The sequence below is a fragment of the Pseudoalteromonas neustonica genome (genome assembly GCF_001653135.1).
Taxonomy (GTDB): Bacteria; Pseudomonadota; Gammaproteobacteria; order Enterobacterales; family Alteromonadaceae; genus Pseudoalteromonas; species Pseudoalteromonas neustonica.
Map to the genome: position 1 here is coordinate 57,672 of NZ_BDDS01000001.1, position 57,671 is coordinate 115,342.

The following is a 57,671-nucleotide window of genomic DNA, read 5'->3' on the forward strand; positions in this document are numbered from 1 at the left end:
CGCTAATCTTGATGATGTTGAAGGTATTGCGAAGCTAATACAACACTGGGCTACCGTAGGTGAAAATTTACCACGTGCTAAAAGCGATATGGTGCATTCTATTAATGAATTTGCTGTGACACAAGTGAACGGGAAAGTTGCAGGCTGTGCGTCATTGTATATTTATGATACCGGCCTTGCTGAAATACGCTCCTTGGGTATTGACCCTGATACAGGCGTAACTGGACAAGGGCGGCAGCTGGTGGAGCATTTACTAACTAAAGCCAAAAAGTTGGCGCTTAATCGTATTATCGTTTTGACGCGAGTCCCTGATTTTTTTGAAAAACAAGGCTTCACATTCTGTACTAAAGACAGCTTACCAGAGAAGGTAATGAAAGATTGTGAACTGTGTTTACGTAAAGATAATTGCGATGAAGTCGCAATGGAATTTATTTTGAAGCTAAGTAATAGTGCGGAGATCCCGTGTAAAAACGTGGCTTAAAATCCCTGGATATAAAAGACGTACGGTTATCCCTGTGCGTTTTTTTATATTTGACACAAACTGGTATGACCTCACCACTGAGTTTTCAAGCTGCAAACCGGCTATTTAAATTTACTAGATCAAAAAAGATCAATTTTATAAAAAGTTGGATCGTAAATTGCTATTAGGTACATGAGATGAATAAAAATTGATTCATCTTTACAAAAACGCCAAAAATTTAACAGAGCGTTATCAACAGCGACTTAAAACTGCTTAGGTCACTATTAACATTAAATGAAAGGAATAGTCTCATGCAAGTTACAGGTAATAGCCAATTACAAATGCAAGCATACAGCTCTATGCAACAATCAAAGCCCGCTTTAGAACAAAGCGCTAGCAATAAAACCCTACAATCTGATACAGTGTCTATATCTAATGAAGCCTTATTAGCGGCAGGTGGTGAAGCTGAGATTCAGCGTGGTGGTGGTGGTATTACTATTGAACCGGACCGCCGTCGACCTTCATAACCGATAGCTAAGGTTTAGCAAAAACGAGATGGTGTATGTATTTTGATTTAACGTCTTTAGGGATCCACTTTGATACTATTATCATTTGGGGATTATTAATGGCATGCTTGTATAATTTATTTTTAAAGTTTGCTGTTGAAGACCGAAGTAGTTCGCCTCTCGTTGTTTCTTTATTAATGTTATCTTCATATGGACTGAGTTATGAGATAGTTGATTTAAATGCAGGGACATCCATATATTCAATTTGGGCCTATTACGATATTGCAACAATATTAATAGTATTAGCATCACATAAACTCTTAAAGTTACGATTTTCCGCTTCCTTATATTACATAGTTGTAGGACTTACTCTTAATACATTGTTGTATTTAATTTTGCATGTAGATATTGTTGTTTACGGGCGTACTGAATATTGGTGGTTTTGGAGCTTCTTTTCAGTAGGAATTAATACTGTTGATTTCTTTATGGTTGTCACACTTATCTTCGGAAAAGATTGGTTACATATTGGAAAGCTTTTTACAAAAAAAAATAATAAAAAACAAATTAATAGCCTAAAAAATTGTTAACGTAACTAATTAAAAAATTGTGGCGTTATTTCAAGAACCTTTTAATTTATATCTATCCTCATTAATCGTATGGGGCTTTCTGATGGCTTTTCTGTACAATCTCGTACAGAAATCAGCCTCACCAGGAAGTGACAGTACAGCAATGTGGGTTGCGTTTACTATTTTCTTATCCTATTTAGTCGGCGATCCATTACTACACCAAAGCATTGGCTATGATATTTTAAACTCCACCACTATTTATGCTATATGGGCAGCTTACGATGTTGTAACGCTACTATTTATTGCCTTTATTTCTGCAAAAAAAACAGTCGAAAACCTACCAGCTAAAATTTACATCATTATTGGTTTTAGCGTTAATATTTTTCTTTTTCTCGGTATGTATGTTGATCTACAGTATGGTAAATATATTGGAGCATGGTGGTTTTGGCACATCTATAGTATTGGAGTTAACTTATCCGACATCATGATGATTATTGCTCTTGTGCTGAATAAGGACTTTCTTGGTTTTGCTAAGTGTTATAAATGGATTTTAAAGAACAAAACACTCTCCCAATCGCGCTGCATTTAATAGCCCATGGCTATGTTGCCACAAGCTCATCATTATTTACTTTTTAAAAATAAACTGCTGAGCTTCCTTGGCCCAAAGATGGCTGCGGAAACTCATTATTGTTCAAAGGCTGTTTTAGCCATGTAGCTTATCTTGTAATGCCTTGACTACTAAAGGACTTACAAACTCGCTTACATCTCCTTTGTGACGCGCTACTTCTTTAACTAAGGTTGAAGAGATAAATGAATTTTTCTCAGCGGGTGTGAGAAATACACTTTCTAAATCGGGGTTTAATCGCCTATTCATATTGGCGAGCTGAAACTCATAATCAAAATCAGACACCGCCCGAATCCCTCGGATCAATACATTGGCATTATGATCACGGGCAAGATCAGCAAGTAATCCTGAGAAACCAATCACGCTTACATTATCAATATGAGTTAATAAACTATTTGCTAGGGCTACCCGCTCATCTAAGCTAAAACATGGTTTTTTACTGGGGTTATGAGCAATGGCAACAATGACAGTATCAAACATCTTAGCTGCCCGTTGAATTAAATCTGTGTGCCCATTCGTTAATGGATCAAAGGTTCCTGGGTAAATTGCAGTGACTTTCATAAGTATCGGCTTAATGTTATGTTTGCGGCTATATTAACAGCGTTTGTAATCCAAATCAGCCTTTCCAATTGAGGGATAAGTGACACGTATGTAAATTAGTTTATTTCAATATGACGTAAACAATACGAATTATGGGTTAGAAATTTTCATGATGGTATTTAATTGTTTATTTATTGTTTATACTGCGCGGCTAATTATATTTGAGTAAACTTTGAGCATTTGCTTTAAAAACAACCTAGAGTAGCAGGATATGAGTACCAAGGATAAAATAATTCAGACTAGCATTAAGCTATTTAATGAGCACGGGGAACGTGCGATTACTACCAACCATATCTCTTCTCACATGGGGATAAGCCCTGGGAACCTTTATTATCACTTTAAGAATAAAGAGGACATTATTCGTCATATTTTTTCACTTTACAGTGAGCATTTACATACCCAGTTTCTTCCTATAGTCAAAGGCGATGAAGCACTTTCGCATTTGTCTGGCTATTTGGATGCATTATTTGAATTGATGTGGCGTTTTCATTTTTTCTATGACAATTTAGGGGATATTTTATCTCGAGATGAAGTGTTGAAAAAAGATTACATTGATTTTCAAGCCGCTTTGCTTGGTCAAGTTAGAGAAATTATAATAGGCCTGCGTGAAGGCGGGGTTATTACAATTGATGACGAAGATGCGGTTGAGCTTGCTCATATGTTGAAGATTACGGTGAGCTTTTGGACGCCCTACATCAAAGCTCGTCGTTTAAGTGGTGAGCTTATGCAGCAAGATATTTATAATGGAATTTTAAAAATATTATTGCTCGTTAAAGCATATGGGACTGAGCAAAGTATCCCAAAAATTAACTTGTTACGTGAAAAGTATAGTGAATTAGCGCAAGAGGCCGAACCTGCCTGATGGGGATTTGAGGTTTGTTTATTTCCTAGACGTTATATTTTTTGCTATAATCGCGCGCCCAACACGTGGGTGCGTGAATTCTTAAAATTGTCTAACGAGTGAACTATGCTTAAATTTATCGTCAAACTCCATCCTGAAATAGCCATTAAAAGCCGCTCCGTGCGTAAACGTTTTACAAAGTTGTTAGAGAACAACATTAAAATTGTATTACGTAAGCTTGACGAAAAAGTACAAGTTCAGAACAACTGGGACAATATATCAGTTGTCACTAAGTCTGATGACGCACAAATGCGCATTGATTTTATTGATGGTCTGCAGCGCATCCCTGGTATTGTGCAATTTATTGAAGTAACTGAGACAAACTACGAAAACCTTCACGACATTTATGAGAAAGCACTCGATCTGATTGGCCACACTGTTGTTAATAAAGCATTCTGCGTACGCTGTAAGCGTCAGGGCAAGCATGACTTTACATCAACAGATGTTGAACGTTATGTTGGTGGTGGCTTAAATCAGCATGTTGAAGGGGCGAGTGTAAGGCTTAAAAATCCAGAAGTAACAATACGCCTAGAAATAAAAGATGATAAAGCATATATAGTAACGCAAACTCATTATGGTATGTCAGGTTTCCCACTACCAACTCAGGAAGATGTATTGTCACTTATGTCAGGTGGTTTTGACTCAGGTGTTGCAAGTTATCAAATGATCCGTAAGGGGGCTCGTACTCACTTTTTGTTCTTTAATCTAGGCGGCGCAGCACACGAAATTGGTGTTAAGCAAGCAAGCTATTATATCTGGAAGCAGTTTAGCTCAACGCATAAAGTTAAATTTATTAGTGTCGATTTTGAGCCAGTTGTCGCTGAAATATTAGAAAATGTTGAAAACAGTCAAATGGGCGTAATCCTCAAACGTATGATGATGCGTGCGGGTAGCCAAATTGCTGAAAAACTAGGTATACAAGCACTTGTTACTGGTGAAAGTTTAGGTCAGGTTTCAAGCCAAACACTGGCAAACCTCAGTGTCATTGATCGTGTTACAGAAACACTTATTTTACGCCCGTTAATTCAGCATGATAAACAAGAGATTATCGATATTGCCCGTAAAATTGGTACTGCCGAGATGGCAGAGACCATGCCTGAATATTGTGGGGTTATCTCTAAAAAACCAACAGTTAAAGCAAAAATTGAGGTTGTAAAAGCAGAAGAGCAAAAGTTTGACTTTGATGTACTTAATACTGTTATTGAAAATGCACGTGTTATGGATGTGCGTGATATTGACCTTGAAGCCAAGCAAGAGCTTAAAGAGGCTGAGTCAGTTTCTGACTTACCTAGCGATGCAGTGGTTGTTGATATTCGTTCTCCGGAAGAAGAAGACGCTAAACCACTTGAAATTGATGGGATTGAAGTAGTGCATTTACCCTTCTTTCGCTTAGCAACAAAGTTTGGCGATTTACCGCAAGATAAAGACTATTACTTATATTGTGCGAAGGGCGTAATGAGCCAACTACAGGCACTTATTTTACATGATAATGGTTTTGCCAATGTAAAAGTATATCGCCCTTAAGTAAGGCCTATCTGATTGAAAAGGCGTGATTTAAATCGCGCTTTTTTTATGCCTGATGGCATCAAGAAGAGATTGATTATGTGGGGTGTTTATATCGAGTATTTTAGCCTGCTGGCAAATATAGCCACACATAGCATCGATTTCTGTTACTCGACTATGGGCAACATCCTGCTGCATTGATGAAAAGTTATTTTGTGTATCACTCATCACTTGATAAGCCGTTGCAAGCACGTCAGCAAGAGTTACATTAACGCCCATTTTTTTGGCAACGTGACATGCTTCATTTACTGTATTTAAGATTTTACGGCTAAATATGGGGGCTCTAAGGGCACCATTTTTTACGTTATAAAGTGCGGAAAGCGGATTGATGGCAATATTTATTAATAACTTTTGCCAACGAAGTTGGTTGATATGCTCACTAAAACGAATATTAGGTAAATTATTTAATTGTGATAATACCGCTTTATAGCGTGTTACTGCAATTGCATTACAGCTGCCTAAAATACTCTCCCCGTAACCCGTGTGCGCAACCTTTATTGGCGTTACTTTAAAGCCCGCCAAACGCGTGGTTAAAAAGTATAAGCCTTGTTGGCTTTGTAATTGGCACAATAAAGGGTCTAAATCACTGAGCCCATTATGTGATAACACAATATTGCAGTTATCGCTTAAGTAGGGTTTTACAAGTGAGAAAGCGTCATTTACTTGGTATGCTTTTACTGCAAATATAACCGTGTCGAGCGCCTTGGTTTTTAATCGATTTAACTGTGTTGTATTTAATACCGTTGCCGAAATTACCTGTTGCTGCTCATTATATTGGTAGTAGTAATTGCTTTTGCAATCCCCACTTCTCGTTATTAATGTGATCTGATTATTTGCACTTAAAAAGTGGCTATATAACAGCCCTATAGCGCCATCACCGATAATTACGATATTAGCCATGGTTGGGTTTTTTACCAATGTGAAATATCAATTTAATCGTAAAATAACTTGCTGCGCCTGCAAAGTCGGCAATAAAGTCGGCAACTGAAGCTTGGCGATAAGGTAGCATTCCTTGCATAACTTCAATAGCTGCGCCATACCCAGCAAGTAAAAATATTTGTAAGAGCAAAGGAATTTTAAAAGCTTTATCCATGACAACTGCGAGTATGAAAAAAATGCCAAAATGAGCCACTTTATCAACATGTGGAAATAGATTAGCAGCACCTTTAACTTCTTTAGCAAATAAAAATGTAAAGGCCACTATACTGATTAAAAATAGGGCTTGGTATACACGCCGAGTCACAGTTAATCCTAAAATAGCTTAAAAATAGAGCCGCAGTATATCAAACATATTTAGTATCGCACCTGAACAAAGCGCAGAAAAATGTAAAGATTTATGAAATAGACGGTATAATTGTCGTCAAATCCAAATTTAAATTAAAAACATTTTGTTAGGAGAGACACATGCCTTCATTTGATATCGTTTCTGAAGTAGAAATGAACGAAGCAAAAAACGCCGTTGATAACGCTAACCGCGAATTAGAAACACGCTTTGACTTTAGAGGCGTAGATGCGTCTATTGAGCTTAATGATAAAACAATCAAACTAAAAGCTGAAGCCGACTCACAAGTAATGCAGTTGTTTGATATTTTAGCTAATAAAATTTCAAAGCGTGGCATGGACGTTTCAAGCCTAGAGCTACAAGATATTAGCCGTGCGGGTAAAAATGTATTTCGTAATGTTGCGCTTAAGCAAGGCATTGAAAAAGATATGGCTAAAAAAGTAGTCAAAGCGATTAAAGACTCAAAAGTAAAAGTACAAGCTGCTATTCAAGGTGAAGAAGTACGCGTTACGGGTAAAAAGCGTGATGACCTACAAGAAGCAATGCAAGTAGTTCGTGCTGCCGATCTTGGTCAACCGTTCCAGTTTAAAAACTTTCGCGATTAAAAGCTAGTGAGATGCTAGGGCGTATTTAAAAAGCCAAATAACATTGATGTTGTTTGGCTTTTAGTTTGGCTTACGGTTTAGCTATATCTTTGTTAAACCATAGCGCTTTATTTTTTCAATTAACTCTCTGTGCGGGATAAGCTGTTGCTGACAGTAATTAGCGGCTTGCGCTATTTGCTCCATGGTGAATGCCGCCTGTTGGTGCGCTTCAAAACGTGTGGCTATGGGTTGTAAGTTGGTGGGAAACTCCATACCGTACAACACATACAAGTAATTTTCTAAGTTAAAGCCTTCTAATGCGCTGGTGAAGTTATATTTGTTTGGCACAGTGTCACGCCATAAGGCTAAATTACTTTGCAGCGAATCGCTAATTGAGCTTGATGCTCGGTTATCTAGCCAAAACTGGCTGTCGTCACGACGTGAAATACAATAATGCAGCTTAATAAAATCAATTACTTTTTGCCAAAGCCCAGTAATATTGTCATTAAAGCGCTCGCTTATCGCGGGAATTGCTTTTCGCGTTGCTGGGAAATTCTGCGCCAGCATCCGCGCCGTAATATCAAACACTAATAACCCTGTTGCTTCTAATGGCTCAACAAAACCTTGTGATAAACCAATGGCGATACAATTATTTTTCCATGGAGTTTTACGATAGCCTACTTGCATGGCAATTTTACGGGCGGTTAAATCATCTGCCTGTGGGCCGATATAGTCACGTAATGTTTGCTCTGCTTGGTCATCACTGGTGTGATTGCTTGAATAAACATGGCCAATACCGCGGCGGCTAGATAAGCCAATATCCCAAATCCATCCAGCCTCTTTTGCCGTGGCGTTAGTGTAGGGGTTAATAGGATCATCTGGATTTTGATAAGGTACTTGAATTGCAAGGGCTGTATCGGCAAATAAAATATGGCTCTGGTCAATAAAAGGGACTTTAAGTTTATCGCCAAGCAATTTAGCGGCAAAGCCTGTGCAATCAATAAAAATATCGCCAGAGACCGTGCCAGCACACTTTGTTTGTAAACTTTCAATATCACCTGCAACATTGAGTTTTGCATCTAATACATCGGTTAGAATATGTTTAACGCCTAGCTTGTTGACAGCGTTGTCAGTGAGTAGCGCTGAAAACTTAGCCGCATCAAGGTGATACGCATAACTTGCCATCCCTTCAAATTCACGATGAGTCATATTTTTAGGACCAAGCCCTTGATCACACATATAGCCTTGAGTTGATACGCTATTGGCATAGCTGGTGTTATTTTTATTAAGCAGCCAATACGGAGTCAGATCGAGCTCTTCAATATTTGGGTAGTTGAATAAATGGTGAAAGTAATTTTCTTTTTTGTTATCGGTAGGGTTATCTAGCCAATCAATAAACTTAATGCTGTGTTTGAAGGTCGCATCACATTGACGGATAAAATCTGTTTCGCTGATGCCAAAATGCGCTAATGTTTGGCACATAACAGGCACTGTTCCTTCACCTACACCAATGGTTGGAATATTTTTTGACTCAATAAGTGTAATTTGTACGCTTAATGGGTTGGTGCAGTTAAGCGTTTTAGCGAGGTGATTAGCAGTTAGCCAACCTGCAGTGCCGCCGCCAACAATGATAACTTGTTTAATTTGTTCCACTTTTATTTACTCCAACTTTAATTACTCAACTTAAACAATGGCTTAGTTATTTTTGGATATGTACTATCACAACGATAAATAAAATTATCAGCTTTGAATGAGGTTACTTGATTAATTTACCTTTTTTAATACCCAATAGGTAGGATGAAATTTTTCAGGCTTTCTCAGTCTTTGGCTGTAAGTTGTACATGTAGACCTTGATAAAGCCAGTTTAGCTATATAGACGTCCATTGACTTTCATCTCTAAAATAATCACAATAGCGGCCTATTTTCAAGGTGCTTGCTTACCCTCTCAGTAGATATTTCAAAGAATTGAAACTAACAGCAAGATAATCGGGAAGTTGGTGCGTGTTCATGATGATCACAACCCCAACACTGCCCCCGCAACGGTAATGTGCACAGCACAGAGTCCGGAGACCGGCCTTGAAGTAAACTTAAAATAACTTGTGCGGCGGGCGCAGGTCAGGGGATGTCATGTTAATCAAATCTACTTTAGGTGTAGCAATTGCTGCTGCATTATCTTTTTCTGCCTCAGCAGAACAATCAATCGAACGCATTACCGTTACAGCGAATAAATTTGAGCAATCAATCACTGATGTACTAGCCAGTGTAACTGTTATCGAACGAAGTGATATAGAGCAAGCTAATGTACGTGATCTACCAAGCCTACTTAAAACGAAAGCTGGCTTTCAAATCAACTCAAATGGCGGCTTTGGGCAAAACTCAGGTGTATCACTGCGTGGTTCAAGTTCTCGCCATACGCTAATTTTAGTTGATGGTATTCGCAGTGGCTCTGCCACCTTAGGGTATAAATCGATTAGTAATATCCCTCTTAATTCAATAGAGCGCATTGAAATAGTCAAAGGCTCGCGTGCTGCTGTATATGGTTCGGATGCGTTGGCTGGTGTTATTAATATTATTACGCGTAAAGCACAATTAGTTACCCTTGATGCTACATTTGGCTCAGATGCTTATCAAAATTATCAAGTTGCAGGTACTACCGTTATTGACGCTTTGACTGCATCTTTTAATGCTGGCTTTGAGAAAACGGATGGTTTTGATGTTTTGCAGGGAGTTGCACTTGATGAAGATGGCTATGAAAATAAAAATATTGGTTTTAACGTTAATTATACTAATGAGCAGCTAGGTCGGCTTAAAGCTCGTGGTCAGTATAGTGAAGGTTATGCGCAGTATGACAGTGCTTTTTCACCTGCGGACAGTACAGTAGAGAATAATGATTTTGAAAACTATCAGATTGGTTTAGGTTGGGATAAGGCGTTTGAGAATCAAACCCACTCAATTGATATTGCTTTTTCAAACGATGGATCAGATAACTCTCGAATTGATCATACCAATACAACGGTAGTGGATATATTTGAAACACAGCGTAAACAAGTCGATTATAATGGTTTGTATTCAGTTAATAGTGAATTTAATATTAGCGGTGGCTTAAATTGGTATAAAGATGATATCTCAGGTACTACTGGCGAATATAGTAAGAAGAACCGTGAAGTATTTGCTGGCTTTATTGGCGGTTATTACGATGCTGAAAAATTACTTGCAAATTTAGCTATTCGTTACGATAACGACCAATACTTTGGTGATGAAACAACTTATACAGCTGCTGTTGGTTATCGTTTTCACAAAAATGCAACGTTTAGAGTTAGCCAAAGTACGGGCTTTAAAGCGCCAACATTTAACGATTTATACTATCCATTCTCGGGTAATCCAAATTTGGTACCTGAGACATCAGTTAATCAGGAGCTTGGGTTAACTATTGATTTTACTCAAGCCGCTGTAGACATTTCTATTTTTAGAAATGATATTGAAAATTTGATTGCTTGGGCGCCAAATGCGGACGGAAAATGGCAACCAGCAAATATAAATGAAGCTCGCCATGAAGGTGTAGAGTTCAGTTTTAAGAATCAGGTTTTTGGTTTCGATAATCAATTTAATTTCACTTATTTAAATGCTGAAAATACCGCAACAGGTGTGGCACAAACATATGTGTCACCACGAACTATTAATTGGTCTGTTGCTAAGCAGTGGGGCGATTTTGATGCTGGTTTTAACATGCAATATCGCAGCGAGCGTGAGGGTAAAGTGACTATGCTAAGTTCTTATACTCTTTGGGATTTAACTGCAAATTATCAGTTAAACGAATCACTGTCTTTTTCTTTGCGTGTTGAAAATATATTTGATAGAGAATATGACGCTGTTGATTCAAGCAAAAATTACACAACTGGCGAGGTATTTTACTATAACACTGCAGATCGTCGGTTTTTTATTGGTGCAAGTTACCAGTTTTAATCAAGTTTGAAGCATAAATATACAAGCCCGATACGTTACTGTGTCGGGCTTTTTTTTGTGTATAAAAATGCGGTTAACTAACTAGGTATTTTTTATAGTCTTGCTCAAACTTTTTCAGTTTAGGTGCAATAAGCAAGCTGCAATAGCGTTGCTCTGGATTTTCGCTGTAGTAATCTTGGTGATACTGCTCTGCGGGATAATAAGTAACAGCAGGGCTTACTTCTGTCACTATGTCCTCACGTATTTGGCTTTGCAATTTTGCAATGTATGCATTTGTCTGCGCTTGCTGCTCATTATCATGATAATACACAACACTGCGGTACTGCGTGCCTATATCGTTACCTTGGCGGTTTAGTTGAGTTGCATCATGTAACGTAAAAAACATTGCTAATAAGGTTTCAAAGCTTACTACAGTGCTATCAAATTCAATCTGTACGACTTCAGCATGACCGCTCAATCCCGTGCATATTTGTTTGTAGCTAGGATCCGTCGTATCGCCCCCCGTGTAGCCTGAGCTTACATTTAAAACGCCTTGAACTCGTCTAAATGCAGCATCGATACACCAAAAACAGCCACCACCAAATGTTGCGGTTTGATTTGTTGTACTCATTATTTGCTCCTCAAAATTATTAACTGACGCAGGTTATCTAGCGTATCAGAAGAACGAGTAAGCTGGGCTTTTATTTCATCGAATCTGTGACGCAAAAATAGCGTTGCGACTAGCAGACGCAACGCTATTTTAATATTAAAGCTCTTTAAGAGGCTTTTCAGCGGCTTGTTGATTGATTTTTTGTTGTAAAAACTCTGGTGATTGCGTGTTACGAGCCAGTGCATAATAGGCCGCAGGAACGACGAATAGCGTGAGTATTGTCGCGACTATAACTCCCGTAAATACAACAACACCAATAACCATACGACTTTCTGCGCCGGGGCCTGATGCAAGCACTAGTGGTACGGCACTCATAACGGTCGTTAGTGAGGTCATAATTATAGGGCGTAAACGTTGGCTGGCAGCTTGTATAATTGCTTCACTAAATTCTACGCCTTTGTCACGTAGCTGGTTCGTAAACTCAACAATCAAAATACCATTTTTAGCACTGAGGCCAATCAACATTACAATGCCTATTTGGCTGTAAATATTTAAAGTAAGCCCTGTTGCCCATAAACCAAACATCGCGCCCATTAATCCTAAAGGTACGGTTAGCATAATAACAAAAGGATGCATAAAACTTTCAAACTGAGCTGCTAATACCAAGAAGGTTACAGTCAGCGCTAGAATGAAAACATAGGTCATTGCTGATGCGCCTTCGTAATAAAGCTGCGACTCGCCTTTGTAATCAACGGCACCATCAATGTCATTTTCTTCCATCGCCACTTTGTTTAGAAAGTTAAGTGCTTCTTCTAGTGTATAGCCATCCGCGAGGTTGGCACTGAGCGTGATGGCACGCATACGATTAAAGCGATTTAAACGCGACGCGGTGGCTTCTTCTTTAAGGCTTATTAAGCTATCAAGCGGGACCAGTTCACCACTGCGTGATTTTAAGTAAATATTGGCTATGTCGGTAGGATCTTTAAAGTCTGCTTTAGTTCCTTTTAAAATCACATCGTATTCTTCACCACGGTCAATAAACGTGGTTACGCGACGCTGCCCCAACATAGTCTCAAGCGTACGGCCCACATCAGAGACCGACACACCTAAATCAGCCGCTTTATTTTTATCAATGCTAACTAAAAATTGTGGGAATGTTTCTTTGTAATCATGATCGATTCTTACTAAGCCTGGGTTTTCCTCAGCGCGTTTAATAATGCGATCACGCCAATCGGCCAGTTGATCATAATCATTGCCTTGGAGTACAAACTCAATAGGGCGTGATGAGCCACCTCCGCCAATACCGCGGCGCATAATTGCAAAAGCGCGCACGTCAGTGACCTCGCGCATTTTACCGCTTATCTCATCCATGACTTCCCACGTTGAGCGTTTTCGTTCATCCCAGTCAGCCATGCCGATGATGGCAACACCGCCACTACCACCCCAACCAGGAACACGGACAAGCACACGACTTAATTCGCCTGACTCTGAGTAAGGCATTAAGCGCTCTTCAATTTTTGCCATGTTGGCGGCATTATTTTCGTAGCTTGCGCCTTCAGGACCACTCATCATGATAAAGAAAGTTCCGCGATCTTCTTTTGGTGTTAGCTCAGATGGGATCTGTTGGAATAATGAATAACTAACAAAACCGGCAAGTAATAAAGTTAATGCTAACCCGCCAGAGCGAGTCATATTAGAGCGTAAAGCGTTTTGATAGCTGCGTTCTATTTTGCTAAATAGGCGATCCATTCCTTGGCTAAATTTACTTTGTTTTTCGGAGTGCTTTAATATTTTAGAGCATAATGCAGGGGAGAGTGTTAAGGCTGTTACGCTAGAGAAAAATACCGCAGCACTGACAGCCATAGCAAATTCAGTAAACAGCGCGCCAATACGGCCATCCATAAACACCAGTGGCACAAATACCGATATAAGCACTAATGTGGTTGCGATTATGGCAAAGCCAACTTCACGCGCGCCACGATAGGAGGCTAATAACGGTGGTTCACCTAGCTCGATACGGCGGTGAATATTTTCAAGCATCACAATCGCATCATCAACCACCAAGCCAATGGCCAGCACTAATGCGAGTAGAGTTAATAAGTTGATAGAGTAGCCCATCGCCAGTAAAAACATAAAACTACCCACTAATGCCACCGGTACTGTTACGGCAGGAATAAGTGTTGCACGAATATTACCTAAAAAGATGTAGATCACTAATACGACTAAGCCCATTGAAATAGCGAGCGTACTGTATACTTCGTTAATCGATTCATTGATGAAAATAGATGAGTCGTAACTGTCTTCAATTGTTGTACCTTCAGGGAGGTTGCGTTTGATTTTTTCAAGTTCGGCACGGGCATTATCAACAACGGTCAGTGTATTTGCTTTAGCTTGTTTTACAATACCAAGACCAATCATGTTGCGGCCATTACCGCGAAATAAACTTTCATCGTCAGCAGCTTCTAGGTGCACATCAGCGACTTCACCTAAACGCACAAGGTAACCGTCCTCACCGCGTTTTATGACAAGGTTTTGAAAGTCGCGCTGATCTTTATAGCTGCGAGCCGTTCGCACAGTAAAGTCACGGTCAATGGATTCAATTTCACCCGCAGGCAATTCAACATTTTCAGTACGTAGCGTATTTTCAATATCAACGCTGGTAATACCACGTGCTGCCATGGCTTGACGATTAAGCCATACCTTCATCGCATATTTACGCTCGCCGCCAACACGTACATTAGACACGCCATCAACGACGGCTAAACGGTCAACAATAAAGCGCTGGGCGTAGTCAGAAAGCTGCAATGAATCCATAGTGGTACTATTAAGTACAAACCAAGCAATAGGGCTTTCATCACTGTTAGATTTAGACACTTCAGGTGGGCGCACTTGCTCTGGAAGACTATCAAGTGCACGTGCTACTCGCTCACGTACGTCGTTTGATGCGGCATCAATATCGCGGTCAATATTAAACTCAATAGTAATATTTGAGCGCCCATTACGACTTGAAGAGTTAATACTTTTAATGCCTTCAATACCTGAAATACGATTTTCAAGTACTTGTGTTATTTTGGTCTCGATGATCTCAGCCGATGCACCAGAATATTGTGTGCTTACGCTAACAATAGGTGATTCAATATCAGGGTATTCACGCAGTGGCAGCATCGAAAATGCCACTAAACCAAATGTGAGTAACAATAAGTTGATAACAATCGCGAAGACAGGGCGTTTAACACTTGTATCAGTAATTTTCACAGATCACCCCTTCACTGTAACTTTACTGCCTGAACGAATTTTAATAATTCCTTCAGTCACAACAAGCTGGCCTGCACTAATTCCTTCATCAATTGCAACCCAGCCGTTATGACGACCTGTTACATGCACCTCAACTTTAGTTGCGACACCATCCGTTATCTGAAAAACATAATGTTTGTCTTGTTGCGGAATAATCGCTTTTTCGGGCACCATTATTGCTTGATTTGAACTAAGCTCTAGTGCGGTATTAAGCAGCATACCAGGGCGTAATAAAGTATTGTTATTGGCAAAACTGGCTGTTACTTCAACACTGCGAGTTACGGCATCGATACGAGAGCTTACATGCGTTACTTTTCCTGTAAAGGTTGTGCCTGGGTAAGCGTCATTCTGTGTCATAACTTTCATACCAAGCTGTAATTGAGCTAAGTATTTTTCTGGTACTTTGAAATCAACTTTAATGATGCTGATATCATCTAAGGTGGTGATGGCGGTACTGTTATTAACGTATGCACCGACAGATATTTGACGTTTACCTAACACACCAGCAAACGGGGCTGTAATTGTCATTTCTGCTAATTTTGTTTTGGCATTATCTAATTTCGCTTCGGTAGCATCAACGCGTGATAACTGTTCTTCTAACAGTGATTTTGCCGTAGCTTGTGAGCGGGAAAGTTCCGTTAAACGTTGGAGTTGGCGCTTTTCTTCTCGTAGATTAATAGCTAGCTCTTTAACCGTTAGCTCTTCTTGTTGTGATTGTAACTGAGCGAGCTTTTGGCCTTTATTAACTAGATCACCATCTTTAAAGTAGATGTGAGTAATGTAATCATTTTGTGCGCTTTTTATATAAATTGCTTGATTAGCGCGTGCACTGCCGATAGCCTCAATAAGAATCGCATTTTCTTCACTTGCGACTGCGTGAGCCGTTACTTGTGTTGCCGAGCTTGTAAACCCAGATTGCTTACCTTGGCTGCTGGGTAAATAAAGATAAACCGATAACCCAATAAGTAGGGTAATAATAAATGGAAATAGCGCCTTGCCTGATTGCTTTGAGTACATCTTAGTAATACCAAAAAATTAATTGTATGTAGTGTACGAAATAACGGCGACAAAGAGCTGTCACGTATCTCGTAAATTTGTGCATTAGGCGTAAAAATAAAATTAATTACCTATTTGTACCTGTTTTTTATTTTAAAAGAGAGTGTTATGAAGTTTTCTACTACCTGTCGTCGTTGCTTGAAAATGCGAAAAATAGTACTTTGGGCAATTATTATGTTTGTTTTTTACATGGTTTTTTATCGTTATGGTTAAGCTTAAGTCTGACCCTGGGATTTTAAAGCTACGGGCTCAAGGTGCTTGTCATGGCATAGAAATTTTGCTGGTTGGTGCTTTTGGTGTCATATTTATTATGCTTTTTAACTTACTGCGCCCAGGTGAGATTAGTATTGTTGAAATATTTTTAATAAGTATGTCGATTGCCGCTGTGTTTGTTGGTTTTTTGAAAACCCAAGAACCTTTTTATAGTTTAATAATGGCAGAACAGTATCTTAGGTATGAACATAAATACGGGTATTGGGCTTTAACGCATGCTAATTTTAATCATGCGGGTATACCTAAAACCGACCAAACATTGGAAAAACTTGAGTTAAATGCTGTAGGTATTAAACTTAACGATACAGATGAATTTTTATTGCAGCTATCTCCAAGAATTGCTGGTAAATTATTAATTGAGCAGCGCCATCTTTTTATGCAGGCAGTCCAAAAACATTGCAAAAATGGCAATTGCCCATCAGAATGGTTAAGTGAAGATAATTTTTATACCTCTACCAATGGTCGCAACTTTAATGGATTAATCGCAATGTTCGCAAATAGAATGCGACATTTACAGCAACTTACAGGGTATGATTTATTGTTGCCCGCGAGTGTATTAGACAGAAATATCTGGGATTTCTGCCAAAGTTTAAATACCTGGAAAAGAAACCCTAGGGTATTTATTGAGTCCCAATTAAAGGCGAAAAGCCAAAATAGATGTTAGTAGGATGAAGCGATGAGTCAAGATAGATCTTTTATTAAAAGTGGCCGAAATACAATAATCCACAAAGAGAAAAAACTCGATTTAGTTATCGTGAACTCTGAAACTCACCCTAAAATAAAAGTTACTCAAAACGGTTTAGAGCCATTTAAAGAAGATCTGCCAAAAAATCGCCGTGAGGCAAAAGAGCGTTACTTAGATATGGTTTATATTGGCAGTGCTGATGTGTTTGGTGAAGAAAAACGTTTATTGTTCATTCAGGCATTGGATGGGCGTGAATACAAAGTAGATTATAGTAAAATCGGTACTAAACTGTTTGTTCGTATTCATCAAGATAGTTATTTATAGTATTTACTTCTTACTGGCACTGTAGTTGCTTAATATATAAATTAGCGTAGATTTTAATACTACGGAATTTATTTGGTTAAGATGAGGACGCAGTGTATGAAATCCCCTTTAATGGTTTGTTCACTTTTAGGTTTATTGACAGCGTGTGGTGGAGGCGGTGGAGGTAATGATAACCCCGTTATTGCTGCATCAGTGAATGCAGGTGTTGATCAACAAATTATCGAAAAAAGCGAATTTACAATCGAAGCGAAAGGCTCTCCTGTTGACGGTACATACACGTGGCAAAGAGTGAGTGGTCCAATAGTTGAAGGTTTTCCTTTAGAAGGCGCTTCTCAAACCGTACTTGCACCTGACATTAAAGCCGACAGTGAGCTTGTGCTGCGTGTTAACTATCAAAGTCCAGATGGTAAGTTAGTCAGCGATGATGTGCTGATTAGTATTCAGTCGAATAACCAACTTCCTCAAGCAGTCGTAACCCAAACTGCACCCACAATACTGCCGTCAGTTTATCAAGATACAATTACTTTAAGTGCAGCTACATCAATCGATCCAGATGAAAATGGCAGTATTAGTAGCTACAACTGGCAAAAAATTGCAGGTCCAACACTCGAAATCAGTGATTATAAAAGCCAAACTATTAGCTTTACTCATCCGTTGTTGGATAAAAACACCACGGTAATATGGCAGTTGACCGTTGTTGATGATGAAGGCGGTGAGGCAAGTACGCAGCATACTCATATACTTAATAAAACAAATAATGTGGTGATAGCTAAAGCGGGTGAAGATCAAAGTGTTATTGAGCTTGAAAAAGTAACGTTAAATGCAACGAATAGCGAAGTAGTGACCACAACATTTAATTGTCAGTGGGAGCAAACCGTTGGAAGCGTTTCATTAGATAACCAAGATCAATGTATAACTTCGTTTATAGCCCCGACAACCGATGCAGTTAATACCATGACATTTGAAGTGACGGTTACAGACAGTCAAGGACGTTCGGATAGTGATACCGTTGATGTTGTTGTGAACTCAAAACCACTGGGTTTGATCAATGATACTGGTATGGCAAAATGCTTTAATAATACCCAAGAAATAGCGTGTACTAGTCCTGACTTTCCACGCCAAGACGCCGCGTTAGGACGCGATAGTGTTGTGGGTACGCATATAGATAAAGTTGGCAAAGGCGAGCTGGCATTTGATTTCACCAAACTCAATGAATTCGCCGATGAAATTGCTGACGATGCAGCGGACTTTAGCTGTATTCGCGATAATGTTAGTGGCTTAATTTGGGAAGTGAAAAGCCCTAACACAGGCACACTGCCAAATAGTACACAACTTCGAGAAGGGCAAAATCACTACACCTGGTATTTAACAAGCAGTAATGGCATACAGCAGGGTAGTGTGGCGGGCTCTTCAGATACGTGTTCAACAATATCTCATTGTGGCCTACAAGCTTATGTTGATGCTGTTAATAGCCTAGATTACTGTGGCGGAACAAACTGGCGTGTACCAACTTACCCGGAGTTATTGAGTTTGTTAGATTACTCAAAACAGGGGCAATCTGTGCTTATTGATAGTGATTTTTTCCCTAATACACCAAGTGTCAGTTTACTCACTCATTTACGCTATTGGAGTGCGCAAACAGCTGCTGATGGCACCAGTTTATCGCAGGCTTATATTATTGATATGAATGATGGTAATGACTTGGCGTATCCAAAAAATAATACTGCATTTGTCCGCTTAGTAAGAACAGCAGGAGAATCACAATGAAAATAGCCTTAATCAGTCTTTTACTCTTGAGCCCTGTAATGGCCGTTGCGCAATCTTGTTATGATGGTATCCCAGAAACAACACCCACAGAGCGTTTTACAGTTAATACGGATGGTACGATAAGTGACAGCGTTACAGGATTAATGTGGCAAAGCTGTAGTTATGGACAAACTTATAATAGTGATAGTGGTTTATGTGAGAATAATGCACTAAAAATTACTTGGCAAGAAGCATTACGGGGAGCTGTAAATGATCGCACCGGTAATTATAGCGATTGGCAAGTACCAAGTATTAAAGAACTCGCTAGTATATTAGAGCACCGCTGCGTTACCCCTAGTATTAATGAGAGCGTTTTCAAAGGCAATAAAAGTGAAAACTACTGGACTAATACGTCGGGGATAGCTGATAAAACATTTGCATGGGTGTATCAATTTGATAAAGGGCTTAACAGCCTACATGCAAAAACTTCTAATGTTTATTTGCGCTTTGTTCGTTATGAAAAATAAATATCTTTAACGAAAGTAACGTTTAAATACTTCTAACCGCGCATGTTCTAGCGCGGTTTTTATATCTGCGCCTTTAATGCCTTGGTCAATAAATTGCTTTGGGTTGATTGCTCTTGCTTCTTTGCTGGCTTGAAGCAGTAATTGCTGATTTTTAATTACTGAACAATTAGCTATCTCTATGGCCTTAAGTACGGCACTAAAGCGTTCAGGACGTCGCCATAAATCAAGCTTATTACAGCTAAATAAAAGCTGTTCAGGGTGTATTGTAGCGCTTGTTAAAACATCTTGATGCTGCGAGGCATGCAGGGCAAGATCACGCACATCATTAGGTAACCTAATTGCTTTAGCGATTGCGCTTATTTCATTGCTATTGAGTTTGCTCGTGATTTGGCTAAATAGCAGCGCATTGTCGGTAATATTATATTTTTTAGCATACTCAAAGCGTGCTTGCAGCTTTTGGAATAGCTGATCATTCCATATATTTGCTAAAGCGGGGCTAATCACACTAAGCGCGTTGAGATGTGCCAGCGTATTTAAAAAATGATCAAAAGCACCATCGGTCAATGACTTTTCGCATTCTAGCCAAATGCGTTCAGGTGTTAGAGTATTTAATTCACCGCGTTCGACCATTGCCTTTAATAAGCTTTGTGTCTCTTTTGCAATTGTAAAACCAAGGTAGTGATAACGCGCAGCAAAGCGAGCGATGCGAAGTATACGTAGCGGATCTTCACTAAATGCTTGTGAAACATGACGTAAAATACGAGCATCTAAATCTCGTTTTCCGTGATAAGGGTCTATTAAGCTACCATCTTCAGCTTTTGCAATTGCATTTACAGTTAAATCTCTACGGCGCAAGTCATCTTCAAGGGTTACATCGGGAGAAAACTCACATACAAAACCTGTGTACCCTTTTCCTTGTTTACGCTCTGTGCGGGCGAGCGCGTATTCGTCTTTGGTTTGTGGGTGCAAAAAAACAGGAAAATCTTTACCGACCTGTTGATAGCCTTGCTTGAGTAGTTGCTCCGAAGTTGCACCGACGATTACATAGTCACGTTCCTTGATGACCCGCCCTAATAGTTCATCACGAACTGCTCCACCGACCAAATAAACTTGCATATTTCACCCTAAGTATTAACTGTGCAGGTTATTTTACGTTATTTCACGAATAAAATGCTAACAAGGTTTTCACTTAGCGCATTTTTTTGCCATTATAGACGCTGATTTACTAAGCAAGGATATTTAGGGTGTATTTAAGCTATTTTGGCTTGTCAGAAAAACCGTTTTCAATCGCGCCGAATCCACAGTACTTATTTTTAAGTGAACGCCATAAAGAAGCTTTAGCGCATTTGACCTATGGGTTAGGCGAAGCGGGAGGGTTCGTTTTATTAACTGGCGAAGTGGGTACGGGTAAAACTACGCTAACGCGAAGCTTGCAAGATCAGTTGCCTGAAAATACCCAAGTGGCATTAATTTATAATCCCGCACTTTCTGAATTAGAGTTATTAGCCAGTATTTGTGATGGATTTAGTATTGGTTATGATGAGCAAAATGCGACTCTAAAAACGTTAACAGATGCAATTAAAAAACACTTAGAAGCAAATCATGCTAGTGGTGGCCATACAATTTTAATCATTGATGAGGCACAGCTGCTATCGCCCGATGTATTAGAACAGCTACGTTTGTTAACGAATATAGAAACGAACCATAAAAAATTATTACAAATAGTATTAATTGGTCAGCCTGAATTAAACGATTTACTTAAACGTAATGAGTTGCGTCAATTGGCACAGCGGATCACGGCTCGCTATCATTTACTGCCATTAACGCAAGGGCAAACATTTGCCTATGTAAAACACCGACTTTACGTTGCAGGTTGTGATCGTACAATTTTCACTCAAGATGCATTAAAGGCATTATACTTGCTGACCATGGGCGTTCCACGGTTAGTTAACTTATTGTGTGAGCGATGTTTAGTAGGCGCATTTTCTAAGCAACTCATGATGATAGATAGCGATATCGTGATGCGTTCAGCACAAGAGGCTTTGCCGCCAACAACGTTAAGCAGTGAACTAAAGACTGATAAAACATCTTACCATTGGCTTTTCCCTGTGGCTTTTTTAGTCGTGCTTAGTATGGGTATTGGCTTGTCGTTTATTTTTTAGTAGTGGTAATTTATGTCGTATTTATTAGATGCATTAAAACAATCGCAACAACATGATGAAGCTGCAGCGCATGATCGCACTGCTGAGCAAGAAAAACAGCAAAAAGAGTTACAGCGTTATCGTTTCATTGCTATCTCATTGGGTTTACTAGTCGGCTTTATATTGACACTCATGGCTGGCTTTTCAATTGGTAAATGGTTGCAGAACAGTCAAGGTGATGCACTTGTAGCGTCAGATAAAATTATTGCTGTTGGCGTAGAAGAAGAAAAGAAAAACGATGCGGTCCCACAAGTAACGAATCAAGTGCCCGTTAATAACACTACGGTACAACCAACAGTTAGTGCGGTTGTGCCGCAAATTGTAGCACAGCCACAACCACAGATAGTTCAGCCAATTAATCAGCAAATACCTCAACAAAACTCGGGTCAATACCAGTGGGTGCAAGTGCCTGTAAATACAGTGCCGACTTATTCGCAAAGTCAACCAATGCTAGTACAAACACCGAATGGCTATCAGCAAGTTTATACCGCGCCACCTCAGCAACAATATAACCCGAATGTAATGCAAGTACAGCAAGTACAACAAGCACTAAATACCAGCGCTAGCAGTATCGATATGAGCAAATACAAAGTATTAGGTAAGCCGTTAGGCGAACAAGCACCGGCCAAACCTAAACCAGTAGCTACCGTGACCGAAGAAGAGTTAGAGATTGTACCTACAGCCCTTAAAAATGCATTTGCACGTGCCATTGAAGATACGCAAAATACGCAGACTCATCAAATAACGCAAGGGACTAAAAATTCATCTTATGCAGAACCGATAGAATTGTTACCCGATGCCTTATTGGCTTTAATACCACAGATTAAGTATCAAGCGCATATCTACTCATCATCACCGGATAAACGTTGGGTGAAACTTAATAACCGTGAGTTATATGAAGGCGATAGAATGGGCGACTTTAGAATTTTAGAGATCACCCCCGAGCAAACCGTATTGAGCTTTGATGATTATGAGTTTAGCTTAAAGGCGCTGCAAGATTGGCCACAGTAGGGGGATTAACTCCCGAGTATCTACATGGATGTATAGACGTGAGCAGGACATGGAAGCTTTGCTCGACTTTTACTTAGCCCACTCGATTACAAATTACACGCCGCGATTAAATCGCCCCTAGATTGAATAAATTTTAATCCTGACGGGTCAATGGATCTTAAGGCAAAATTGAATGTTTAAAAAAGCGAATTAAATCAATATTAAAATCTGCGGGTTTGACTGCACCTTCTAACGCATCTTGGTTGCGACTGTGAGCAAGATCAATATCTTGCACTTCAGTATAGCGTGCGTGTTTGGCATGATAAAACGTTTTTACTTGAGGTTTGAGTGGGCTTGCAGGGTTACTTTTAGTAACCAACCCCACTTTTTGACTCGATAGTTTAACTAAGGTGCCAACAGGATGAATACCTATGCATTGAATAAACTTAGTGAGTAACTCGCCATCAAAACTGTCAGGGCAACCGTCTTTTAATATTTTAAAGGCTTTTATTGGCTCCATACCTGCTTTGTACACACGCTCAGCTGTAAGTGCATCATATACATCAACAATAGAGGCCATACGCACGTATTGGCTTATTTCATTCGCAGGTTTACCAAATGGGTAACCGCTGCCATCTAAACGCTCATGATGAAAACCTGCAATATCGACAGCGATCCCGGTTAGTCCTGCTTTTTCTAAAATTTGCTTACTAAAGAGTGCATGATCTTGAATAACTTTATATTCTTGTTCGGTTAGCTTACCAGGCTTATTTAAAATTTCATCGGGGATCTGAATTTTTCCAATATCATGTAGGAGAGCGCCTGTAGCGAGCTCTTCGATGAGATCTTTTTCAAAGCCTAAGTGTTTGGCAAAAATACTTATTAAAATAGAAACATTGATTGAATGCTCTAATAGGTAGGTGTCTTTTTCACGCATACGAGTGATACATGCAAGCGCATCTTGATTGCGAAATACAGAATCTATAAAGCCGTTCGCTAATTCTTTAAATGGTGCAATATCAATTGTATTACCTGCTTTAATATCGGTAAATGCTTTGCTTTGCAGTTGTTTTGCTTCTGTATAAAGCCTATTGGCTTTATGCATTTCTTGTTCGACACTATTAGCTGTTAGCCAAGGATCACGTTGCTTGGGGGGATCGTCAATAATTTCATCACAAGTATGCTCTGTACTCGGATCTACGATGGTTTTATCAGGATCAATTTCAACCTCTAATATACCGGCTTTAATAAGTTTATCGATCCCTGTTTGCGTTTTAACCCAACCTTGGTTTTTGATCTTAATTTTTCCAGTTTGTTTCGTCACGTTCTGAACAAACATACCAGGGAGAAGTTGATTAATAGGGATGGTCTTCAAATTATTTACTTCGTTAAAGTGGTTGTTCTTTAAACCTAGCAAACTTTTGCTTATAACTGTAGTAATAGACATGAAAAAGGGCGCTATTTAGCGCCCTTTAGTACTTATTACGTATTTATTCGTCGTCTTCAACTAACGTCATTAGCGATGTATTACCGCCAGAGGCTGTTGTATCAATACTTATAGTCTTTTCTGTGACTAAGCGCTTGATTAGCGTGTCGTAGTATTCTGAGCTTATCACTGGCAATATCGCACCTTTGCGTCCTGCAAGCTGTTGGCTAAAGTAACCTAAACGAGAAGAACGAGCTGCAACTACTGCGCCGGCTAAATGAGGGTGTGCTAAAAGCGCTTGCAACTGGTTAGGTTTAGCTACTTGTAAAACACCTTCAGCAACGCCGGTAGAGATAAATTTATCTTTAAAGGCAACCGCTTCGTCATAGAATATTTCAGAGGCTACAGTGATTACAGTATTACCGGCAGCGAGTGCTGTGATAATTGAAATTGCCCAGAAATTAAATGACGTGCTCTTATCCGCATAACACACTACACAACCACGCGCTTCAAGGTGCAGGGTATTTGATTCACCCGTTGGCCCAGGCAACGTTGTATGTTTGCGCATGTGTTTTTCAAGACGGTTAAGCTGTGCACGTGCATCGGCAAGTGTAAGGGCTAAATCGTCCGCAAGCTCGTCAATAATGTCAACAGTTGCTATTTTAGCCAGTAGTTGACGTACCGCAGAAACGCGGTCATTAAGAGGTGTTGCGCGCCAGATTTTCTCGTCACGCATTGAGTTGGCCATTAACTTTTCAACTTGCTCATTTGCACCCGAGTAGTGGTGTAAATCAAGCTCGTCAGGCGTTAGGTTAGTCATTTGTACGTTATCTGGCGATGCTTTTTCTTTCACTAAACGTTGTAGGTAGTTAGGGCCACCTGCTTTAGGACCTGTGCCAGAAAGGCCACGGCCACCAAATGGTTGCACACCAACGATTGCACCAATCATGTTACGGTTAACGTAAACATTGCCCGCACGCGACATTTTCGCTAAGTATTCACAACGCTCTTCTATGCGTGAATGAATACCCATTGTTAGGCCAAACCCAGTGTTGTTAATTTGATCAATTACGTTATCAAGGTCTGAACCTTTAAAGCGAATGATGTGAACACATGGGCCAAATACTTCACGTTTAAGCACTGACAAATCTTTGATTTCGTATAAACGAGGAGCAAAGAAATACGCGCCATTTTCGCTATTATCTGGAATATCACATTGATAATGCAGTGTTGCGTTACCTTTTAGGTACTCCACATGATCGTTTAAGTTCTTAAGCGCTTTTTCATCGATTACAGGACCAATGTCGGTTGATAGCAATGAAGGGTCGCCTACGTGTAACTCTTTAAGCGCGCCTTTGATCATCTCAATCACGCCATCAGCAATGTCTTCTTGTAAAAATAATACACGAAGCGCAGAACAACGTTGGCCGGCACTTTGAAAGCCAGAACTGATCACATCATCAACAACTTGCTCAGGTAGCGCTGTAGAATCGACGATCATACAGTTTTGGCCACCTGTTTCGGCAATGAGTGGTACTTGAATATCGTTACGAGCAGCAAGAGTTTGCGAAATGATTGTGCCGGTTTCAGTTGAACCAGTAAACATAACAGCTTGAATACGTTCATCAGGAACAATCGTTTTACCCACATCGCTACCGCGAGCTACTACAGCCTGTACAACAAACTCAGGTAAGCCAACAGATAACATAAGTTCAATAGTACGTAGTGCAATATAACTTGTTTGCTCAGCTGGTTTTGCAATTACGGTGTTACCCGTTACGATTGCAGCGGCAACTTGACCTAAAAAGATTGCCAGTGGGAAGTTCCATGGGCTGATACATAAGATCACGCCGCGAGCTTCAAAACGCTCATCTTCACTTAGCTCTTCAGCGCGTGCTGCGTAGTAGCGACAAAAATCAACGGCTTCACGTACTTCATCAATACCGTCTTGCGCTATTTTACCAGCTTCTTTGATACAAATAGCCACTAGCTCATCGTGATGACGCTCTAAAATATCAGCAATGCGGCGCAGTAAATTAGCACGATCTTTTACAGGTGTTTGTGACCATGATTCAAACGCTGTTTCAGCATTGCTTAGCAAGGTCAGCATGTCATCACTAGAGTGTAGTTTGACGTGACCAATGATTTCTTGATGATTTGCAGGGTTTTTAACGGCTAATGAACCTTCAGGTACATCCGTTGCTGTAATACGGTGCTCTGTAAACCAAGTATCAAGATTTTCTTTGAATGGCGTAATGATATTGATATCAGTTAAGTCCATGCCTTTTGAGTTTGCACGTTCTTCGCCATATAAATCAATTGGCATTTTGATTTGTGTATTGTACTTGTTACGTAAGCCTTGGAGTGTTTCAACCGGATCCGGCAGTAACGATTCAACAGGTTTAGTCGTATCAACAATCGCATTTACGAATGAAGAGTTTGCACCGTTTTCAAGTAAACGACGAACCAAATAAGCAAGTAGATCTTCGTGTTGGCCTACTGGAGCATACACACGACACTGGATTTTTTCTTCAGTAACGATTTGATCAAATAATGATTCGCCCATACCGTGTAAACGTTGAAATTCAAAACCTTGGTTATCACCTTTTGCAACTTCTAAAATAGTCGCTGCAGTGTAAGCATTGTGTGTTGCAAACTGTGGATAAAGCACATCACGTGCTTCAAGTAATTTAATTGCACAGGCTTTGTAAGAAACATCAGTGGTTGCTTTACGTGTAAATACAGGAAAGTGATCTAAACCATCTTGTTGTGTGGTTTTGATTTCGGTATCCCAGTATGCGCCTTTAACTAAACGTACCATCATCTTACGGCCAACGCGGCTGGCAAGTTCAGTTAACCATTCAATCACAAAAATTGCGCGTTTTTGGTACGCTTGTACTGCTAAGCCAAAACCATTCCAATCAGCTAGGTCATCATCGCTAAATACAGCTTCGATGACATCAAGCGAGATATCAAGACGGTCAGCTTCTTCAGCATCAACGGTAAAGCCAATGTCATAGCTTTTAGCAACCATTGCTAGCTCTTTGAGCTTAGGCACGATCTCGTTCATCACGCGTTCTTTATGCGTGAATTCATAACGAGGATGAATTGCAGAAAGCTTTACAGATATGCCTGGACTTTTTACTGGACCACGGCCATTAGCGGCTTTACCTATGGCATGAATCGCATTCATATAGCTATTGAAGTAGCGATCCGCATCTTTCATGGTGCGCGCGCCTTCACCTAGCATATCGTATGAGTATACATAGCCTTTTTGTTCTTTTTCAGCAGCACGTTCGATAGCTTCGTCAATCGTACGGCCCATAACGAACTGCTTACCCATGATTTTCATGGCAAAATTTACTGATTTGCGAATAACCGGTTCGCCTAAGCGACCAATCGTTTTCTTCAATACACCAAACTGCTGTTCTTTGGTTTTATCAGTGTAGTTAACCATTTTACCGGTAACTAATAGACCCCAAGATGATGCGTTTACAAATAACGAATCACTGCTACCTAAGTGAGAGCTCCAGTCGCCTTTTGCAAGCTTATCGCGGATCAAGGTATCTTGAGTTGCTTTATCTGGCACACGTAGCAGGGCTTCTGCTAAACACATTAATACCACACCTTCTTCACTCGAAAGTGAGAATTCATTTAATAGTGCATCAACACCGCTTTGACCATCTTGATCACGACGAATATTGTGAACTATCTGACGAGCACGTTCCCATGCGCGGCTACGGGCTTTAACGCCTACTTCGGCAAGGGGTAAAATGTGATCAATTACAGCATTTTCGTCAATGCGGTAAAAGTCACGGATCTTTTGTCGAATTGGACACGTTGTTGTCAAATCGCCGTTGAATAACATAAGTAACCTCTGGTGTGTGGAGTCTTGCAGCTAAAAAAGTATGCTGCTCGATTATCATGTTGCGTAATGCGTGCATTCTAATTAAATTCCAGCAGAATATGCTGGTTAAATTTGGCGTTTTACGATAATTTACAGGGCATACCTTTAACTTATCCGCATAAAATTCTGTTATGACAAGTTCGAATAGATTACGCCTGCTTGATCGTATCGATTTAGCAATATTAGATGTACTGCAAAAAAATGGCAGAATATCTAATGTTAACCTCGCAAAGCAGGTTAACTTAAGCCCTAGCCCTTGTCTAGATAGAGTAAAACGACTCGAACAAGAGGGCTACATAGAAGGCTACTTTGCTAAATTGAGCGAAGCCAAGCTAAACCAAAGTTTGCTTGCGCATGTGCAAGTATCTTTAGTGACCTCCAACACTGCGGTGTTTAAAATATTCCGTGAGCATATTTTAAAAATTAATCAAGTTGTTGAGTGCGATATGGTCGCTGGTGGCTATGATTATTTACTGAAAATCCGCGTATCAGATATGGATGAGTACCGCCAAGTATTAGGTGATTTAGTTGATATCCCTGGGGTTGGTACACATCACACTTATATGGTGATAGAGAAAATCAAACAAGACAGCGGACTTAGACTCGACACTTAAATTTAACTCACTGCTACCAACATATAGGCGGGGGTTTACCCCGTGCATGTTTAATTCCCAACATAAGCTCACCAAAAAGAAATTAATGTTAGTCAGGATTTACTCTGTGCAGCGCAAAGCGCCTCTGTGCTCTCGGTGGTAAAATAATTATTGTCGCCATAAATGGCGACCTACAGGGGCGCGGTGCTTGCATTACTTGTAGGAGCGTTGTTTGGCACCGTAAAGATAAAGTGATTATCGCGATGTTAACTCACTGCTACCAACATGTAGGCGGGGGTTTACCCCGTGCATGTTTAACTCTCCACATAAGATCACCAAAAAGAAATTAATGTCAGTTAGGATTTACTCTGTGCAGCGCAAAGCGCCTCTGTGCTCTCGGTGGTAAAATAATTATTGTCGCCATAAATGGCGACCTACAGGAGCGCGGTGATTGCATTACTTGTAGGAGCGTTGCTTGCCAGCGTAAAGATAAAGTGATTATCGCGAGATTAACTCACTGCTACCAACATGTAGGCGGGGGGTTATCCCGCGTAATATTAATTACATCGTACATAAAAAAAGCACCCAAGGGTGCTTTTTTTATATCTAATATATTATTTAACGCTTACGCCCAGCCGTCATAGCGCTTACGACGCGATAATACGATAGTAAGAATAATGCCTAAAAATAAACCGATGAATGCAATTGCACCGCCATAAGTTAGTAGCTGACGTTTTTCTTTCGCGCCTGCTTGCTGTTTTTGGGTGCGCTCAGCTTCTAAGGTGCTTTTAAGTTTAATTATTTGCTCAGAAAGAACATTATTTTGGTCTGTCAGCGTTTGGTTTTGTTCTTGAAGCTGAGGTAATTCAATTTGAGCTTGACGAAGTTGCTCTTGCATTGATGTCATTTCAGAGCTCAAAGTACGATATTGTTGATGGATACCAGCTGTTTGAGAAATGAATTTGGCTTCAACCCAACCTTCACGTTCTTTATCATCGATTACTTTAAAAAAACCATTTTCTTCCGATGAAGTAAGAGTTAGCTTAGTACCAGCATCAACAGAGCCAATAATACGGTAATTTTTACTCGAACCTGAATGCATAAATGTATAAAGGTTATCAACTATATAAGCGGTTTTTTCATCGGCCTGCTCTGCGTGGCTCATAAATGTAGCAGCTGCAAGCAGCAACGCTAATAAAGAATGTTTTAACATCAATCTACCTTGTTAATGTAACCGTGACTGCTACGGCAATAGTGTTTTTCATAGTTAAGTAGTGAGATAGTATGGATTTAACGCTCTAATAGCAAGGCTGATATTGTAATCGTGTATGTGAGCATAAAGGCTCAATCAGCTAAAATATTTGCAATGTTGGGCTGCTTTGTTTATTTTGAGCTCTTATTTATTTTAAAGGTAATCCTCAAGCCTAATGGATACTGAGATAGAACTGAAGTTTTTGGTGTCAGATGCCGTTATTCCACTGATCCCCGCGTTAATTACTCAATTTGCTAAAACCGTTACCAATAAGCCATCTCGTAGTTTGCAAAATGCTTACTTTGACACGCCGAGCCGTGAGCTTAGGGCATTAGATATAGGCTTTCGAACACGTTGTGCTGACAATCAATGTGAGCAGACAATTAAGCTCGCAGGTGAAGTTATGGGCGGTTTGCATCAACGTCCAGAGTACAATTTACCTTTGGACGGTTCTCGTCCAGATTTAAGTGCATTCGATGCTAATATTTGGCCGCATGGTATGCAAGTAAATGTAATTGCACAAAACCTTTATCCTATTTTTAGTACTAACTTTATTCGCCGCACGTGGTTAATAGAAACAAACAGTGGCGCTAAAATTGAGGTCGTCCTAGATAAAGGCGAAGTAGCAGCATCTGCAAAGGTAGAGCCGATCTGTGAGCTTGAGATAGAGCTTGTAGAAGGAAGCCGCAATGAATTGTTTACTTTAGCCGATATACTAGTTGGACAAAGTAATATTCGTTTAGGGTTATACTCAAAAGCGGCACGAGGCTATCGCCTAGCGGATGAAAAACCACTTAAGCCGAGTAAATCAATTGGTTTTGTTTCTTTGCCTAATAATGCAACACAAGAGCAAGCTCTCATTGAGGCTATAAGTTTTGGCATTCGTTTTGTACAAAAGCATGAGCAATGCTATTTTGACAAACCAAGTTTAAAAACCCTCAAACGTGTGACTGACGGTATTAGCTTGATACGTCATACCTTCTGGTTATTTGATGATATTGTAGATAAAAACACCACGGAACGATTACGAACAGAGCTTAAATGGCTCCTAAGTGAGTTAGCGTGGGTAGAGAATGCAATTCAATTAAAAACATATACCTCTAAACGTCATGCCTATTATAAAAAAATTAACAGCGCGCCAGAACTAACACAAGTCATAAATGACTTAAAAGAGCTGCAACCTAGCATTGAAGATATTAATCGACTGTTTCACAGTGCACGCTACAACCGCTTATTGTTATCACTAACAACATGGTTGGTTGATAAGCAATGGCGAAAGAGTTGGGGGCAAACACAATTTCAAGCCGCAGAGCAGCCCGTTGCTGATATTGCGCCTCGATTATTTGATAAAGATTGGAAAGACCTACACCAATTACTGCCAGAACAAAAAACACTGACTTTTAAAGATTATTTAAATTTACGTACTCGCTTAGAAAACAGTTTGCTCAGTGGTAATTGCCTTGGCTCTTTGTTTGAAAAAGACGATCGCAATGAGTTCCGCATTCCTTGGCTTGATATTTCTCATGGTATGTATGAACTCAGTACGCTTGAGTATTTAAAGCAGTTATGTGCGGGGCAAGATGATGACGAACTTGCAAAAATTCAAAACTGGCTTGAGAAAAAATCGGAATATTTAGTAAGCGCAATGGAACAAAGTCGATTAGCTTCATATAAAATTTCACCTTATTGGTTATAACCATATTTAGCGAGTGCATAGGGATAGTGTATGTGGCAAAAATTATTATTTATTGCGCTGTTTTGCAGTGAGAGTGCAGTGGCCGAAGTAAAGTCATGGCAATTATGGAAGCATCAGAATGGTGTTAGCATTCACTACAAAAAACATGATAATGGTATTTTTGAAGTACGCGGTACAGTGACTGTTAGTAACACGAATGCTGGTGATTTTATGGCGTTACTTAGTGATGCAGAGAATGCGCCGCAATGGATTGAAAATGTTAAGAGTGTCAAAATTTTAGCAAGATTAAGCCCCTCAGAAACTGTCGTGTACACTCAATTAGACTCACCATGGCCTGTCTCAGATCGCGATATGGTGAGTTATTCTTGTTATAAGCGATTAAACAATACGGACACTGAGCTGAAAATTTCGGCATATCCGGATTACTTTGATGAACAGCCTAATATGATCCGCATTACTGAAATAGAAGGTAGTTGGCTTTTAAGCGAAAAAGTTGTCCAAGGGTTGCCACAATTAACGATCGTTCATGAAATATATGCAGATCCCGGTGGCGCTATACCGCATTGGATAAGTAATAAGGTTGGCCTTAAAAGTGCTCTTTTAACTATGCTCACGCTAGAGAAAAAGTTATTAAGCAAAGATTTTCAGACCAATAACACCGTTAGCAAAATCGGTGAGTGCACCGCCAAAGCAGCATAAAAAATTTAAATTATTTATCAGATTAACTTTATTATCATGAAATTATAGTAAAAGTCATTATGTACAAATGGATAGAGTTTACGAGTATAAAAAAAGCGCCAGAAGGCGCTTTTTTTATTTATACAGAGGCTGAAATTATAGGCCAGCTGCTGCGCGAAGTGCGTCTGCTTTATCTGTGCGTTCCCATGGGAATTCATCACGACCAAAGTGGCCGTAAGCCGCTGTTGGTAGATAAATAGGGCGCTCAAGATCAAGCATTTGAATTAAGCCGTAAGGGCGTAGGTCAAAATGTTCACGAATAAGTTCGATTAAACGTGACTCTTCAAGCTTACTTGTACCAAACGTTTCAACACTGATAGACGTAGGCTCTGCAACACCAATTGCGTAAGACACTTGTAGCTCACACTTGTCAGCAAGACCAGCAGCAACAATGTTTTTAGCAACGTAGCGTGCAGCGTATGCCGCGCTACGGTCAACTTTTGATGGATCTTTACCAGAGAATGCACCGCCGCCGTGACGAGCCATGCCGCCGTAGGTGTCAACGATGATTTTACGGCCTGTAAGACCACAGTCGCCCATTGGTCCACCGATAACAAAACGGCCAGTAGGGTTGATAAAGAACTTAGTTGCACTTGTAATTAGTTCAGCAGGTAGTACTGGCTTGATGATAGTTTCCATCACCGCTTCTACTAAATCTTTTTGTGAAATATCTTCACTGTGCTGAGTAGAAAGAACAACGGCATCAATGCCTACAGGTTTGCCATTTTCGTATGCAAAAGTAACTTGAGATTTTGCATCTGGACGTAACCAGTTAAGCTCGCCGCTTTTACGTACTTGCGCTTGGCGCTGTACTAAACGGTGTGAGTAAGTGATTGGTGCAGGCATAAGTACTTCTGTTTCGTTACATGCGTAACCAAACATTAGGCCTTGGTCGCCAGCGCCTTGTTCTTCAGGGCTTGTACGGTCAACACCTTGGTTGATATCAGGAGATTGCTTACCGATAGTGTTTAAAATTGCACACGAATCAGCGTCAAAACCCATATCAGAATGAGTGTAGCCAATTTCACGTACAGTTTTACGGGTGATTTCTTCAATATCAACCCATGCGCTAGTAGTGATTTCACCACCAACCATAACCATACCAGTCTTTACGTAAGTTTCACACGCAACACGTGCATGAGAATCTTGCTCTAAGATGGCATCAAGTACCGCGTCAGAGATTTGATCCGCAATTTTATCCGGATGACCTTCAGAAACTGATTCAGAAGTAAATAAATGTTTTGCCATTGTCTTTGTGCTCACAAATATTGCGCTTCACAAACGTCGGTAAGAGCGCTAAAAAATTAAGGGGCGTATTTTATCTAAAACAACGATAGTTGCATAGTATTTTTACGCCTAGACGTCTAAAAAAAATTACTAATAACTTTTAGTTCTGAATAAAACTCCTTTGTACCTATAATTTATAGGGATTTTTAATTGCACACAGCACCCAGAATAAGTAAGAATGGGCGTTCAAAGTTACATACACACAAATCAGCGCAAATACAGTAAAGGTAGGAGAATTCATGCCGTCTCGCAAAGAACTTGCAAATGCTATTCGCGTCTTATCAATGGACGCAGTACAACAGGCCAAATCTGGTCACCCTGGAGCCCCTATGGGCATGGCTGATATCGCAGAAGTACTATGGCGCGATTATCTAAACCACAATCCAACAAATCCAGAGTGGGTAGACAGAGATCGATTTATACTTTCCAATGGCCACGGTTCAATGCTTATTTATTCTCTATTGCATTTAAGTGGTTATGATTTACCAATTGACGAAATTAAAAACTTCCGTCAAATGCATTCTAAAACACCAGGGCATCCAGAATACGGTTATGCGCCAGGTATCGAAACCACTACGGGCCCACTTGGTCAAGGGATCACAAACGCGGTAGGTATGGCGATTGCAGAAAAAGCACTCGCTGCCCAATTTAACCGCGAAGGTCACGATATTGTTGATCACCATACCTATACATTCCTAGGCGATGGCTGCTTAATGGAAGGTATTTCTCATGAAGCATGTTCACTTGCAGGTACATTAGGCCTTGGTAAGTTAGTAGCATTTTGGGATGACAACGGTATTTCAATTGATGGCGAAGTTGAAGGTTGGTTTAGCGACGACACCCCAGCACGCTTTAAAGCCTACGGCTGGCATGTAGTGAGCGGCGTTGATGGCCATGACTCAGATGCTATTCGCGCAGCAATCGAAGAAGCGCGTAGCATCACTGATAAACCAACACTGATTTGTTGTAAAACAGTCATTGGCTACGGTTCACCTAATAAATCAGGTAGCCATGATTGTCACGGTGCACCACTAGGTGAAGACGAGATCAAAGCCGCGCGCGAGTTCCTTGGTTGGACTGGTGAAGCATTTGAAATCCCAGCTGATATTTACAGCGAGTGGGATGGCAAAGAAAAAGGCAAGCAACTAGAAGCAAGCTGGGATGAAAAATTTGCAGCGTATGCAAGCGCACACCCAGAACTTGCTGCTGAGTTTAAACGTCGTACTCGTAGTGAACTGCCAGCTGATTGGGCTGAAAAGTCACAAGCCTACATTGAGCAGCTTGATGCAAACCCAGCAAATCCTGCATCACGTAAAGCGTCGCAAGATGCATTAAACGCATTTGGCCCGTTACTGCCTGAATTTATGGGCGGATCTGCCGATTTAGCAGGCTCTAACCTAACAATTTGGAAAGGCTCTAAAGGCCTTGAAGCAAATGATGCCAGCGGTAACTACATCTATTACGGTGTACGTGAGTTTGGTATGTCAGCCATTATGAATGGTATTGCACTACATAAAGGTTTTATTCCTTACGGTGCTACTTTCTTAATGTTTATGGAATACGCACGTAACGCAGTACGTATGGCCGCGCTGATGAAAGTGCCAAGCATATTTGTATACACGCACGATTCAATCGGTTTAGGTGAAGATGGTCCAACTCACCAACCAGTTGAGCAAATTGCGAGTATGCGTTTAACGCCTAACCTAGTTAACTGGCGCCCATGTGACCAAGTTGAATCTGCAATTGCATGGCAACAAGCGATTGAACGTAAAGACGGTCCAACCTCACTTATTTTTACTCGCCAAGGCCTTGCTCAGCAAACACGCTCAGCGCAGCAATTAAGTGACGTGAAAAAAGGTGGTTATGTACTTAGCTGTGATGGCGAGCCTGAGCTTATCTTTATCGCGACTGGTTCTGAAGTGCAATTAGCACAAGACTCAGCGGCAGAATTACGTAAGCAAGGTAAAAAAGTACGCGTTGTATCAATGCCATCGACTGACGTGTTTGATGCACAAGACGCCGCTTATAAAGAAAGCGTATTACCGGCTGCAGTTTCACGCCGCGTAGCAGTAGAGGCGGGTATTGCTGATTACTGGTACAAGTACGTAGGCCTAAATGGCGCAGTAGTGGGTATGACCACCTTTGGTGAATCAGCCCCAGCTAACGAGCTGTTTGAGCACTTTGGCTTCACGGTAGAAAACATCGTAAGCAAAGCAAACGAATTGTTTTAATTTTTACGGCTAAAATTTAAAAGCCCGCACTGTGTTTACGCAGCGCGGGCTTTTTTGTACAGAGCCGTCAGCCATAAGCTTTCAGCTGTCAGTTTTAGTGCTGAAACGCTGTGCTAAGTAAAATCGTAGGAGGGAGCTTTAGCCCGATTATTTTAGGTGCTTCAGCTCCGATTTTATTGGAGCCTCATTCCTGATTTTATGTTGTTTAAGTAGTTTTATTTGATTTCGCTTTAAGCTGAACAAAAACTTAGTGATAGTAATATCTTAGCTAATTTGCTAAAAGTATATAAAGTAGAAAGTGAGCGTTAATTCAGCAGAAATATTCGCGAATAGCGCACTATAAAATTTTTAGGGCTGTCATAGAATATTTTACTTTTATTTAGAATGTTATATGGAACCTCTAGATTTGATTTGAGAATAATAATGGAAAATGAATCATTGGTAGAAACTAGACAAAATTTGGCTAGGCTTCCCGATTCCTATGGCTTACATATTACGGATGCTCAGGAGCGATTTAGCTCTGCCTATGTGAAGTTGATGTGCGCAGCTGCGAAGATTAACTATAGTGAGCCCGCGTCTGATAATGAGAGTGTCGATATTGAACTCATTGGTAAAGGATTTCAAGGTCGTTGGAAAAGACCGCGGATTTTGGCGCAGCTTAAGTGTACGTCTAACTACAAATATATAGACATGGAAAAACAAGAACTGAGTTTTCCTCTACCTATAAAGAATTATAATGACCTAAGAGAAGTTGACGACCTCCCAAAGATTTTGATCGTAGTTTTTTGCCCTAAGGACAATCATGATTGGGTTCAGTATTCATCACTTCAGTCGAAAGTTAGGTTTTCAGGTTATTGGGTTAGCCTTGAAGGTAAGCCAGCAGTCAACAATAAAACTAGTGTGATAGTGAAAGTTCCTTTCACTCAGGCTTTTAACAATCTCACACTCATAGAATTGATGGAACAATATAGTGCTAGAGGGTTAATAATATGAGTCCAAAATTACCCTTAAATGACGTAACCAAGTACCTAGCTGGAAATGGCTGGCACAAATCATCTGAAATTAGAGACACCTTTCAGATTTGGCATAGTCGAGAGTTTCCTGAGTCAGAAGTAACGCTACCGTTGAGTGAAGATCACAAGCGTTATGATGCACTCTTATTGGATACAATAGAAGAGCTATCTGCATACCTGAAAGTATCCCATGAAGCTTTGATCAAACAAATATCACCACAGGACTTTGACGCCATAATGGTAAGAGCGATTGCTTATGATGTTCAAAATGGAGCAATTCCATTTGATGATGGTATAAAACTTCTATCTTCCTCTTATCAATTACTTAAACATTGTTCGAGAAAGATACAAAAATTTAAGAATAAGAACAAGCATTTGGGCAGTTATTACAACCATATTGGAATGGGACAAACTCAGATAGGTAGTTATGTTGTAGCTATCCATTCTCCTCTATACCGTGTAAATAGTGAGGAAGAGCCTACCTTGTTTGGTAGCAATTCATCCCTTGGTAGGATGATTAATAAGCTGTTTTATTCGAAATTAGCTAAGGTTTCTTCTGTCTTTGAGCGTGAATCAGATATTGAATCGATTACTCAGAAACTGCTTGAACTAGGTGTAGATAAAAAAGATTGTGATGCGCTATTAGATATATTTGGTTTAAAAACCCATAGAGATATTGAAATTAAAGTTAATTGGTCTTCAAAAGAGTCCATTGAAGAGAAATATCAGAGTCTAATATCGTTTTACTCTAAAGATGCTCAAAAAATAGTTGAATATCGAGAAGTTTTGAAAGCAAAGAAGACCGAAAAAAGCATTCAGCTTTCTGGTGAGGTTGCTGATTTACATAGAGGTTATGACGATGATTTAGGGCGAGCTAAACTTAGGGCTAAATATCTGAATAGGGAGGTTAGCGTTTCTTTCATCGTTAGCGAAGATCTTTACCCAGTAATAGCTCATGCTCATGTAGAAAAAAAAATAGTGACACTTACTGGCGATTTGGAAATAATCAAAGTGGACAATAGATTATCAGCTAATTTTAAGTCGCTTTCTGATTGTCAATTGTGCGAAAACCTAGAATTCAAGGAATTTGATAGGGTGCAGGAATCACCTGACAAAGCATCTAGAAGCGATTCATAACGCGCGGTATTTTTCTGTGGTCAATCTTAGTGTTTAAGAAGCAATACCGAGGTTTCGGTATTGCGTTACTTAAATTTTAACGAAGTATTTCCACTGTCAATCACTTGTACAGCAACAGTGATTTAATAATTTATTCAGCTCTTAAACCCTTGACGCGCTAAAGCACGACCTACAATGTAAGCCTGAAGCCCATGAGTATTTTTCACATCACTACACTTGCAAGCACATAGGGTATCAGGCACTGTGAATGTAATTAAATATTATAAATAAAACAGGAGTGAGGATGTCTCAGTTTGATAATGTAAGTGTGATCAAAAAAGCCAATGTGTATTTTGATGGTAAAGTTTCAAGCCGTACGGTGGTTTTTGCTGATGGTAGCACTAAAACATTAGGCTTTATGCAAGCGGGTGAATTTGAATTTGCGACCAGTAAAAAAGAGCTTATGGAACTCAATGGTGGGCAATGGAGTGTTCTACTGCCAGGCGAGAGCGAATGGCAAACTATGCAAGCAGGTGAATCATTTAACGTTGATGCCGACGCTACATTTCAAGTAAAAGTAACCGATTTTGCCGATTACTGTTGCTCATATACTTAATCTTCAATATTAATGATTAAGCCCAAAAGCCCACGTTGCGTGGGTTTTTGCATACTTAATGTGCAGTAATTAAGCTTAATCACAATGAATAACAAATAAATGTCATATTTGTGGTTTTCTGCCTTGTGTTAATCTAAATAGCCCCCAATACTAGTTATGAGGTAACATAAAAAAGGATACCCTATGAAAATTAATCTTTCTGGTCACCATGTTGACGTTACTGACTCTATTAGAGAGCACATCAACGAAAAATTTTCAAAAATTGCGAGTCATTTTCCATCTCTGATCGCACTAGATATAATTCTTTCAAAAGAGCACCATAAGCTTCAAGCTGAAATTAGCACAATTTATGAAGGCGCGCGTTTATCGGTTAAAGGTGAGAACGAAGTTCTTTACCCTGCTATTTCAAACGCAGCTAAAAAACTCGATGCGGCACTAAAACATCGAAAAGGGCAAATCAAAGCCAACTTACATGAAAAACCAGTGAGCACGACACCTGAAATTGCACACGAAATTATTCAAGAAATGGACCTACGTTAAATATTAAACGTAAGTACAGTTACAAAAAGAGCCTAAAGGCTCTTTTTTTATTTCTGCATTTTTTATCGCCACTTGTGCACCTTCCATTTTTAAATAAAACGCTGTAACTTATTTATTACTAATAATAAATATTAAGCATATCAATGCAATCAACCCGCACAAATTGGAAAGTTCGTTTAAGTGCTTTAGGCCCCGGTATTTTAATGGCCACGGCTGCTATTGGTGGCTCTCACCTTGTTGCATCAACCCAAGCTGGCGCTATTTTTGGCTGGCAGCTATTTTGGCTAATTGTTGTTGTAAATGTGCTTAAGTATCCATTTTTTCGTTTTGGTATTGAGTACACTCTAGCAACTAAAAAAAGCCTCGTTGAAGGGTATAAAAGTAAAGGCCCATGGTTTTTTTATAGTTTTATCGGCTTAAATATTATTGCTGCGGTGGTTAATACTGCTGGGGTTTTACTGTTAACTGCAAGCTTACTGCATTATGCGTTGCCTGTAAGTGTATCGGTAACATTATTATGTTGGTTAATTTTAGCTGTGTGCTTAGTTATATTATTACTTGGTCATTTTAAAGCATTAGATAACGCAGCTAAAGCGATTATGGCGCTGTTAACATTGGCAACGGTGAGTGCATTAGTTATCGCATTTAGTAATGGCGCTATGAACCATGGAATAGTAGCACCTGTTGATTATGTAGGGCCATCGCCTTATGAACTTGCCATGCTTGGTTTTATGGTTGCGTTAATGGGCTGGATGCCAGCACCGATTGAAATTTCAGCACTAAGCTCACTTTGGCTTAAAGAAAAGCAAAATCAACAAACGGTAACACGAACACAGGGCTTGTTTGATTTTAATGTAGGTTATTGGCTAACCGCTGGGCTTGCGCTGGTGTTTTTCTCATTGGGCGTATTAGTGCAATATGGTCAAAGCGCGAATATAGAGCTAGGTGGTGTGGCATTTGCAAAACAGCTTATTGATATGTACGCGCTTACTATCGGCGAATGGGCGCGTCCGCTTGTATCGGTTATTGCCTTTTTATGTATGTTTGGCACGACACTAACAGTGCTAGACGGCTACGCACGTACGTTGAACGAATCTCACAAGCTACTTGGCTTCAAGCAAAGCAAGCATAGCTTAAAAATATGGCTGATAATACAAGCTCTCGCTGGCATGGCGGTGATCTTATTTTTTAAATCAGCCCTCGGCCCCATGCTTACCTTTGCCATGACACTCGCGTTTATCACCACCCCGGTATTTGCGTGGCTAAACTTTAGTTTAGTGCGATCAGAGTCAAGTATTGAACACTCAATTTTAGTCAGAGCGCTGAGCTGGGTTGGCTTAATTTATTTGGTGAGCTTTGCAGTTGCCTTTGTGGTTTGGAAACTGTTTTAACCGTAATGCTAAAGCTTAAATTTCTAGGCGTGTGTGTTTAAAGTTGAGTGATTAACTTCATTTAATTATTAGCGAAGATAAAAACATTTAAATAGGGACAAAGGCAGTTGTTTTTTGTTCCTTCTTCGCTTATTTTAACCGACAATTTTTAGCCTAGTAATGAAGTGTTCGGTAATTTTTATTTTCGAATAGCAAAAGGATTTAAGTGAAAAAATTTATTTTAGTATTGGTGATCAGCCTTTTTATTTCTGGTTGTGAAACAACGGAGCCAGTTGATACAAGTCATTGTATTGAGATAGCGAATACAGCAGATAATAATGGGCAAAAATCTGCGGATGAATTATACCAAGAATGCCTTGACGAGCATTATAAAAAACAAAGAGCTAACATGAGCTTTTGGGAAAGTGCTGTGGAAGGCTTATTAATTTTTGTTGTAGAAGTAACAACATCTTAATGCCGCGTTATTTCTCTAAGTAAGAGGCTAAGTGACATTTCTCTTTCGAGGTTGTATACATTTAATTAAATGTATACTTGTAGAATAGGCATTTTTGAAAAGTACCGCCCCCTGTGTCAGATTACTTGAATGATTAAGAGTATCGGCTTTTTCAAGCTGACCTAATGCGCACTTATAAACAAGGTGATGTAAATACGAGTTGCAGGCAAGAGGGCGAGTAAGCGTGGTGGTTCAAGGGTTATCTATTAGCATTTAGATGAACAGCAGCGTTTTATCTACTGATCATTTACAGTGAAAATGAAATCACAGATTTAACAGCAGATCATATTGCTGAATTATAAGTTGTATGAAGCACATCTAAGTAAATTAGTGATTAGCACTTCCCTGACTTATTTAGTTAAAAGATAAAAAAGAAAAACGCAATCCTATTACTTCTTTGCTAATTTACGTGAGCAAGAAAAAATTAAACGATATGACTACAGCATCAATAATAGTGGTGTGTGAATTAAGTATTCGATCCCTCCGAATTTATGTATAGCATCATGTGATAGGAAGTTAGTAATTGATTATATTCTTTATTTTATTTAAATGATTGAAAAACAAACAGCTTCACATGTGTAGCAATTAGTAATATTATGCTTCATGGGATATTAGAATAGCTTAGTTATAGGCGGTGATTTAAATGGGTGCCACAAATAATAATACGGGGTCTGATAATCCTTTAGCGCAAGATCCTCAAAGAGAAACTAGTGGCAGTGATACCTATAGAAAGTATAACTACCAATATCATTGGGCTTTGTGTCGTGTTTTAGAGGCACATGAAAATGAAGATGAATACGCTTTGTTTGTTGAATGCCATGATGATGTTGTCATAACAGATTCCTTAAACGCAATGACAGCAAAATTTGAGTTTAATCAAGTCAAAGAAACTGTAACAAAACATACTTCAGGCAGTTTATTTTATAAATCAGGTAAAAATTCAGTATTAGCTAAGTTACTGCTAGATTCATGCACTAAATCCTTTGCCAATAGAATTAAAAATATTAACTTAGTTTCAACTGGTGGCTTTGATTTAAAGCTTAAGAAAGCCGATTTAAATCTAGATGTTATTAAAATTGGTCATATCGAAGAATCTGAGTTAGAACTCATTCATGAAAAACTAGCTAAAGAACTTCCTGACATCCCCCTGCCTGATAAGTTGGCCTTTATTATACCCGACTTACCACCTAAAGATTTCCGAAATGCAGTCAAAGGAAGAATTTTAACCTTGCTTGAAAAATTGGCTCCTAATGGTAATAATGACACTGTGTCTATATACAGGTGTTTGGTTGAGGATCTTGATCAGAAAGGAGAAGAAACATTCGATTATCTTGAGTGGGACAGAGCATTAAAGAAAAAAGCTATAACAAGCTCTCAGGTGCAAAGTATTATTGAACGCAATGTTAAACGGACAGTTGATAGTAGCTTAACTTCATTATTAGATGACGTTTTGAAAGAGTACGGATTCAAATCTCTACGAGTGCGAAATCTTAAACATGCATTTCAGCGATATTATAGTCGTCGGTTAGGTAGTAGAAATACTGTACTAATTAAATTTTCTGAATTTGTTAAAGAGTTTGAATCAGCGCATTTAAGTGAATTTGAGGAAATATCTAAACTTGAGATAGCTATTCGCCAAGCTGTTTCAGAAGAAATAAAAGCAGAGTTTACTGATGAAAATGAGTTGATTGTAGCGATACTTTATGAGCTATTGAGAGAATGATAAATGAGTATTGAGAACTATAAATTATTGATAAGAAATTTAAGGAAGAATGTTAATGAAGAGCTTGATATTCAAAAAGTTAATGATTCTGTCGGAGCAGGAACAAAAAGGAATTCAACTAACCTTCGACAAAAAGATAAACGTAATAGTAGGCACTGATAATAGTGTTGGTAAATCTTCCCTAGTAAAAAACTTGTTTTGGGCATTGGGTTGTAACCCGTATTTTGATGATGCTTGGAAAGGAGCAGAAAGTAAGACCGTTATAGAGTTTTCAGTTAACGAAATGGATTATATTTGTGCTCGTGATGATTCTAGAATCATGCTTGCCGAGCGAGGAAAACCTTTCAAGGTTTACAGCAAAATTACGGGCGACTATGCAGAAGCTTTTGCTTCAATAGTGGGATTTAATGCTCTTCTGCCTGCGAGGGACTCGAATGTCGCATCTATACCTCCAGTAGCTTTTTATTTCCTGCCATTTTATATCGATCAAAAAAGAGGGTGGATTGAAGCTTGGGATAGCTTTAGTGATTTAAGGCAATATGCCAGGTGGACTAATGACATAATCCCATACCACTGTGGTGCTTTTACTAAAGAATACTTTCAGTTTACAGATGAAATGTATGGGGTAGAGAGGAAAAAGGCTGATGTTAGCGATGAGGTGACAAGGATTGATACAGCAATTAGCGTTGTTGACGAGTTTATCCCGCAGATTACAACTACAGTTGATAAAGAAGAGTTAGCTGAAATTAAGGTTGAATTAGAAAAAGACTTAGTTGATCTACATTCATTCCAAGAAGTTGTTTTTGAAGAAGTCGCTAATTTAAAAGCCAATAGAAAACATCAAGAAATTCAACTCAGGATAGCTGAAACATCTTTTAAAGAATCTGAGTTAGATTATAACTTTGCATTGAAACGTTCTTCAGAAGTCGAACTAGAATGCCCTACCTGTGGAACTAACTATGATAATACTTTGGTGGACAGATTTTCATTATTGCAAGATCAAGAGCAATCTAAACAAGTTTGTTTTAGGATACAAAGTGAGATTGAATTATTAGACGCTGAATTATCAGAAAAACTTGAAGAGTTTAATAATATTAAGGGTAGGATAGACGAATTAAACAAAAAATATTATCGAGAAGAAAAAGAAACAAAATTTGACCTTTCTACTATCTTGGACTCAGTTGCTGCTCATTCAGTTCGTTATCGAGTAGAGTCTTCTCGACAGGAGAACATTGTTAAATTAACTGATTTAAGCCATAAAAAGAAAGAGCTTATGGCAGACAGGACTAAAGCAGTCAAAGAGCGTAAAAAAGAATCGTTTAATAAATTTAAAGAAATTTTCCCCGCTTTAGTTTCTAAACTTGGTGCGCACGGTGTGAAAACATCTGTAATAAAATCTCCTATGAGCCATAAAAAAGTAGCTATTAGTGGGGGGGCCGCTGAGGGTACTAGAGCTTTATTAGCTTATTATATATCAGTATATAACCTATCTTATTTATTCAGTGAAACTGCTTTAGCTCCTTTTGTTGTGGATACACCGAAACAGCAGGAGCAAGCTGAAATTCGTTATGAGGTAATTGTTGAGTCACTTCTTGAAAATATTCCAGAAGAAGGTCAGGTATTTTTATGTGGGATGGATGATCCAGCATTGGAGCCTATGTCTTCACAAGGTAAGACTTTCTACTTGAAAAACGAACGTTCATTGTTAAGAGAGGAAGAGTATAATTCCGTCAAGAAGCAGATTGGTGGTATATTTGAAAAGCCAATGGAAACCAAAGGGGGTAAGCCTTGACTTCATCAGTCATAATGTAGTGGTCAACTAATTTTGGCCACAGTTTTAGAATCTTGGGATCTAACCTCAGATTCATTTTTAGCTGTGGTTAATTCACCTTTTAACTCAACTCCCTTATCGCATTACTTATCCCATCTAAACTCAGTGGGTACATACGGTTATCCATCAACTGTTTTATAAAATCAATTGATTGATAGTAACGCCAGTGTTCAACGGGTTGCGGGTTGAGCCATGCGACTTTATCAAAGTGATCGGTGATACGGTTTAACCATGCACTGCCGGGTTCTTCGTTGTAGTGCTCAACTGAGCCGCCGGGGTAGGCTATTTCATACGGGCCCATAGTGGCATCCCCCACAAATATCACTTTATAGTCGCTGGTGAACTTGTTGATCAGCGTCATGGTGTCGATAACGTTTGAATGGCGGCGTTGGTTATCCTGCCAAACGTGTTCGTATAAGCAGTTATGAAAGTAGTAAAACTCTAAGTGTTTAAACTCGCTGTGGGCGGCGCTAAAGAGCTCTTCGCAGGTATGAATGTAATCATCCATTGAGCCGCCAATATCAAACAGCATTAATACTTTTACTGCATTATGACGCTCTGGTGCCATTTTTACATCAAGCATGCCGCCTTGCTTAGCTGTGGCGCGAATGGTCTCATTTAAATCAAGCGTATCACTCGCGCCTGTGCGAGCAAATTTACGTAGTTTTTTAAGGGCGAGTTTAATGGTGCGTGAGCCTATTTCACGGTCAGAGTCTAAATTACGGTATTCGCGTTTATCCCACACTTTTACAGCGCGGCGGTTACGGTTGCCGTCTTGGCCTATGCGCACGCCCTCAGGGTTGTAGCCATAGGCGCCAAAGGGCGATGTACCGCCTGTGCCCACCCACTTATTGCCACCAGCGTGGCGTTTTTGTTGTTCTTCTAGGCGCTCTTTGAGGGTTTTCATGAGTTCATCAAGACCACCCATCGTTTTGAGTTGCGCTTTTTCTTCATCCGTCAGGTGTTTTTCAAACTCTTTACGCAGCCAATCATTAGGTAAGTCATGCTGTTGCTTTAGACTTTCTAATAAATCGAGATCGGCAATACCAGTAAAATAATCGCTAAAGGCTTTATCAAAGCGATCAAAATGGGTTTCGTCTTTAACCATAATAGTGCGGGCTAAATAATAAAAACCGTCAATGTCGGCAAATACCGCGCCTTTTTTTAGCGCGTTGATTAAATCAAGTAGCTCACGCAAACTCACTGGTAAGCGGTATTCCCGTAGTTTGAAGAAAAACGCAATCAACATCTTAGCTGCGACTCATAAAAGCAAGTTTTTCAATTAAGCTAATATCTTGTTCATTTTTTAAAAGCGCACCAAACATTGGCATTAAGCCGCCTTTCTTGGTTTTATCGTGCAGAGTTTTAGCGTCAATGTCCTCTGCCATTAGAAGTTTTAGCCAATCGAGTAATTCGCTGGTCGAGGGTTTTTTCTTGATGCCATTAACGTCACGCAGGCCAAAAAATACTTCTAGTGCTTGGCGTACTAAATCTTGTTTAACATACGGGTGGTGTACATCAACAATTTGTTGCATTTCATCGCTCGATGGAAAATCAATGTAGTGGAAAAAACAACGACGTAAGAAGGCATCTGGTAGTTCTTTTTCGTTATTTGATGTGATGATCACAATAGGGCGTAGCTTAGCGACTACACGTTCACCGGTTTCATAAACATGAAACTCCATTTTATCGAGCTCTAATAATAAGTCGTTAGGGAACTCGATGTCGGCTTTATCTATTTCATCAATTAATAATACCGGGCGTTTGTTATGTTCTTCACCATAAGTAAATGCCTGCCACAATTTACCTTTAACAATGTAGTTACCAATATCATGAACGCGCTCATCGCCTAATTGACTGTCGCGTAGGCGCGATACCGCATCATACTCATACAGACCTTGCTGTGCTTTGGTGGTCGATTTTATATGCCATTGAATAAGCGTGGTATCTAAACTTTTAGCGAGTTCTTCAGCCAGCATGGTTTTACCTGTACCGGGTTCGCCTTTTATAAGTAGTGGCTTTTCAAGCAAAATAGCCGCATTAACAGCTTGTTTTAACGAATTACTTGCTATGTAGTTATCTGTAGAATGAAATTGCACGGTAATACCTATCTGGTCTGAGCAGTAATAATGTTAGCCATGATGCCATATCTAAGTGGTCTCGCCAAGATAAGCAAAGCGGGGGATGGTTTGGCCGTCTTTTTCTACGGTCTCTAAAAACATACTCAGTGGGCGTGCCCACATGCCAAACTCGCCGTAAAGGGCTTGATAAATAACAAGCTGCTCGTGCGTTTCGCTATGAGTGGCAACATAAAATACTTTGTATTTAGGGCCTTTGTAGTGTTGATATATGCCTGATTTGAGGGAATGTGGTTTTATTGCTGTAGTCATGTTTTGATCTCTTGTATAATTTGCGCTTGCACTTTTAATGCTAACTAATTTGCTACTATTATGAACTATATACCGTTAGATGATTACAAAAAAGCGTGGGTTTTTCGCCATAAAGATGCCCCTGTTAATGAGCAAGATCTTGCTTTAATAAAACCAATGAGCCATGAGCGCGCTGCGGTTTTATGGAGTACAATGGTGAGTCGCGAGCATGATCATCCCGATTTTTTTGAAAAAACAGATTGGTGTGGCAACGAAGAAAACTTTACGCAAACTATCCATTGGGAAGCTGCATGGGAAGAAGGCGCAGATCAACTCCCTCAAGACATTCTTGATCACTTAGGCTGGCAAGCAAATACCACGGTGTATTTTTGTATTGCCCGCGATAATATTATCGAAACCAGTTTTGATGTATTTAAGCGCAATTGGCAAAACTTTATGTTTTTAGCTGATGGTAGTTTGCTATTAGGCAAAAAGCGCGACGAGGTTGTTCAGTTTTTAGAAACGGGTGACGCTAAACTAGGCGCAAAGCCACAAGCGAAGTAAATAGCTTAAAATGCGGTCAGTACTGTGCTATAAAATAGTTAACTAAACGTTTTTGAGTATAAGTGTTGGCTGCAAGTGATCCCCATCAACAAGGTGATATTTGGCAATCAGATGCGCAGCGTGTGCTTTATGCACAGCTGTGTAACGCTTTTTATGCGCGAGAAATAAATCGGCTTACGCATGAGCTCAATGAATCGCGCTTACGAAAAACACTAAAAAGCCTGCCTTATTATGTTGAATGCGCAGCGACACATATCGTAAATGGCCAAGTGCCTTTTCAATTAGATCCACAAAATGGCTGCTGGCTTGAGAAACAAACAGCGCACCCGCCCGACGAAAAAAAGAATGGTACTTTTTATCAAACAGATAAAAAAACGGGTTTAATAGTGCCGTTATTGGTTAATAACGATAATCATACTCGTGTTGCAATAGACAGCATCGACCAAGTAAGCGACAATAAACTGCATTGTAATGAGCACGGTTGGTTTGATTGCGCAGGGCGCTCACTTGATGGGTTAGCTGTTGTGTTACTTAAGCCCAGCAAAGCCACAATGGCTGCTGCATGTTGTGGTCACCAATGGCATTTTGCTAAACGTTGTACACCGCGAACTCTATCACTGAGAGAAATGCTGCTTGCTGGCAATATCAATTGGCGTAATTTAAAACGCCCGTATGTTCACGTTAAAAAAATATAATACCAGTTGCCTCAATCGCATTAAATTTGTACTGGTAAAGATAATCAAGGAGTGTTTAATGCGACTATTTCAATTTACTTTGCTGTGTTTAGCACTGTTTGTGCAGTATCGTTTATGGTTTGGTCATAATGGCTTACAAGATTATAGTCGCTTAAAAAATGCGGTAATTTCTCACCAAGATACTAATGCCAAGCTTATTAAACGTAATAAAGTGCTCAAAGCTGATATTGAAGATTTAAAGCTTGGTCAAGAAGGGGTTGAAGAACGTGCCCGTAATGAACTTGGGATGATTAAACCCGCAGAGACATTTATTCGTGTTTTACCGAGCCAGCAATATAATGAAAAATAATCAAACAATCGCTGCCATTGTTCCAGCCGCAGGGGTGGGAAGTCGTATGCAGCATAGTATGCCAAAGCAATACATTATTTTGGCAGGGAAAACGATTTTAGAGCACACACTGACGAAATTAGCGCAGCTTACGCAGTTAAGTAAGATAGTCGTTGCGGTGAGTGATAATGACCCTTTTTATCAAAATATAGGGTTTATTGATGTCAAAATTATTAGGACTGTGGGCGGTAAAGAGCGCGCTGATTCAGTGCTCAATGGTTTATTGGCTTTGTCAGATAACCCCCCAGACTGGGTATTGGTGCATGATGCCGCAAGGCCACTCGTTGCTATTGATGACATTGAAAACCTCATCGCGCAATGTACGCATGCAAATGAAGGCGGGATTTTAGCCAGTAAAGTAAAAGACACCATTAAGCGCGGTAATACTCACAGTGAACAGACTGTTCCGCGCGATGATTTATGGCAAGCATTGACTCCTCAACTTTTTAAATATCACGAACTAAAAGCGGCATTAGAGGGCGCATTACAACAAGGTGTAACTATCACCGATGAAGCATCAGCTATTGAATGGGCCAATAAGCCTGTCAAACTTATCGCTGGACGAAGCGATAACATTAAAATTACCACGCCTGAAGATTTAGATTTAGCCCATTTTTTACTCCAAAAACAACACAGTGAGAAAGCATCATGATTAGAATTGGCCATGGCTTTGATGTCCATAAGTTTGGTGGCGAAGGCCCGTTAACAATTTGTGGTGAAAAGATAGAGTATCCACAGGGTTTTCTTGCTCATTCCGATGGTGATGTTGCGATCCACGCATTGTGCGATGCTATTTTAGGATCGTTGGCGATGGGCGATATCGGTAAGCACTTTCCGGATACAGCCAGTGAATATGAAAATATCGATAGCCGTATTTTACTGCGCCATGTTGTCGACTTAGCTAAGCAGCAAGGTTATGTACTTGGTAATGCAGACGTAACCATTGTTGCGCAAGCACCAAAAATGTTGCCGCATATTCAAGCTATGCGAACAAACTTAGCCACAGATTTAAACGCAGAGCTTAGTCAAGTAAACGTAAAAGCAACGACCACGGAAAAGCTAGGTTTTGAAGGGCGTAAAGAAGGTATATCGAGTCACGCCGTCGTGATCATGAGCAAAGAGTCGTTATGAGTGAATTAAATTATCTATATGGCGCGCCATTATCAAAAGCTGATTTTAAAACCACTGCTGAAGACTTTATGGTTGATGAAGACTTAGGTATAGAGTTTACGGGTAGCGGTGAGCATGTGTGTTTGCAAGTGGTTAAAAAAGGCGAAAACACCCAATATGTTGCCAAATTGCTTGCTCAAAAAGCCGGTATTTCACCGCGCGATGTAAGTTACGCAGGTATGAAAGATCGCCATGGTGTTTGTAGTCAATGGTTTAGCGTGCCAGTGCCTATTAAAAAAGACATTGATTTTACAGAGCTCAATAGTGAATCACTGTTTATTATTTCTCAGCAACGCCATAACCGTAAACTTCGCACTGGTTGTCACAAAGGTAACAAATTTACTATAACCTTGCGTAATGTGACTCAGCCGCTTGATATTCTTTGTCGAATAAATGCAGTACGTGCTGGTGTGCCCAATTACTTCGGTGAACAACGTTTTGGTCACGACGGTCATAACCTAGTGATGGCTAAAAAAATGTTTGCCGGTGAGCGTATCCGTGACAAAAAACTGCGTGGTTTAATAATCTCTGCAGCGCGCTCGTATGTGTTTAATCAAATAGTGAACCTGCGAGTCGCTGAACATGGTTTGGCTAAAACCATGCACCGCGAAGTATTTATGCTCAGTGGTAGCAATGCTTTTTTTGAAGATGCAATCAGTGATGAAAACATAGCAAGGCTCGCCTCAGGCGATATTATGATGTCAGCGCCTCTGGTAGGCACTAGCGAAAAAGGCCTTACTGAACAAGAAAAAATATGGCTAGAACCATATAAAGAATGGTGCGAAGGGCTAGGTGAATTAGGGCTTAAAAACGAACGCAGAATGCTGCGTTTGATACCACAAGATTTAGCGGTTGAAACGGTTGATGAAACCACCATTAAATTGAGCTTTGGTTTACCAAAAGGGACTTTTGCAACGGCATTATTACGTGAGCTGGTGGATTACACAGACGCCAGTCCACGCGTACATAAAGAGAAGGACGCTTCCAATGAAAATTCTGCTAAGTAATGATGATGGCGTAAATGCTAAAGGGATTGCGGTGCTTTATCATGCGCTGTCACAAATTGCCGATGTGACACTTGTTGCGCCTGACCGTAATTGCAGTGGAGCAAGTAACTCATTAACGTTGATGAACCCATTACGTGCAACAGCACTAGAAAATGGGTTTATTTCTGTCAATGGAACTCCTACCGACTGTGTGCATTTAGGGGTTAATGAACTACTTGATGAAAAACCTGATTTGGTTGTTGCAGGTATAAACCATGGTGCTAATTTAGGCGACGATACCTTGTATTCAGGCACTGTTGCGGCGGCAACTGAAGGGCGTCATTTAGGTTTGCCTGCGGTGGCAGTCTCATTATGCTCTAAAGAGGGCAATCATTTTGAAACGGCAGCGGCAGTTACGGTCAGTATAATTAAAGAGCTTGCATCGCACCCCCTTCCTAAAGATCAGATCATTAATATTAATGTGCCCGATATTCCATTAAGTGAACTAAAAGGTGTGCAGGTAACGCGCTTAGGCGCACGCCACAAAGCTGAAACTATGACCAAGCAACAAGACCCTTGGGGACGCGATATCTATTGGTATGGTGTGTTAGGGGCCGAAAGTGATGCTGGAGTTGGCACCGACTTTTTTGCTATCAATAATGGTTACGCATCAGTCACACCTTTAAGTGTAGATATGACCGCAAAAGATAGTTTAGCAGCGGTAGGTGATTGGCTCAAAACAATGGAGATCAACGGTGCTAGCTAATTATACACGCAGTGCACATGGGCTCGCTGAGTTATTACAGCGCGAAGGTGTTGAAGATAAAGACGTATTGGCTGCTATTGCAGATGTTCCACGTCACGTATTTATTGACGATGTACTCAAGCATAAAGCCTATCAAAATACAGCATTGCCTATAGGTCAGGGGCAAACAATTTCACAGCCTTATATCGTTGCACGTATGACAGAATTGCTGCGTTTAGCCGGTGTGCGTGATAAAGTTCTTGAAATAGGTACGGGTTCTGGTTATCAAACAGCAATACTGGCTAAAACCTTTACTAAGGTATTTTCAGTAGAACGTATAAAAGCGCTGCAATGGCAAGCCAAGCGTCGCTTACAGAACCTTGATTTATATAACGTTACCATGAAACATGGTGATGGTTGGCAAGGATGGGAGTCGCAAGCACCTTTTGCAGGGATAATTGTGACTGCGGCAGCGTCACACGTGCCACAAGCACTATTGGATCAACTTGCTGATGGCGGTGTGATGATTGCCCCTATTGGTAATGAAGATCAGCAACTAGTGATGGTTGTGCGTGAAGGCGAAAAATTTACTCAACATGTAATTGCGCCAGTGAGGTTTGTACCTCTTATACCTGGCGATATTGAATAGGAAGCTACTTTGAAATTGTTTACTAAGTTATACGATATGGCATTAGTGTGGGCAAAACATCGCCACGCAGAGCGTTATTTAGCAGGGATGAGTTTTGCTGAATCAGTTATTTTTCCTATACCGCCTGATGTAATGCTTGCGCCTATGTCGCTTGCTCAACCAAGCAAAGCGTGGCGTTTTGCTACACTGACTACTATAGCTTCAGTTATTGGTGGGGTATTTGGCTATTTACTTGGTTTTTGGTTATTTGAGCCTGTTGTTGAACCGCTTATTGCGCAAATGGGATGGCAAGATAAATTTAACGTTGCTTTAGAGTGGTTTAAAAATTACGGAGTTTGGGTTGTATTTTTAGCTGGGTTTTCTCCTATCCCCTATAAAGTGTTTACTATTGGCGCTGGTTTATTGCATATGGCGTTTTTGCCATTTTTATTGGCGTCTGCGGTAGGTCGTGGCGCACGCTTCTTTTTAGTTTCTGCTTTAATGAAATGGGGTGGAGTTAAAATGGAGCAGAAATTACGTCAATATGTTGAAGTACTTGGCTGGGGACTCGTGGTTTTAGTTGCGATAGCGTACATTTTACTACGCTAAGCATTAAAAAATCACTTTTTGGTAATTAAGGGCAAAACACTATGAATAAACGACAAATTCTCTATGTTACTTTATTTACAAGTGTTTTGCTCAGTGCTTGCTCATCCCGCCAAGCGCCAGCCCCTGTAAGCAGTTTAAATACAAATGTAAAACCTTATACAAGCAAGGTTAATATCACAGGTGATCGCTATACAGTCGAAAAAGGCGATACATTATATTCAATCGCGTTTAGTGCCAAACAAGATTTTAGAACCCTAGCGAAAAACAACCGTATTCCAGCCCCTTACATTATTCAACCGGGGCAAATAATAACGTTTAAAAAACCATCAGTAAAAAAGAAAAAGCAGAAAAAATATACGAGATCGAGTAAAAAGTCTACAAAAGAAACACAAAAAAATAACAAAAAATTAAAGAAAGAGCTTGATCAGCCAAAACAACGAGAGTATGTTCAAAAACAGACTAGTAAAAAAGTTAGCAATTCCAATAGCATGTACGATAAAAGGGTACATTGGTCTTGGCCAGCTAAAGGAAAAGTAACTCAGCGTTTTTCTACTAAGGAAAATGGTTTTAAAGGGTTACAAATTGCTAATAAAAAAGGTTCGCCTGTTTTAGCCGCAGCCAAAGGAACGGTTGTTTATGCGGGGAATGCGCTAAGAGGTTACGGTAATTTAATCATATTGAAACACAATGATGATTATCTAAGTGCTTATGCACATAATTCAAAACTGCTAGTTAAAGAAAAACAGGATGTGAAAGCAGGACAGAAAATTGCAGAAGTCGGTAACTCTGACTCAGAAGTAACGGCTCTACGTTTTGAGATTCGTTTTCGGGGTCAAGCAGTCAACCCTGCAAAGTACCTGCCTTAGCTATCGGGAATATATATAAGTGGTCAATAAATCACTTATTTGCTTGAGGGTACGCTCATGGGTAACACAGCAAAAGTAGAAAAATCAAAAGACGTAATTGATGATAAATTCGATGATGTAGCGGTTGAAGAACCAAATAAAGCATTATTGGAAGAAGTTGATAGCGAAGATGAAATATTTGCTAAAGAGGAAGTAACTAAAAACTTAGATGCAACCCAACTATATTTAGGCGAGATAGGTTTTTCACCTTTACTGAGTGCTGAAGAAGAAGTGTTTTTTGCCCGTAAAGCGTTAAAAGGCTGCGAAGCTTCTCGTAAACGTATGATCGAAAGTAATCTACGTTTAGTTGTTAAAATTGCCCGCCGTTATAATAATCGTGGTCTTGCGTTACTTGACCTTATTGAGGAAGGTAATTTAGGTTTAATCCGCGCGGTAGAGAAATTTGATCCTGAACGTGGATTTAGATTTTCAACTTACGCAACGTGGTGGATCCGTCAAACGATTGAACGCGCTATTATGAATCAAACTCGTACCATCCGTTTGCCTATCCATGTTGTTAAAGAACTTAATGTATATTTACGCACCGCACGTGAATTAACGCAAAAGCTAGATCATGAGCCAACAGCGGAAGAAATCGCTGAGTGCTTAGATAGACCTGTTGAAGACGTAACAAAAATGCTGCGTTTAAATGAAAAAATCACCTCAGTAGACACCCCGATTGGTGGTGAGAATGATACTGCTTTACTGGATATTATTGCTGATGAGAAAGGCTTTGGTCCAGAAGGCGAAGTACAGAATAACGATATTAATAAGCATATTGTAGATTGGCTTGGTGAGTTAAACCCCAAGCAACGCGAAGTACTTGCTCGTCGTTTCGGCCTGTTAGGTTATGAACCATCAACCCTTGAAGATGTAGGTCGTGAGATTGGTTTAACTCGTGAGCGTGTAAGACAAATTCAAGTTGAAGCGCTGCGCCGTTTAAAAGATATTTTACAGCATGAAGGTTTAAGTACAGATAGTTTATTTGACCAATTCAATTAATCTGCTTTATTACATACGTAAATAGAATTAAAAAAGCTGAAGGGTGTCACTCTTCAGCTTTTTTTGCTTTCAGAATATTAAAGCAGTGCTTTTAGCTTATAAAGTAAGTCTTGGGCTTGGCGTGGGCTTAGGTTATCTAAATCGATTTCAGCCAGCTGAGTTTCTACCTCACTCGGCTCGCTTTCAAATAACGATGCCTGCTGAACATTAAGATCAGCGGTAACGGGTTGATGATTCTCAAGCATCTTTAGCTTTTGTTTAGCTTGCTTAATCACAGCTTTCGGTACGCCAGCTAATGCAGCAACTTGTAAGCCAAAGCTTTTGCTGGCAGCGCCATCAAGCACGGTATGCATAAACGCGATAGTATCATTGTGCTCAATCGCATCTAAGTGAACATTTACGAGCCCAACTTGTTGCTCAGCTAATTCGGTTAACTCAAAGTAATGTGTTGCAAATAAGGTTTTGGCTGATATTTTTGATGCTAAATGATCAGCCGTTGCATACGCTAAAGATAAGCCATCGTAGGTACTTGTGCCTCGTCCAATCTCGTCCATTAAGACCAATGATTGCGCTGTTGCATTATTTAAAATAGTCGCCGTTTCGGTCATTTCGACCATAAACGTTGAGCGTCCTGATGCAAGGTCATCGCTGGCACCAATACGTGTGAAAATACGATCAATATGACCAATATGTGCGCTGTCAGCGGGGACGAAACTACCAATGTGCGCCATTAAAACAATGAGTGCAGTTTGGCGCATGTAAGTTGATTTACCACCCATGTTTGGCCCTGTAATGATCAACATTTTACGTTGTGCATTGAGTTCAACAGGGTTGGCTATAAACGGGTCTTTCATAACTTGCTCTACGACAGGGTGGCGGCCTTGCTTGATACTTATATCGTCATTGTCGCATAGTACGGGTTTGGCGTAGTTAAGTGTAACAGCACGCTCTGCGAGGTTATTTAGCACGTCTAAATCAGCTAATGCGGCGGCCATCATTTGCAGCTGTTCTATGTGGGGAGCTATAAATTCAAATAACTGTTCATAAAGTTGTTTTTCAAGTGCGAGCGCTTTTGATTGGCTACCTAGCACTTTGTCTTCGTGCTCTTTAAGCTCTGGAATGATGTAACGTTCATTATTTTTAAGTGTTTGGCGACGAATATAATCAGCAGGTACTAGGTGGGCGTTGGCGCGGCTCACTTCGATAAAGAAACCATGAACACGGTTATAGCCTATTTTAAGAGTGCTGATCCCTGTGCGTTCACGCTCACGCAGTTCCAGTTGTTCAAGTACATCGGTTGCGCCTTGGCTTAACGCGCGCCACTCGTCTAACTCACTATTATAACCGGGGGCAATAACGCCACCATCACGAATAAGTACCGGTGGATTATCAATCACGGCTTGCTCAAGCAAATGTTGTAAATCTGGTAACTCAGGTGACTGCATGATGATTTGAGTGATGCGCGGGTCGCTGGCATCCGTTAATAACTCATGCAGTGGTACAAGGGCTTGTAGAGCGCTGCGTAGGCGCGTTAAATCGCGTGGGCGGGCAGTACATAAAGCAAGGCGCGCAATAACACGTTCAATGTCACCTATTTGCTTTAAAGAATCATGCAGCTCACAGTAGAGCTGGGCATCGATAATGGCACTAATCGCATTAAGACGTGCATTCAGTTCAAGCTTAGAACGAATAGGTGTATGAATACGACGTTTTAATAACCGTGAGCCCATGGCTGTCGCGGTTTTATCGAGTACTTGCGCTAGGGTATTTTCAAAGCCACCGGATAGGTTAACAGTTAGCTCTAAGTTTTTGCGTGTGGCAGCATCTAAAATAACAGCGTGTTCATTATGCTCAAGAGTAATGGCGCGAATATGCGGTAAAGTAATACGCTGAGTATCTTTTACATATTGCATTAAGCAGCCGGCAGCAACTAATGCCGCTTTGGCTTTATCAACTCCAAAGCCAACTAAATCCTTAGTGCCGAACTGATCGCATAATAAGTGTTGTGCAGTATCTAAATCGAATTCCCATTCAGGACGACGACGCACACCTTTAACATGCTCAATTAAATGAAAGTTAGCAAAGTCTTCACTATAAAGTAGTTCTGCAGGCGCCAAACGTTGCAAGGTTGAACTAAATGCTTCGTCGGTATTTACTTCAACAATGTTAAACACACCAGAGTTAATATCTAAATAAGCAACACCGTATACACCTTTTTTGCTTTGCCAAACACTGGCGAGCAAATTATCTTGGCGTTCTTGTAATAGCGCTTCGTCCGAAATAGTGCCGGGTGTAACTATTCGCACAACTTTTCGTTCTACAGGCCCTTTGCTAGTGGCTGGATCGCCTACTTGTTCACAAATAGCGACCGATTCGCCCATCTGCACTAATCGCGCAAGGTAGTTCTCAACAGCGTGGTAAGGTACACCGGCCATAGGTATAGGATCACCGCCAGCTTTACCGCGATGAGTTTGCGAAATATCAAGCAGTTGAGCCGCACGTTTGGCGTCATCAAAGAACAGCTCATAAAAATCACCCATCCGATAAAACATTAGAATATCGCGATGCTCAGATTTTATTTTTAGATACTGCTGCATCATCGGAGTTTGTTGACTTATAGTGTGTGGTGCATAAAGATCAAACGACATGTATTTACCCAAAGGCTGAATATGGAATTACATCAAGAGATTAAAACACTTGCTGCGCAATTAGGTGCTATTTTAACGGATAAATGCTTATGGATCACTACCGCTGAATCATGTACTGGTGGCGGAGTGAGTTATGCGCTTACAGATACCCCCGGAAGCTCTGCGTATATTGACCGTGCATTCGTAACTTACAGCAATAAAGCAAAGCAAGATTTACTGGGGGTTAATGCACAAACATTAACACACTATGGTGCAGTGAGTGAGCAGACTGTTTTGCAAATGGCAGAAGGTGCAAGTAAAGCTGCACATGCAGATATATCAGTCGCTATATCAGGAGTCGCAGGCCCAGGTGGCGGCACTAATGACAAACCGGT

The 57,671-nt window shown here is 40.1% G+C and carries 54 protein-coding genes and 1 riboswitch (2 of these 55 cut by a window edge); of the genes, 38 read left to right on the forward strand and 16 right to left on the reverse strand.

Annotation, left to right across the window (positions count from 1 at the left end; translation table 11 throughout):
• From argH to A7967_RS00275, 4 genes are all read left to right on the forward strand, one after another.
• Nucleotides 1–481, forward strand: partial view of an argininosuccinate lyase gene (gene argH / locus A7967_RS00260; protein ID WP_054204329.1) — the end only. 1,385 nt of this gene lie to the left of the window's left edge; 481 of the gene's 1,866 nt are visible here — the last part of the coding sequence; its start codon lies off the left edge, out of view; it ends in the stop codon at nucleotides 479–481.
• Between the two features lie 290 nt (nucleotides 482–771).
• Nucleotides 772–987, forward strand: a complete 216-nt coding sequence (locus A7967_RS00265; RefSeq protein WP_054204328.1) for a hypothetical protein — start codon at nucleotides 772–774, stop codon at nucleotides 985–987.
• 35 nt (nucleotides 988–1,022) lie between these two features.
• Nucleotides 1,023–1,553, forward strand: coding sequence for a hypothetical protein (locus A7967_RS00270; RefSeq protein ID WP_054204327.1), 531 nt, complete (start codon nucleotides 1,023–1,025; stop codon nucleotides 1,551–1,553).
• Between the two features lie 82 nt (nucleotides 1,554–1,635).
• A complete protein-coding gene (locus A7967_RS00275; RefSeq protein ID WP_054204326.1) occupies nucleotides 1,636–2,121 on the forward strand; it encodes a hypothetical protein in 486 nt (161 codons plus the stop codon).
• Nucleotides 2,122–2,235: 114 nt separating this feature from the next.
• On the opposite strand, the gene coaD is transcribed toward A7967_RS00275, so the two are convergent.
• Nucleotides 2,236–2,718, reverse strand: coding sequence for a pantetheine-phosphate adenylyltransferase (coaD, locus tag A7967_RS00280; protein ID WP_054204325.1), 483 nt, complete (start codon nucleotides 2,716–2,718; stop codon nucleotides 2,236–2,238).
• Nucleotides 2,719–2,968: 250 nt separating this feature from the next.
• Between coaD and A7967_RS00285 the strand changes: the two genes are divergently transcribed.
• Complete coding sequence (locus tag A7967_RS00285) at nucleotides 2,969–3,619, forward strand: TetR/AcrR family transcriptional regulator (RefSeq protein WP_054204324.1); 651 nt, start codon at nucleotides 2,969–2,971, stop codon at nucleotides 3,617–3,619.
• A gap of 105 nt (nucleotides 3,620–3,724) precedes the next feature.
• Entirely contained in the window at nucleotides 3,725–5,182 is a 1,458-nt protein-coding gene (gene thiI, locus A7967_RS00290; RefSeq protein ID WP_054204323.1) for a tRNA uracil 4-sulfurtransferase ThiI, read from the forward strand.
• A 30-nt stretch (nucleotides 5,183–5,212) separates the two neighbouring features.
• Here the strand turns inward: thiI and A7967_RS00295 are convergent, their stop codons facing one another.
• Together A7967_RS00295 and A7967_RS00300 are read right to left on the reverse strand one after the other, a co-directional pair.
• Nucleotides 5,213–6,121: a ketopantoate reductase family protein gene (locus A7967_RS00295; protein ID WP_054204322.1), complete on the reverse strand. Its 909-nt coding sequence runs from the start codon at nucleotides 6,119–6,121 to the stop codon at nucleotides 5,213–5,215.
• On the reverse strand, nucleotides 6,114–6,464 hold the full coding sequence (locus A7967_RS00300; protein ID WP_054204321.1) for a VanZ family protein: 351 nt from the start codon (nucleotides 6,462–6,464) through the stop codon (nucleotides 6,114–6,116). Before A7967_RS00300 ends, A7967_RS00295 begins: the two co-directional genes overlap by 8 nt.
• 161 nt (nucleotides 6,465–6,625) lie before the next feature.
• On the opposite strand from A7967_RS00300, the gene A7967_RS00305 reads away from it, so the two are divergent.
• The gene (locus A7967_RS00305) at nucleotides 6,626–7,108 is read left to right on the forward strand and encodes a YajQ family cyclic di-GMP-binding protein (protein WP_054204320.1); all 483 of its coding nucleotides are present in this window, start codon (nucleotides 6,626–6,628) and stop codon (nucleotides 7,106–7,108) included.
• A gap of 81 nt (nucleotides 7,109–7,189) precedes the next feature.
• Here the strand turns inward: A7967_RS00305 and A7967_RS00310 are convergent, their stop codons facing one another.
• Complete coding sequence (locus A7967_RS00310; RefSeq protein ID WP_231658995.1) at nucleotides 7,190–8,740, reverse strand: tryptophan halogenase family protein; 1,551 nt, start codon at nucleotides 8,738–8,740, stop codon at nucleotides 7,190–7,192.
• Nucleotides 8,741–8,998: 258 nt separating this feature from the next.
• Nucleotides 8,999–9,180: riboswitch (cobalamin riboswitch) on the forward strand.
• 34 nt (nucleotides 9,181–9,214) lie between these two features.
• Between A7967_RS00310 and A7967_RS00315 the strand changes: the two genes are divergently transcribed.
• On the forward strand, nucleotides 9,215–11,050 hold the full coding sequence (locus A7967_RS00315; protein WP_054204318.1) for a TonB-dependent receptor domain-containing protein: 1,836 nt from the start codon (nucleotides 9,215–9,217) through the stop codon (nucleotides 11,048–11,050).
• A 73-nt stretch (nucleotides 11,051–11,123) separates the two neighbouring features.
• Here A7967_RS00315 and msrA read toward each other — a convergent pair whose 3' ends face one another.
• From msrA to A7967_RS00330, 3 genes are all read right to left on the reverse strand, one after another.
• Nucleotides 11,124–11,660 carry a peptide-methionine (S)-S-oxide reductase MsrA gene (msrA, locus tag A7967_RS00320; RefSeq protein ID WP_054204317.1) on the reverse strand — a complete coding sequence of 179 codons (537 nt, stop codon included), beginning with the start codon at nucleotides 11,658–11,660 and terminating at the stop codon, nucleotides 11,124–11,126.
• Between the two features lie 135 nt (nucleotides 11,661–11,795).
• Entirely contained in the window at nucleotides 11,796–14,894 is a 3,099-nt protein-coding gene (locus A7967_RS00325) for an efflux RND transporter permease subunit (RefSeq protein WP_054204316.1), read from the reverse strand.
• Nucleotides 14,895–14,897: 3 nt separating this feature from the next.
• The gene (locus A7967_RS00330) at nucleotides 14,898–15,950 is read right to left on the reverse strand and encodes an efflux RND transporter periplasmic adaptor subunit (RefSeq protein ID WP_054204315.1); all 1,053 of its coding nucleotides are present in this window, start codon (nucleotides 15,948–15,950) and stop codon (nucleotides 14,898–14,900) included.
• 244 nt (nucleotides 15,951–16,194) lie between these two features.
• Here A7967_RS00330 and A7967_RS00335 point away from each other — a divergent pair, with 244 nt between their 5' ends.
• The 4 genes from A7967_RS00335 (at nucleotide 16,195) to A7967_RS00350 (ending at nucleotide 19,544) form a co-directional block, all read left to right on the forward strand.
• Nucleotides 16,195–16,926, forward strand: coding sequence for a DUF2982 domain-containing protein (locus A7967_RS00335; RefSeq protein WP_054455147.1), 732 nt, complete (start codon nucleotides 16,195–16,197; stop codon nucleotides 16,924–16,926).
• A 12-nt stretch (nucleotides 16,927–16,938) separates the two neighbouring features.
• Nucleotides 16,939–17,271, forward strand: coding sequence for a hypothetical protein (locus tag A7967_RS00340; protein ID WP_054204313.1), 333 nt, complete (start codon nucleotides 16,939–16,941; stop codon nucleotides 17,269–17,271).
• Between the two features lie 96 nt (nucleotides 17,272–17,367).
• Nucleotides 17,368–19,038: an Lcl C-terminal domain-containing protein gene (locus tag A7967_RS00345; RefSeq protein ID WP_064435232.1), complete on the forward strand. Its 1,671-nt coding sequence runs from the start codon at nucleotides 17,368–17,370 to the stop codon at nucleotides 19,036–19,038.
• The gene (locus A7967_RS00350; RefSeq protein ID WP_054204311.1) at nucleotides 19,035–19,544 is read left to right on the forward strand and encodes an Lcl C-terminal domain-containing protein; all 510 of its coding nucleotides are present in this window, start codon (nucleotides 19,035–19,037) and stop codon (nucleotides 19,542–19,544) included. The genes A7967_RS00345 and A7967_RS00350 overlap by 4 nt, the downstream gene beginning before the upstream one ends.
• Nucleotides 19,545–19,550: 6 nt before the next feature.
• Here the strand turns inward: A7967_RS00350 and A7967_RS00355 are convergent, their stop codons facing one another.
• A complete protein-coding gene (locus A7967_RS00355) occupies nucleotides 19,551–20,660 on the reverse strand; it encodes a tRNA nucleotidyltransferase/poly(A) polymerase-related protein (protein WP_054204310.1) in 1,110 nt (369 codons plus the stop codon).
• A gap of 128 nt (nucleotides 20,661–20,788) precedes the next feature.
• Here A7967_RS00355 and A7967_RS00360 point away from each other — a divergent pair, with 128 nt between their 5' ends.
• A complete protein-coding gene (locus A7967_RS00360) occupies nucleotides 20,789–21,706 on the forward strand; it encodes an ExeA family protein (protein WP_054204309.1) in 918 nt (305 codons plus the stop codon).
• A 12-nt stretch (nucleotides 21,707–21,718) separates the two neighbouring features.
• Nucleotides 21,719–22,756 carry a general secretion pathway protein GspB gene (locus A7967_RS00365; protein WP_064435233.1) on the forward strand — a complete coding sequence of 346 codons (1,038 nt, stop codon included), beginning with the start codon at nucleotides 21,719–21,721 and terminating at the stop codon, nucleotides 22,754–22,756.
• A 157-nt stretch (nucleotides 22,757–22,913) separates the two neighbouring features.
• Here the strand turns inward: A7967_RS00365 and A7967_RS00370 are convergent, their stop codons facing one another.
• Both A7967_RS00370 and putA read right to left on the reverse strand, forming a co-directional pair.
• Nucleotides 22,914–24,110, reverse strand: a complete 1,197-nt coding sequence (locus A7967_RS00370; protein ID WP_064435379.1) for a cyclic di-GMP phosphodiesterase — start codon at nucleotides 24,108–24,110, stop codon at nucleotides 22,914–22,916.
• 115 nt (nucleotides 24,111–24,225) lie between these two features.
• On the reverse strand, nucleotides 24,226–28,029 hold the full coding sequence (gene putA, locus A7967_RS00375) for a bifunctional proline dehydrogenase/L-glutamate gamma-semialdehyde dehydrogenase PutA (RefSeq protein ID WP_054455154.1): 3,804 nt from the start codon (nucleotides 28,027–28,029) through the stop codon (nucleotides 24,226–24,228).
• 170 nt (nucleotides 28,030–28,199) lie between these two features.
• Here putA and A7967_RS00380 point away from each other — a divergent pair, with 170 nt between their 5' ends.
• On the forward strand, nucleotides 28,200–28,682 hold the full coding sequence (locus A7967_RS00380; protein WP_054204306.1) for a winged helix-turn-helix transcriptional regulator: 483 nt from the start codon (nucleotides 28,200–28,202) through the stop codon (nucleotides 28,680–28,682).
• A gap of 604 nt (nucleotides 28,683–29,286) precedes the next feature.
• On the opposite strand, the gene A7967_RS00385 is transcribed toward A7967_RS00380, so the two are convergent.
• A complete protein-coding gene (locus tag A7967_RS00385; protein WP_054204305.1) occupies nucleotides 29,287–29,874 on the reverse strand; it encodes a TIGR04211 family SH3 domain-containing protein in 588 nt (195 codons plus the stop codon).
• A 214-nt stretch (nucleotides 29,875–30,088) separates the two neighbouring features.
• Between A7967_RS00385 and A7967_RS00390 the strand changes: the two genes are divergently transcribed.
• Nucleotides 30,089–31,609 (forward strand): CYTH and CHAD domain-containing protein, encoded by a 1,521-nt coding sequence (locus A7967_RS00390; RefSeq protein WP_054455156.1) that lies wholly within the window; start codon nucleotides 30,089–30,091, stop codon nucleotides 31,607–31,609.
• A gap of 30 nt (nucleotides 31,610–31,639) precedes the next feature.
• Complete coding sequence (locus tag A7967_RS00395) at nucleotides 31,640–32,308, forward strand: START domain-containing protein (protein WP_064435234.1); 669 nt, start codon at nucleotides 31,640–31,642, stop codon at nucleotides 32,306–32,308.
• A 135-nt stretch (nucleotides 32,309–32,443) separates the two neighbouring features.
• On the opposite strand, the gene metK is transcribed toward A7967_RS00395, so the two are convergent.
• Complete coding sequence (gene metK / locus A7967_RS00400; protein ID WP_054204302.1) at nucleotides 32,444–33,595, reverse strand: methionine adenosyltransferase; 1,152 nt, start codon at nucleotides 33,593–33,595, stop codon at nucleotides 32,444–32,446.
• A gap of 278 nt (nucleotides 33,596–33,873) precedes the next feature.
• On the opposite strand from metK, the gene tkt reads away from it, so the two are divergent.
• The 9 genes from tkt to A7967_RS00445 all read left to right on the forward strand — a co-directional run bounded on the left by tkt (nucleotide 33,874) and on the right by A7967_RS00445 (nucleotide 44,549).
• A complete protein-coding gene (gene tkt / locus A7967_RS00405) occupies nucleotides 33,874–35,865 on the forward strand; it encodes a transketolase (RefSeq protein ID WP_054204301.1) in 1,992 nt (663 codons plus the stop codon).
• Between the two features lie 423 nt (nucleotides 35,866–36,288).
• Nucleotides 36,289–36,858 carry a DUF4365 domain-containing protein gene (locus A7967_RS00410; RefSeq protein WP_157756395.1) on the forward strand — a complete coding sequence of 190 codons (570 nt, stop codon included), beginning with the start codon at nucleotides 36,289–36,291 and terminating at the stop codon, nucleotides 36,856–36,858.
• Entirely contained in the window at nucleotides 36,855–38,015 is a 1,161-nt protein-coding gene (locus A7967_RS00415; RefSeq protein ID WP_064435235.1) for a hypothetical protein, read from the forward strand. Before A7967_RS00410 ends, A7967_RS00415 begins: the two co-directional genes overlap by 4 nt.
• A gap of 283 nt (nucleotides 38,016–38,298) precedes the next feature.
• Nucleotides 38,299–38,610 (forward strand): pyrimidine/purine nucleoside phosphorylase, encoded by a 312-nt coding sequence (ppnP, locus tag A7967_RS00420; protein WP_064435236.1) that lies wholly within the window; start codon nucleotides 38,299–38,301, stop codon nucleotides 38,608–38,610.
• Between the two features lie 183 nt (nucleotides 38,611–38,793).
• Nucleotides 38,794–39,150, forward strand: coding sequence for a ribosome hibernation-promoting factor, HPF/YfiA family (gene hpf / locus A7967_RS00425; RefSeq protein WP_054204298.1), 357 nt, complete (start codon nucleotides 38,794–38,796; stop codon nucleotides 39,148–39,150).
• Between the two features lie 143 nt (nucleotides 39,151–39,293).
• Nucleotides 39,294–40,541 carry an NRAMP family divalent metal transporter gene (locus A7967_RS00430; protein WP_064435237.1) on the forward strand — a complete coding sequence of 416 codons (1,248 nt, stop codon included), beginning with the start codon at nucleotides 39,294–39,296 and terminating at the stop codon, nucleotides 40,539–40,541.
• Nucleotides 40,542–40,746: 205 nt separating this feature from the next.
• Nucleotides 40,747–40,995 (forward strand): hypothetical protein, encoded by a 249-nt coding sequence (locus tag A7967_RS00435; RefSeq protein WP_054204296.1) that lies wholly within the window; start codon nucleotides 40,747–40,749, stop codon nucleotides 40,993–40,995.
• A 682-nt stretch (nucleotides 40,996–41,677) separates the two neighbouring features.
• A complete protein-coding gene (locus A7967_RS00440; RefSeq protein ID WP_064435238.1) occupies nucleotides 41,678–42,757 on the forward strand; it encodes a DUF4297 domain-containing protein in 1,080 nt (359 codons plus the stop codon).
• 55 nt (nucleotides 42,758–42,812) lie between these two features.
• Nucleotides 42,813–44,549, forward strand: a complete 1,737-nt coding sequence (locus A7967_RS00445) for a hypothetical protein (RefSeq protein WP_064435239.1) — start codon at nucleotides 42,813–42,815, stop codon at nucleotides 44,547–44,549.
• A gap of 100 nt (nucleotides 44,550–44,649) precedes the next feature.
• Here A7967_RS00445 and A7967_RS00450 read toward each other — a convergent pair whose 3' ends face one another.
• From A7967_RS00450 to A7967_RS00460, 3 genes are read right to left on the reverse strand one after another with little or no spacing between them, the layout of a single operon-like run.
• A complete protein-coding gene (locus tag A7967_RS00450; RefSeq protein ID WP_054204295.1) occupies nucleotides 44,650–45,837 on the reverse strand; it encodes a vWA domain-containing protein in 1,188 nt (395 codons plus the stop codon).
• A gap of 1 nt (nucleotide 45,838) precedes the next feature.
• Complete coding sequence (locus A7967_RS00455; RefSeq protein ID WP_064435240.1) at nucleotides 45,839–46,687, reverse strand: AAA family ATPase; 849 nt, start codon at nucleotides 46,685–46,687, stop codon at nucleotides 45,839–45,841.
• 51 nt (nucleotides 46,688–46,738) lie between these two features.
• A complete protein-coding gene (locus A7967_RS00460; RefSeq protein ID WP_064435241.1) occupies nucleotides 46,739–46,978 on the reverse strand; it encodes a DUF1653 domain-containing protein in 240 nt (79 codons plus the stop codon).
• Between the two features lie 60 nt (nucleotides 46,979–47,038).
• On the opposite strand from A7967_RS00460, the gene A7967_RS00465 reads away from it, so the two are divergent.
• From A7967_RS00465 to rpoS, 11 genes are all read left to right on the forward strand, one after another.
• Nucleotides 47,039–47,521, forward strand: coding sequence for a DUF2947 domain-containing protein (locus tag A7967_RS00465; protein WP_054204292.1), 483 nt, complete (start codon nucleotides 47,039–47,041; stop codon nucleotides 47,519–47,521).
• 65 nt (nucleotides 47,522–47,586) lie between these two features.
• Nucleotides 47,587–48,216, forward strand: a complete 630-nt coding sequence (locus tag A7967_RS00470) for a hypothetical protein (RefSeq protein ID WP_211841981.1) — start codon at nucleotides 47,587–47,589, stop codon at nucleotides 48,214–48,216.
• A 58-nt stretch (nucleotides 48,217–48,274) separates the two neighbouring features.
• Entirely contained in the window at nucleotides 48,275–48,565 is a 291-nt protein-coding gene (gene ftsB, locus A7967_RS00475; protein ID WP_054204290.1) for a cell division protein FtsB, read from the forward strand.
• Nucleotides 48,555–49,256, forward strand: a complete 702-nt coding sequence (gene ispD, locus A7967_RS00480) for a 2-C-methyl-D-erythritol 4-phosphate cytidylyltransferase (protein WP_064435242.1) — start codon at nucleotides 48,555–48,557, stop codon at nucleotides 49,254–49,256. Before ftsB ends, ispD begins: the two co-directional genes overlap by 11 nt.
• The gene (gene ispF / locus A7967_RS00485; RefSeq protein WP_064435243.1) at nucleotides 49,253–49,735 is read left to right on the forward strand and encodes a 2-C-methyl-D-erythritol 2,4-cyclodiphosphate synthase; all 483 of its coding nucleotides are present in this window, start codon (nucleotides 49,253–49,255) and stop codon (nucleotides 49,733–49,735) included. Before ispD ends, ispF begins: the two co-directional genes overlap by 4 nt.
• On the forward strand, nucleotides 49,732–50,781 hold the full coding sequence (gene truD / locus A7967_RS00490; RefSeq protein WP_054204287.1) for a tRNA pseudouridine(13) synthase TruD: 1,050 nt from the start codon (nucleotides 49,732–49,734) through the stop codon (nucleotides 50,779–50,781). Before ispF ends, truD begins: the two co-directional genes overlap by 4 nt.
• Complete coding sequence (gene surE / locus A7967_RS00495) at nucleotides 50,762–51,526, forward strand: 5'/3'-nucleotidase SurE (protein WP_054204286.1); 765 nt, start codon at nucleotides 50,762–50,764, stop codon at nucleotides 51,524–51,526. The genes truD and surE overlap by 20 nt, the downstream gene beginning before the upstream one ends.
• Nucleotides 51,516–52,154 (forward strand): protein-L-isoaspartate(D-aspartate) O-methyltransferase, encoded by a 639-nt coding sequence (locus A7967_RS00500; RefSeq protein ID WP_054204285.1) that lies wholly within the window; start codon nucleotides 51,516–51,518, stop codon nucleotides 52,152–52,154. The genes surE and A7967_RS00500 overlap by 11 nt, the downstream gene beginning before the upstream one ends.
• 9 nt (nucleotides 52,155–52,163) lie before the next feature.
• Complete coding sequence (locus A7967_RS00505; RefSeq protein WP_054204284.1) at nucleotides 52,164–52,742, forward strand: YqaA family protein; 579 nt, start codon at nucleotides 52,164–52,166, stop codon at nucleotides 52,740–52,742.
• 41 nt (nucleotides 52,743–52,783) lie between these two features.
• The gene (locus A7967_RS00510) at nucleotides 52,784–53,608 is read left to right on the forward strand and encodes a peptidoglycan DD-metalloendopeptidase family protein (RefSeq protein WP_064435244.1); all 825 of its coding nucleotides are present in this window, start codon (nucleotides 52,784–52,786) and stop codon (nucleotides 53,606–53,608) included.
• Between the two features lie 57 nt (nucleotides 53,609–53,665).
• Nucleotides 53,666–54,649 (forward strand): RNA polymerase sigma factor RpoS, encoded by a 984-nt coding sequence (rpoS, locus tag A7967_RS00515; protein ID WP_054204282.1) that lies wholly within the window; start codon nucleotides 53,666–53,668, stop codon nucleotides 54,647–54,649.
• Nucleotides 54,650–54,726: 77 nt separating this feature from the next.
• Here the strand turns inward: rpoS and mutS are convergent, their stop codons facing one another.
• Nucleotides 54,727–57,297 carry a DNA mismatch repair protein MutS gene (mutS, locus tag A7967_RS00520; RefSeq protein WP_064435245.1) on the reverse strand — a complete coding sequence of 857 codons (2,571 nt, stop codon included), beginning with the start codon at nucleotides 57,295–57,297 and terminating at the stop codon, nucleotides 54,727–54,729.
• A 21-nt stretch (nucleotides 57,298–57,318) separates the two neighbouring features.
• Here mutS and A7967_RS00525 point away from each other — a divergent pair, with 21 nt between their 5' ends.
• Nucleotides 57,319–57,671: the 5' portion of a CinA family protein gene (locus A7967_RS00525; protein ID WP_064435246.1), read on the forward strand. Its footprint extends 139 nt past the window's final position; 353 of the gene's 492 nt are visible here — the first part of the coding sequence; it begins with the start codon at nucleotides 57,319–57,321; its stop codon lies off the right edge, out of view.

Coding starts and splice junctions, on each gene's coding strand:
- A7967_RS00265 (WP_054204328.1), top strand. CDS start 772: ATGCAAGTTACAGGTAATAGCCAATTACAAATGCAAGCATACAGCTCT.
- A7967_RS00270 (WP_054204327.1), top strand. CDS start 1,023: ATGTATTTTGATTTAACGTCTTTAGGGATCCACTTTGATACTATTATC.
- A7967_RS00275 (WP_054204326.1), top strand. CDS start 1,636: ATGGCTTTTCTGTACAATCTCGTACAGAAATCAGCCTCACCAGGAAGT.
- coaD (WP_054204325.1), bottom strand. CDS start 2,718: ATGAAAGTCACTGCAATTTACCCAGGAACCTTTGATCCATTAACGAAT.
- A7967_RS00285 (WP_054204324.1), top strand. CDS start 2,969: ATGAGTACCAAGGATAAAATAATTCAGACTAGCATTAAGCTATTTAAT.
- thiI (WP_054204323.1), top strand. CDS start 3,725: ATGCTTAAATTTATCGTCAAACTCCATCCTGAAATAGCCATTAAAAGC.
- A7967_RS00295 (WP_054204322.1), bottom strand. CDS start 6,121: ATGGCTAATATCGTAATTATCGGTGATGGCGCTATAGGGCTGTTATAT.
- A7967_RS00305 (WP_054204320.1), top strand. CDS start 6,626: ATGCCTTCATTTGATATCGTTTCTGAAGTAGAAATGAACGAAGCAAAA.
- A7967_RS00315 (WP_054204318.1), top strand. CDS start 9,215: ATGTTAATCAAATCTACTTTAGGTGTAGCAATTGCTGCTGCATTATCT.
- msrA (WP_054204317.1), bottom strand. CDS start 11,660: ATGAGTACAACAAATCAAACCGCAACATTTGGTGGTGGCTGTTTTTGG.
- A7967_RS00330 (WP_054204315.1), bottom strand. CDS start 15,950: ATGTACTCAAAGCAATCAGGCAAGGCGCTATTTCCATTTATTATTACC.
- A7967_RS00335 (WP_054455147.1), top strand. CDS start 16,195: ATGGTTAAGCTTAAGTCTGACCCTGGGATTTTAAAGCTACGGGCTCAA.
- A7967_RS00340 (WP_054204313.1), top strand. CDS start 16,939: ATGAGTCAAGATAGATCTTTTATTAAAAGTGGCCGAAATACAATAATC.
- A7967_RS00345 (WP_064435232.1), top strand. CDS start 17,368: ATGAAATCCCCTTTAATGGTTTGTTCACTTTTAGGTTTATTGACAGCG.
- A7967_RS00350 (WP_054204311.1), top strand. CDS start 19,035: ATGAAAATAGCCTTAATCAGTCTTTTACTCTTGAGCCCTGTAATGGCC.
- A7967_RS00355 (WP_054204310.1), bottom strand. CDS start 20,660: ATGCAAGTTTATTTGGTCGGTGGAGCAGTTCGTGATGAACTATTAGGG.
- A7967_RS00365 (WP_064435233.1), top strand. CDS start 21,719: ATGTCGTATTTATTAGATGCATTAAAACAATCGCAACAACATGATGAA.
- putA (WP_054455154.1), bottom strand. CDS start 28,029: ATGTTATTCAACGGCGATTTGACAACAACGTGTCCAATTCGACAAAAG.
- A7967_RS00380 (WP_054204306.1), top strand. CDS start 28,200: ATGACAAGTTCGAATAGATTACGCCTGCTTGATCGTATCGATTTAGCA.
- A7967_RS00385 (WP_054204305.1), bottom strand. CDS start 29,874: ATGTTAAAACATTCTTTATTAGCGTTGCTGCTTGCAGCTGCTACATTT.
- A7967_RS00390 (WP_054455156.1), top strand. CDS start 30,089: ATGGATACTGAGATAGAACTGAAGTTTTTGGTGTCAGATGCCGTTATT.
- A7967_RS00395 (WP_064435234.1), top strand. CDS start 31,640: ATGTGGCAAAAATTATTATTTATTGCGCTGTTTTGCAGTGAGAGTGCA.
- metK (WP_054204302.1), bottom strand. CDS start 33,595: ATGGCAAAACATTTATTTACTTCTGAATCAGTTTCTGAAGGTCATCCG.
- tkt (WP_054204301.1), top strand. CDS start 33,874: ATGCCGTCTCGCAAAGAACTTGCAAATGCTATTCGCGTCTTATCAATG.
- A7967_RS00410 (WP_157756395.1), top strand. CDS start 36,289: ATGGAAAATGAATCATTGGTAGAAACTAGACAAAATTTGGCTAGGCTT.
- A7967_RS00415 (WP_064435235.1), top strand. CDS start 36,855: ATGAGTCCAAAATTACCCTTAAATGACGTAACCAAGTACCTAGCTGGA.
- ppnP (WP_064435236.1), top strand. CDS start 38,299: ATGTCTCAGTTTGATAATGTAAGTGTGATCAAAAAAGCCAATGTGTAT.
- hpf (WP_054204298.1), top strand. CDS start 38,794: ATGAAAATTAATCTTTCTGGTCACCATGTTGACGTTACTGACTCTATT.
- A7967_RS00430 (WP_064435237.1), top strand. CDS start 39,294: ATGCAATCAACCCGCACAAATTGGAAAGTTCGTTTAAGTGCTTTAGGC.
- A7967_RS00440 (WP_064435238.1), top strand. CDS start 41,678: ATGGGTGCCACAAATAATAATACGGGGTCTGATAATCCTTTAGCGCAA.
- A7967_RS00445 (WP_064435239.1), top strand. CDS start 42,813: ATGAAGAGCTTGATATTCAAAAAGTTAATGATTCTGTCGGAGCAGGAA.
- A7967_RS00450 (WP_054204295.1), bottom strand. CDS start 45,837: ATGTTGATTGCGTTTTTCTTCAAACTACGGGAATACCGCTTACCAGTG.
- A7967_RS00460 (WP_064435241.1), bottom strand. CDS start 46,978: ATGACTACAGCAATAAAACCACATTCCCTCAAATCAGGCATATATCAA.
- A7967_RS00465 (WP_054204292.1), top strand. CDS start 47,039: ATGAACTATATACCGTTAGATGATTACAAAAAAGCGTGGGTTTTTCGC.
- ftsB (WP_054204290.1), top strand. CDS start 48,275: ATGCGACTATTTCAATTTACTTTGCTGTGTTTAGCACTGTTTGTGCAG.
- ispD (WP_064435242.1), top strand. CDS start 48,555: ATGAAAAATAATCAAACAATCGCTGCCATTGTTCCAGCCGCAGGGGTG.
- ispF (WP_064435243.1), top strand. CDS start 49,253: ATGATTAGAATTGGCCATGGCTTTGATGTCCATAAGTTTGGTGGCGAA.
- truD (WP_054204287.1), top strand. CDS start 49,732: ATGAGTGAATTAAATTATCTATATGGCGCGCCATTATCAAAAGCTGAT.
- surE (WP_054204286.1), top strand. CDS start 50,762: ATGAAAATTCTGCTAAGTAATGATGATGGCGTAAATGCTAAAGGGATT.
- A7967_RS00510 (WP_064435244.1), top strand. CDS start 52,784: ATGAATAAACGACAAATTCTCTATGTTACTTTATTTACAAGTGTTTTG.
- rpoS (WP_054204282.1), top strand. CDS start 53,666: ATGGGTAACACAGCAAAAGTAGAAAAATCAAAAGACGTAATTGATGAT.
- mutS (WP_064435245.1), bottom strand. CDS start 57,297: ATGTCGTTTGATCTTTATGCACCACACACTATAAGTCAACAAACTCCG.